General features: G+C 72.4%; 45 protein-coding genes, 1 tRNA gene and 2 pseudogenes (1 of these 48 cut by a window edge). 20 read left to right on the forward strand and 28 right to left on the reverse strand.

The genetic code is table 11. The features are described 5' to 3' along the window. The 11 genes from ACIQ87_RS31715 to ACIQ87_RS31765 form a co-directional block, all read right to left on the reverse strand. Window positions 1-500: the 5' portion of a hypothetical protein gene (locus ACIQ87_RS31715; protein ID WP_402413462.1), read on the reverse strand. The gene continues 1,033 nt to the left of window position 1, outside the view; only the first 500 of its 1,533 coding nucleotides appear in the window; its start codon is at window positions 498-500; its stop codon lies beyond the left edge, outside the window. Between the two features lie 73 nt (window positions 501-573). Then, window positions 574-2,088, reverse strand: a complete 1,515-nt coding sequence (pelF, locus tag ACIQ87_RS31720) for a GT4 family glycosyltransferase PelF (RefSeq protein WP_402413463.1) — start codon at window positions 2,086-2,088, stop codon at window positions 574-576. Window positions 2,089-2,202: 114 nt separating this feature from the next. Continuing rightward, the gene (locus tag ACIQ87_RS31725) at window positions 2,203-4,569 is read right to left on the reverse strand and encodes a hypothetical protein (RefSeq protein WP_402413466.1); all 2,367 of its coding nucleotides are present in this window, start codon (window positions 4,567-4,569) and stop codon (window positions 2,203-2,205) included. Between the two features lie 689 nt (window positions 4,570-5,258). After that, window positions 5,259-6,164 (reverse strand): RNA polymerase sigma factor SigF, encoded by a 906-nt coding sequence (locus ACIQ87_RS31730; protein WP_402413469.1) that lies wholly within the window; start codon window positions 6,162-6,164, stop codon window positions 5,259-5,261. Window positions 6,165-6,309: 145 nt separating this feature from the next. After that, complete coding sequence (locus ACIQ87_RS31735) at window positions 6,310-7,140, reverse strand: RNA polymerase sigma factor SigF (RefSeq protein ID WP_402413562.1); 831 nt, start codon at window positions 7,138-7,140, stop codon at window positions 6,310-6,312. A 339-nt stretch (window positions 7,141-7,479) separates the two neighbouring features. After that, window positions 7,480-7,773, reverse strand: a complete 294-nt coding sequence (locus ACIQ87_RS31740) for a Dabb family protein (protein WP_402413471.1) — start codon at window positions 7,771-7,773, stop codon at window positions 7,480-7,482. 79 nt (window positions 7,774-7,852) lie between these two features. Continuing rightward, window positions 7,853-8,017, reverse strand: coding sequence for a hypothetical protein (locus ACIQ87_RS31745; protein ID WP_199823286.1), 165 nt, complete (start codon window positions 8,015-8,017; stop codon window positions 7,853-7,855). Window positions 8,018-8,514: 497 nt separating this feature from the next. Further along, window positions 8,515-8,601, reverse strand: a tRNA-Ser gene (locus tag ACIQ87_RS31750). An 81-nt stretch (window positions 8,602-8,682) separates the two neighbouring features. Next, entirely contained in the window at window positions 8,683-9,258 is a 576-nt protein-coding gene (locus ACIQ87_RS31755) for a nucleoside deaminase (protein WP_402413474.1), read from the reverse strand. A gap of 50 nt (window positions 9,259-9,308) precedes the next feature. Then, window positions 9,309-9,866 (reverse strand): tRNA adenosine deaminase-associated protein, encoded by a 558-nt coding sequence (locus tag ACIQ87_RS31760; RefSeq protein WP_402413476.1) that lies wholly within the window; start codon window positions 9,864-9,866, stop codon window positions 9,309-9,311. A gap of 325 nt (window positions 9,867-10,191) precedes the next feature. Further along, entirely contained in the window at window positions 10,192-10,395 is a 204-nt protein-coding gene (locus tag ACIQ87_RS31765) for a hypothetical protein (protein ID WP_392868779.1), read from the reverse strand. A gap of 196 nt (window positions 10,396-10,591) precedes the next feature. On the opposite strand from ACIQ87_RS31765, the gene upp reads away from it, so the two are divergent. Continuing rightward, window positions 10,592-11,227: a uracil phosphoribosyltransferase gene (upp, locus tag ACIQ87_RS31770; RefSeq protein ID WP_402413479.1), complete on the forward strand. Its 636-nt coding sequence runs from the start codon at window positions 10,592-10,594 to the stop codon at window positions 11,225-11,227. A gap of 82 nt (window positions 11,228-11,309) precedes the next feature. Here the strand turns inward: upp and ACIQ87_RS31775 are convergent, their stop codons facing one another. Then, window positions 11,310-11,990: a LytR C-terminal domain-containing protein gene (locus ACIQ87_RS31775; RefSeq protein WP_402413566.1), complete on the reverse strand. Its 681-nt coding sequence runs from the start codon at window positions 11,988-11,990 to the stop codon at window positions 11,310-11,312. A 270-nt stretch (window positions 11,991-12,260) separates the two neighbouring features. Continuing rightward, a complete protein-coding gene (locus ACIQ87_RS31780; RefSeq protein ID WP_402413481.1) occupies window positions 12,261-12,557 on the reverse strand; it encodes a type II toxin-antitoxin system VapB family antitoxin in 297 nt (98 codons plus the stop codon). Window positions 12,558-12,749: 192 nt separating this feature from the next. Between ACIQ87_RS31780 and ACIQ87_RS31785 the strand changes: the two genes are divergently transcribed. Continuing rightward, on the forward strand, window positions 12,750-14,309 hold the full coding sequence (locus tag ACIQ87_RS31785; RefSeq protein ID WP_402413484.1) for a helicase HerA-like domain-containing protein: 1,560 nt from the start codon (window positions 12,750-12,752) through the stop codon (window positions 14,307-14,309). Between the two features lie 37 nt (window positions 14,310-14,346). Here the strand turns inward: ACIQ87_RS31785 and ACIQ87_RS31790 are convergent, their stop codons facing one another. Together ACIQ87_RS31790 and ACIQ87_RS31795 are read right to left on the reverse strand one after the other, a co-directional pair. Further along, window positions 14,347-15,513 carry a hypothetical protein gene (locus ACIQ87_RS31790; RefSeq protein ID WP_402413487.1) on the reverse strand — a complete coding sequence of 389 codons (1,167 nt, stop codon included), beginning with the start codon at window positions 15,511-15,513 and terminating at the stop codon, window positions 14,347-14,349. 116 nt (window positions 15,514-15,629) lie between these two features. Then, a complete protein-coding gene (locus ACIQ87_RS31795; RefSeq protein ID WP_402413490.1) occupies window positions 15,630-16,301 on the reverse strand; it encodes a rhomboid family intramembrane serine protease in 672 nt (223 codons plus the stop codon). 86 nt (window positions 16,302-16,387) lie between these two features. On the opposite strand from ACIQ87_RS31795, the gene ACIQ87_RS31800 reads away from it, so the two are divergent. After that, the gene (locus ACIQ87_RS31800; RefSeq protein WP_402413492.1) at window positions 16,388-16,906 is read left to right on the forward strand and encodes a YbhB/YbcL family Raf kinase inhibitor-like protein; all 519 of its coding nucleotides are present in this window, start codon (window positions 16,388-16,390) and stop codon (window positions 16,904-16,906) included. Window positions 16,907-16,915: 9 nt separating this feature from the next. Then, complete coding sequence (locus tag ACIQ87_RS31805; RefSeq protein ID WP_402413495.1) at window positions 16,916-17,800, forward strand: hypothetical protein; 885 nt, start codon at window positions 16,916-16,918, stop codon at window positions 17,798-17,800. Here the strand turns inward: ACIQ87_RS31805 and ACIQ87_RS31810 are convergent. Further along, window positions 17,797-18,798 carry a helix-turn-helix transcriptional regulator gene (locus ACIQ87_RS31810; RefSeq protein WP_402413496.1) on the reverse strand — a complete coding sequence of 334 codons (1,002 nt, stop codon included), beginning with the start codon at window positions 18,796-18,798 and terminating at the stop codon, window positions 17,797-17,799. The two genes, ACIQ87_RS31805 and ACIQ87_RS31810, sit on opposite strands and share 4 nt — an antisense overlap. A gap of 154 nt (window positions 18,799-18,952) precedes the next feature. Between ACIQ87_RS31810 and ACIQ87_RS31815 the strand changes: the two genes are divergently transcribed. Then, window positions 18,953-20,479 (forward strand): MFS transporter, encoded by a 1,527-nt coding sequence (locus ACIQ87_RS31815; protein ID WP_402413499.1) that lies wholly within the window; start codon window positions 18,953-18,955, stop codon window positions 20,477-20,479. Window positions 20,480-20,615: 136 nt separating this feature from the next. Here ACIQ87_RS31815 and ACIQ87_RS31820 read toward each other — a convergent pair whose 3' ends face one another. Then, window positions 20,616-21,266 (reverse strand): HhH-GPD-type base excision DNA repair protein, encoded by a 651-nt coding sequence (locus ACIQ87_RS31820; protein WP_402413502.1) that lies wholly within the window; start codon window positions 21,264-21,266, stop codon window positions 20,616-20,618. Window positions 21,267-21,530: 264 nt separating this feature from the next. Between ACIQ87_RS31820 and ACIQ87_RS31825 the strand changes: the two genes are divergently transcribed. The 4 genes from ACIQ87_RS31825 (at window position 21,531) to ACIQ87_RS31840 (ending at window position 25,988) form a co-directional block, all read left to right on the forward strand. Beyond that, window positions 21,531-21,878: a DoxX family protein gene (locus tag ACIQ87_RS31825; protein ID WP_392868396.1), complete on the forward strand. Its 348-nt coding sequence runs from the start codon at window positions 21,531-21,533 to the stop codon at window positions 21,876-21,878. Window positions 21,879-22,077: 199 nt separating this feature from the next. Continuing rightward, a complete protein-coding gene (locus tag ACIQ87_RS31830; RefSeq protein ID WP_402413505.1) occupies window positions 22,078-24,504 on the forward strand; it encodes a germacradienol/geosmin synthase in 2,427 nt (808 codons plus the stop codon). A gap of 124 nt (window positions 24,505-24,628) precedes the next feature. Beyond that, window positions 24,629-25,426, forward strand: a complete 798-nt coding sequence (locus ACIQ87_RS31835; protein ID WP_402413508.1) for a VOC family protein — start codon at window positions 24,629-24,631, stop codon at window positions 25,424-25,426. Between the two features lie 52 nt (window positions 25,427-25,478). After that, window positions 25,479-25,988 (forward strand): DinB family protein, encoded by a 510-nt coding sequence (locus ACIQ87_RS31840; RefSeq protein WP_402413510.1) that lies wholly within the window; start codon window positions 25,479-25,481, stop codon window positions 25,986-25,988. Between the two features lie 93 nt (window positions 25,989-26,081). On the opposite strand, the gene ACIQ87_RS31845 is transcribed toward ACIQ87_RS31840, so the two are convergent. Then, window positions 26,082-26,777 (reverse strand): ArsR/SmtB family transcription factor, encoded by a 696-nt coding sequence (locus tag ACIQ87_RS31845; protein ID WP_402413513.1) that lies wholly within the window; start codon window positions 26,775-26,777, stop codon window positions 26,082-26,084. Between the two features lie 199 nt (window positions 26,778-26,976). Here ACIQ87_RS31845 and ACIQ87_RS31850 point away from each other — a divergent pair, with 199 nt between their 5' ends. Both ACIQ87_RS31850 and ACIQ87_RS31855 read left to right on the forward strand, forming a co-directional pair. Continuing rightward, window positions 26,977-28,371 carry a hypothetical protein gene (locus ACIQ87_RS31850; protein ID WP_402413514.1) on the forward strand — a complete coding sequence of 465 codons (1,395 nt, stop codon included), beginning with the start codon at window positions 26,977-26,979 and terminating at the stop codon, window positions 28,369-28,371. Continuing rightward, entirely contained in the window at window positions 28,368-29,141 is a 774-nt protein-coding gene (locus tag ACIQ87_RS31855) for an isocitrate lyase/phosphoenolpyruvate mutase family protein (RefSeq protein ID WP_402413517.1), read from the forward strand. The genes ACIQ87_RS31850 and ACIQ87_RS31855 overlap by 4 nt, the downstream gene beginning before the upstream one ends. Window positions 29,142-29,233: 92 nt before the next feature. Here ACIQ87_RS31855 and ACIQ87_RS31860 read toward each other — a convergent pair whose 3' ends face one another. After that, window positions 29,234-29,998: a TetR/AcrR family transcriptional regulator gene (locus ACIQ87_RS31860; RefSeq protein ID WP_402413520.1), complete on the reverse strand. Its 765-nt coding sequence runs from the start codon at window positions 29,996-29,998 to the stop codon at window positions 29,234-29,236. Window positions 29,999-30,301: 303 nt separating this feature from the next. Here ACIQ87_RS31860 and ACIQ87_RS31865 point away from each other — a divergent pair, with 303 nt between their 5' ends. Then, the gene (locus ACIQ87_RS31865) at window positions 30,302-31,816 is read left to right on the forward strand and encodes an MFS transporter (RefSeq protein ID WP_402413523.1); all 1,515 of its coding nucleotides are present in this window, start codon (window positions 30,302-30,304) and stop codon (window positions 31,814-31,816) included. A 95-nt stretch (window positions 31,817-31,911) separates the two neighbouring features. Further along, a complete protein-coding gene (locus ACIQ87_RS31870; RefSeq protein ID WP_402413526.1) occupies window positions 31,912-32,667 on the forward strand; it encodes a helix-turn-helix domain-containing protein in 756 nt (251 codons plus the stop codon). Here ACIQ87_RS31870 and ACIQ87_RS31875 read toward each other — a convergent pair. The 4 genes from ACIQ87_RS31875 to ACIQ87_RS31890 form a co-directional block, all read right to left on the reverse strand. Beyond that, window positions 32,664-33,074, reverse strand: a complete 411-nt coding sequence (locus ACIQ87_RS31875; RefSeq protein WP_402413529.1) for a VOC family protein — start codon at window positions 33,072-33,074, stop codon at window positions 32,664-32,666. The two genes, ACIQ87_RS31870 and ACIQ87_RS31875, sit on opposite strands and share 4 nt — an antisense overlap. 174 nt (window positions 33,075-33,248) lie before the next feature. Continuing rightward, window positions 33,249-34,454, reverse strand: a complete 1,206-nt coding sequence (locus ACIQ87_RS31880) for a hypothetical protein (RefSeq protein WP_402413531.1) — start codon at window positions 34,452-34,454, stop codon at window positions 33,249-33,251. 295 nt (window positions 34,455-34,749) lie between these two features. Beyond that, window positions 34,750-35,169, reverse strand: coding sequence for an SRPBCC family protein (locus ACIQ87_RS31885; protein WP_402413534.1), 420 nt, complete (start codon window positions 35,167-35,169; stop codon window positions 34,750-34,752). 26 nt (window positions 35,170-35,195) lie between these two features. Beyond that, window positions 35,196-35,573, reverse strand: a complete 378-nt coding sequence (locus tag ACIQ87_RS31890; RefSeq protein ID WP_402413536.1) for a VOC family protein — start codon at window positions 35,571-35,573, stop codon at window positions 35,196-35,198. A gap of 143 nt (window positions 35,574-35,716) precedes the next feature. Here ACIQ87_RS31890 and ACIQ87_RS31895 point away from each other — a divergent pair, with 143 nt between their 5' ends. The 4 genes and pseudogenes from ACIQ87_RS31895 (at window position 35,717) to ACIQ87_RS31910 (ending at window position 39,091) form a co-directional block, all read left to right on the forward strand. Beyond that, the gene (locus ACIQ87_RS31895; RefSeq protein ID WP_402413539.1) at window positions 35,717-36,556 is read left to right on the forward strand and encodes a helix-turn-helix domain-containing protein; all 840 of its coding nucleotides are present in this window, start codon (window positions 35,717-35,719) and stop codon (window positions 36,554-36,556) included. A gap of 388 nt (window positions 36,557-36,944) precedes the next feature. Further along, window positions 36,945-38,158 (forward strand): annotated as a pseudogene (locus ACIQ87_RS31900) (PP2C family protein-serine/threonine phosphatase). Window positions 38,159-38,297: 139 nt separating this feature from the next. Then, window positions 38,298-38,789, forward strand: coding sequence for a DUF5994 family protein (locus tag ACIQ87_RS31905; RefSeq protein ID WP_402413542.1), 492 nt, complete (start codon window positions 38,298-38,300; stop codon window positions 38,787-38,789). Window positions 38,790-38,857: 68 nt separating this feature from the next. Then, the gene (locus ACIQ87_RS31910; protein ID WP_402413545.1) at window positions 38,858-39,091 is read left to right on the forward strand and encodes a hypothetical protein; all 234 of its coding nucleotides are present in this window, start codon (window positions 38,858-38,860) and stop codon (window positions 39,089-39,091) included. 115 nt (window positions 39,092-39,206) lie between these two features. Here the strand turns inward: ACIQ87_RS31910 and ACIQ87_RS31915 are convergent, their stop codons facing one another. Next, window positions 39,207-39,908 (reverse strand): DUF5994 family protein, encoded by a 702-nt coding sequence (locus tag ACIQ87_RS31915; protein WP_402413546.1) that lies wholly within the window; start codon window positions 39,906-39,908, stop codon window positions 39,207-39,209. Here ACIQ87_RS31915 and ACIQ87_RS31920 point away from each other — a divergent pair. Together ACIQ87_RS31920 and ACIQ87_RS31925 are read left to right on the forward strand one after the other, a co-directional pair. Then, window positions 39,907-40,065 carry a hypothetical protein gene (locus ACIQ87_RS31920; protein ID WP_402413549.1) on the forward strand — a complete coding sequence of 53 codons (159 nt, stop codon included), beginning with the start codon at window positions 39,907-39,909 and terminating at the stop codon, window positions 40,063-40,065. The genes ACIQ87_RS31915 and ACIQ87_RS31920 overlap by 2 nt on opposite strands. A gap of 173 nt (window positions 40,066-40,238) precedes the next feature. Further along, window positions 40,239-40,370: a hypothetical protein gene (locus ACIQ87_RS31925; RefSeq protein ID WP_402413552.1), complete on the forward strand. Its 132-nt coding sequence runs from the start codon at window positions 40,239-40,241 to the stop codon at window positions 40,368-40,370. Between the two features lie 86 nt (window positions 40,371-40,456). On the opposite strand, the gene ACIQ87_RS31930 is transcribed toward ACIQ87_RS31925, so the two are convergent. Next, a complete protein-coding gene (locus tag ACIQ87_RS31930) occupies window positions 40,457-40,813 on the reverse strand; it encodes an ATP-binding protein (protein ID WP_402413555.1) in 357 nt (118 codons plus the stop codon). Window positions 40,814-40,981: 168 nt separating this feature from the next. Then, window positions 40,982-41,353 (reverse strand): DUF5994 family protein, encoded by a 372-nt coding sequence (locus ACIQ87_RS31935; RefSeq protein ID WP_402413557.1) that lies wholly within the window; start codon window positions 41,351-41,353, stop codon window positions 40,982-40,984. A gap of 330 nt (window positions 41,354-41,683) precedes the next feature. Here ACIQ87_RS31935 and ACIQ87_RS31940 point away from each other — a divergent pair, with 330 nt between their 5' ends. Beyond that, entirely contained in the window at window positions 41,684-42,112 is a 429-nt protein-coding gene (locus ACIQ87_RS31940; protein ID WP_402413559.1) for a CBS domain-containing protein, read from the forward strand. Window positions 42,113-42,473: 361 nt separating this feature from the next. On the opposite strand, the gene ACIQ87_RS31945 is transcribed toward ACIQ87_RS31940, so the two are convergent. Continuing rightward, window positions 42,474-42,734: a hypothetical protein gene (locus ACIQ87_RS31945; protein ID WP_402413569.1), complete on the reverse strand. Its 261-nt coding sequence runs from the start codon at window positions 42,732-42,734 to the stop codon at window positions 42,474-42,476. Between the two features lie 54 nt (window positions 42,735-42,788). Next, window positions 42,789-42,986: pseudogene (locus tag ACIQ87_RS31950) on the reverse strand (DUF6009 family protein); the annotation flags it as partial. Window positions 42,987-43,053 lie beyond the last annotated feature (67 nt).

Raw genomic sequence — 43,053 nt, forward strand, 5'->3', positions numbered from 1 at the left:
ACGGACAGCGCGAGCATGCCCGAGGGCAGGCCGAAGCGCATCCGGGTGGTCGCGAACAGGCTGGCGCCGAGCAGGTAGCCGAGTCCCGGCAGCGCGAACACCAGGCCGCGCACCACGCAGCGCCAGGGGTCGGCCCGCCAGGGGTTGGCGAACTCGGAGCTCGGGCCGGGGTAGCGGCGCTCGACCTTCTCGAACAGCTCCTCGGCGACGGTGAAGGCGTCGGGGCGGCCGTACAGCAGGGCGGCCTGCTCGTCCGAGAGGCCGTCGGACTCCAGGAACGCCGCGATCTCGTACGGGTGGACGGCGTCGGCGCAGACGTCGCGCAGGCGCTCGGCGAGTTCGTCCAGCGGGTCCGCGGGCAGGTAGAGCGAGTCTTCCGGATCCGCCTCCGCCTCCGGCTCCGGCGGGGCGGGGCGGCGGCGCTTGAGCGGCAGCGTGCGCAGCTGCATGGTGTGCTCGGGGCCGCCCTCGCCGGGGATCAGACGCAAGGGACCACTCATGCCCCGACCTCGCTGTGCTCGGCGGCCGCTTCGCGGGACACGCGCTTCTCGGTGGTTCGCTCTCCGCGCTCGTTCACGCCCCGACCTCGCTCGGCTCGGGGCGGGCGGCGGCCAGCTGCTGGTCCCAGTCGGGGCTGGGGGCCTGGTCGGTGACGGCGACCATGCCGCCCGGCATCCAGCGGGCGGTGCCCAGGAGTTCGGTGTAGATGCCGCGGAAGCCGTCGATGTTCTGGCGGAGGGTGAACTGCTCGATCACCCGGAGCCGGGCGCCCTCGCCGAGCCGGGCCCGCCGTTCGGGGTCGCGCAGCAGCTCGATCGCGGCGGCCGCCATCGGCTCCGGCTCGCGCGGGGGGACGACCAGTCCGGTGTCGCCGACGGCCTCGCGCACGCCGCCGACGTCGGTCGAGACGGTCGCGCGGCCGCAGGACATCGCCTCGATCAGGGTGAACGGGAAGCCCTCGCTGATGCTGGAGAGCATGACCACGTTGCCCGCCGCGTACGCGTCGGTGATGTCGGCGACGCGGCCCTCGAAGGCCACCGAGTCGGCTATGCCGAGCTCGGCGGCCAGGGCTATGCAGCCGTCCCGGTACGCCTCGCCGCCCTTGGGAGTGCCGCCGAAGAGCCGCAGCCGCGCGTCGGGGATCTCGCGCTGGACGATGGCGAAGGCCCGGATCAGCGTCTCCAGGTCCTTGATCGGGTCGACCCGGCCGGCCCAGCTGAGGGTCGGCGTCTCGGGTTCGGGGCCGGCCGGCGGGAAGGCCGCCGGGTCCACCCCGTTGTAGACGGTGCGGATGTGCGAGGACGGCGTTCCGCCGCGCTCCTCCCAGCGCCGGTTGTACCGGTTGCCGGGGGTGACCAGCGCGGCCTGCCGGTAGCTCTCCTCGGCGAGCATCCGGTAGAAGCCGAGCAGCAGCGCCTTGACCGGCCAGCGGTACGGGCCGGTGCGGTAGCCGAGGTAGCGCTCGCGCAGGTAGATGCCGTGCTCGGTGAGCAGAAACGGTACGCCGTACTGCTGAGCGGCGATCAGCCCGGGCAGGGTGGCGAGCCCGCCGCTGGCCGCGTGCGCGACGCCGTCCTTGGGCGGCTCGACCGAGAGCGGCCGCAGGGCGTGCTCCAGCAGGTCGGTGGCGTTCAGGGCATCGTGCAGGGTGGGCCGGGAGACGGCGGTCGGCAGGTAGTCGCGGGTCCAGACGTGCTGGAGGGTGCGCAGGGCGCGCTCGCTGCGCAGCGCCGGGCTGAGCAGCCCGTGCCGGGCGAGGTCGGCGAAGCCGTACAGCTCGGTGCCGAAGTGGGTGGTGTAGACCGGATCGAGGATGGAGTGCAGGAAGCGCTCGTACGCGTTGAGGAAGCGCCGCATCTCCTTGCCGCGTGGCGGTCGGCCTTCCGAGGCCGGCCCCCACAGCGGTGCGGTGGTGACCGACCGCACGTTGGCGGGCAGTTCCCAGGCCAGCGGCTCGTGGCCGGTTCCGGTGACGGCGATGACGTCGAACTCGACGTCCGGCATGCCCTGAACGAGCTGGTCGCACCAGACGCTCACGCCGCCGTGCTGGTGCGGATACGTCCCCTCGGTGAGCAGGGTGACGCGCATTCCTGTCCCCCCTCCTGTTCTTGCGTCGGTTCCGGCCTGGATGACCGGAACGGGAGCCGTGGCGGGGTCGGGCCGGGCGACCGGCCCGACCCCGCTGACGGCGGGTGGTACCGGTTACCGGTTGCCGGAGCGTCCGGTGGTGCTGCTCGGCGTGGCCGTCCCCCCAGACGCCTTGCCGTTCTTCGTCGCAGCGGTGTCGCCGTGGTGGCCGTTGCCGCCCTGACCGATGGTGCCAGCGACGACGTCCTTGCCGGGCACCGGGGTTCCGCTACCCGGGACCAGGGACGCGGCGGGCTTGCGCGTGGTGTCGCTCGGGCCCACCGGGACCGGGGTGGCGACGCCCTGCGGCACGACCTTCTTGTCCGCCGGCACCGGGGCCGGGACGGACTTGGCCGCGACGCTCGGGGCGACGGCCGCCGGGGCGGCCGGCGCGGACGGCAGCTGCAGGGTGATGCTGCTCTGCAGCGCGCCCGGGGCCACCCAACCCGAGAGGGTACCGGCGTAGGACGAACCGAACCCGCCCGTCCCGATGGCCAGCTTCTGAGCAGTTCCGGTCGGCATGGTGGCCTGGACCTGAACGCCGGACGGCGCGTTCACGGTGACGGTGTTGCCGACCCGGTAGGCGGTGACCTGGCCCGCGGCGAGCGCGTTGTTCCAGGCCGCGCGGCGCTGGAACTCCTGGCCGATCTCACGCTGGCTCAGGTTCACGATCGGGGTGTTGTCCGCGTGCAGCGAGCGGTAGGTGCCGAGGATCTTCTCCAGCACCGGGTACAGGATGCGGTCCTCGGACAGGTTCGACTGGTGCACGAAGTGCGGACGCGGGTCGTTGTTCAGCACGTGGCCGAGGTCGATCCGGGCCTCCAGCGGCACGATGTACGCCTGGTAGCCGGTGTTGACGTCCAGCGGCTGCGACAGGCAGGTCGAGTTGGCGTTGTTCTCGCAGACGCCGCTGCCGCCGTTGGCCTTGCTGGTGTAGATCCAGTTGTACTCGTCGGCCTCCTCCTTCGCCGTGCCGGCGTTGTAGAAGACGTTCATCGGGTACCGCGGCACGGTCAGCGTGGAGGTGCCGACGGCGCGCTGGCCGCTCTCGCGGGAGGCGTCGCTGGCGGTGAACTTGATGCCGTGGGAGGCCAGCGCGGGCGCCAGGTACGGGTTGTCGCTGGTCTCCTGCGGGGCGGTCAGCAGCCCGGAGTGCTCACCGGTGACCAGGGTCTGCGGGTCGACCTGGAGGCTGCGCGCGGCGGCCCAGTCGAAGTTGTTCTGGATCTGGGTGGAGATGGTGTTCTGGTCGACCCAGACCGTCCCGCCCGCGGCGTTCTTGCTGCAGACCCACGGCACCACGGTGACGTTCTGGACGCAGCCCAGGTACGGGTGGGTGTAGGTGTGGTTGACCCACCGGTAGCTGCTCTGGTCGGCGATCATCCGGTCCGCCGTGGGGTCCACGGTGGTCTCGTGGTCGGCCTTCCAGTCCTCGCTGCCGCCACCGTTGAACACCATGTCCAGGGTGAAGTTGTTGGCGGCCTGCCACTGCTTGAGGTGGTTGGCGTCGTCGACGGTCATCCGGATCGGGTTGGCGGTGTCCGGGGTGCCGGGCGGGCAGGTGACGTCGCCGGGGGTGCACTTGAGCGCGGTGTCCCAGCGGTCGTCGGCCAGGAAGACGTCGTCCACGTGGGTGGCGAAGTAGTTGCGGTCGTAGCCGAGGTGGACGCCCTGGGTGAGCCAGTCGACCATGCCGCGGGCCAGCAGGCGGTACTGCTGCTGGTACTGGTTGTAGACGAACGTGACGACCAGTTCCTTGCGGCCGTCGTGGGTGTACTCGCCGACCAGTGAACCGCGGGTGGTCGTGCTGGGTATCGGCGCGTCGACCAGCGGGACGAACGAGGCGCCGGCCGGCAGACCGGCGAGCGGAGTGGCCAGGTACCCGTAGCTCTCGCTGACGTTCGGGTCGTTGTCCTCGAACGGGACGCCGCCCTTGAGGTACCCGAACGGTCCCGAAGTTCCGGCGGCGGTGGTGGCGCCCTGGAATCCGTCCAGAGTGCCCACGAATCCGGGATTCTGAGCGTAGTTCAGACCCACCGCCGGGTTGGCCCACGTGTACGCGTCGATCTGGCGGACGTTGAATGCGGCCTCGTAGCTCGCGATCGCCGTCATCTCGGCGGCACTGTTGGGGAAGGGGTTTTCGTTGGGCAGCACGATGCCCTGGAACTTCCCCCGGGGCAGGCCGTTCACCGTGTCGCTCAGGAAAGCGGAGTTGATGACGGGCCGGTTGGGGTCGTTGAGGCTGACGACCTTGTAGGGCGTCCCCTGGCTCTTCAGCTCGGCGGCGATGGCCGCGACGGACGGGCCGCCGTCGTCGACGACCAGGACGGTGAGGTCGATCCTGGGCGGCGTGGTCTCGCCGTGGGCCAGGGTGGTCTGCAAGCCGCTGGCCAGCAGGACTGCCGCCGCGCACGCGGCGACTCTTCGGGTCGCTCGACCCATGGTGATCCTCCCCTTGGGGCAGGCCCGGCGCTGCTCGCCGCTCGCCCGCCCGTGTAGCTGTTCGCGGGCAGCAGGCTGCCCGGGGCCCATCCTGGTCGAGGGACAGCGGTGCGAGGGACCAATTGGGCGAGAGTGCAGCGAACCTGTTACCAACGTTCATGGCGAGGCCATGAAGGCGCTGATTGTGACCGGAACCGTACCGGCGGCGCAAATAATGAATTGAGAATGATAAACCGGAAGCTGAGTGCTACACGTGGTTACCGACGGTGTGGCCCAGTGGGGTGGAGGGGACACCTGCACTGTTGCCCTTGCCCATCACACTCTTGCACATCTCGCTGCCCCGTTGGGCAGGTTCATGCAATATCGGGCACCGCTGTGCCATGTGACAGTCCGAATATGCAATGGAAGTGCTCGTGCGGTTGATCAGCATACCGAGCCGCGGGGATTCCGGAGCGTGCGGAATGCGTCACCGGAGCCGGGCGGAACGCCGCTGGTCGGACGCGGGCCCCGGTGCCGCGCGGCGCGCCGGACGCCCGGGATCCGGGCGGGTACCGAGCGGCTGACGGGCGGATTCCCCGTCGCGGGGCGGCGCGGCGCGGCGATGGCCTGAACCGTGTCACCGCGTCGGAACGGCCTGGCACACGGCGCGGGGCCGGGCCGAAGAACGGCCCGGCCCCGGTGCGGCGGGCTCAGCCCTCGTTGATCAGCCCCTCGCGCAGCTGGGTGAGCGTCCGGGTGAGCAGCCGGGAGACGTGCATCTGGGAGATCCCGATCTCCTCGCCGATCTGCGACTGGGTCAGGTTGCCGAAGAACCGCAGCATGATGATCCGGCGCTCGCGCGGCGGCAGCTTGGCCAGCAGCGGCTTGAGCGACTCCCGGTACTCGACGCCCTCCAGCGCGAGGTCCTCGTAGCCCAGCCGGTCGGCCAGCGGCCCGTCGCTGTCCTCCTCGCCGGTGCTGGAGTCGAGCGAGCTGGCGGTGTACGCGTTGCCGACCGCGAGGCCCTCGACCACGTCCTCCTCGCTGACCCCCAGGCAGGTGGCCAGCTCGGCGACGGTGGGGGAGCGGTCCAGCCGCTGGGAGAGCTCGTCGCCGGCCTTGGTGAGCGCCAGCCGCAGCTCCTGGAGTCGACGCGGAACGCGGACCGACCAACTGGTGTCCCGGAAGAAGCGCTTGATCTCACCGACCACGGTGGGCATCGCGAAGGTGGGGAACTCCACCCCGCGCTCCGGGTCGAACCGGTCGATCGCCTTGATCAGGCCGATCGTGCCGACCTGGACGATGTCCTCCATCGGCTCGTTGCGGCTGCGGAAGCGCGCCGAGGCGTACCGGACCAGCGGCAGGTTGAGCTCGATCAGGGTGTCGCGGACGTAGGCGTGCTCGGTGCTGCCCGGGTCCAGCGAGGCCAGCCGCAGGAACAGCGAGCGGGAGAGCGTCCGGGTGTCCAGCCCGGAGCCGGGCGGCGTCTCCGATCCCGCGTCGGGGCCGGGCGGCCGGACCGGTTCGACCCGCTGCCGCGGGACCAGGTCCTCGACGACGGCCGTGCCGTTGGCCTGGCCAGCGTGGATCTCCGCAGTGCCCAGCTCTCCGGACATGCACCCACCCCCTTGTGACTGTCAGTTGAACGGGGGCCGTCGCACGGTGGTTCCCGGGCGAGGGCCTTCCCCCTCCATACCGGAACACGGTCCACGGCAAACCCGAACGTCGCAAGATGTCACGCCGGGGTGACGCGCTGCAATCTCACTCTTCCCAGGAGTTGCCGGTCCGAAGCCTGGTCAGGATCCGTGAGAGCAGCCGGGACACGTGCATCTGGGACATCCCCAGCTCGGTGCTGATCTGGGACTGGGTCAGGTTGGCGAAGAAGCGCAGCATCACGATCCGCCGCTCCCGTTCGGGGAGCTGGACCAGCAGGTGGCGGACCATGTCCCGGTGTTCGACCTCGGCCAGCGCGGAGTCCTCGTACCCGAGCCGGTCGAGCAGGGCGAGCCCGCCCTCGTGCTCCTGCGCGGCCTCCAGGGACGCCGCGTTGTAGGCCCGCCCGGCGTCCAGACAGGCCCGGACGTCCTCCTCGGGGATCCGCAGGCTGGCGGCGATCTCGGGCACCTTGGGCACCCGCCCGTGCAGCACCGTCAGCTCCTCCATCGCGCCGCTGACCTGGACCCACAGCTCCTGGAGCCGGCGCGGGACGTGCATGGTGCGGACGTTGTCCCGGAAGTAGCGCTTGATCTCGCCCAGGATGGTCGGCAGCGCGTAGGTGGGGAACTGGACGCCGCGGCCGGGGTCGAAGCGGTCGATCGCGTTGATCAGGCCGATCGTGCCGACCTGGACGACGTCCTCCATCGGCTCGCTGCGGCTGCGGAACCGGGTGGCCGCGTAGCGGACCAGCGGGATGTTCACCTCGATCAGGGCGGCCCTGACCCGTTCCCGCTCGGGGGCGTCGGGGGGCAGTTCGGCGAGCCGCTCGAACAGCACCCGGGTCAGCGTCCGGACGTCCACGACGGGCCGGCCGCCGGGGCCGCGCAGCCGGTCCGGGCGGATCTCGCCGGCCGGGCTGGTGATCGCAGCCAGCACTTCGTCCACGGAGACCTCACCCCTCCCAAAGTCGTCAACGGCGGGCCCCGCGGATCGGGTGTCGCGGCCGGTTCTCCACCTAGCCAGGTCCGGCAAAACCGGTCATAGCATCACAAGGTGGGCACAGGTCGGGCAAGCACCCGACGGAGGTGTGTTGGTGGGGCTTGCGACGTCTTCGGGGTCGGCCGGCGAAGCGCCGCACGGATCGCTCCGGGGCGGAGCGGAGCGCCCCGCCCGCGGTGCGGACGGGGCGCGGCGGCCGTCCGGGGGAAGGGCCCGGGACGGGCGCGGGACCGGCTCGGGGCGGGCCGGTCGGAGGGTTCGGGGCCGGACGGGTGCTCAGACCTCGACGTCGGCGATGACCCAGGTGGCGAACTCGCGCCAGAGGCCGGCCGCCGCCTGGTGGTCCGGGTGGGTCAGGTAGGCCTGGAGGGCGTCGCGGTCCTCGACCAGGCTGTTGATCGCGTAGTCGTACGCGATGTCGCGCTCGGTGGTGTTCCAGCCGCACTCCCACTCGCGCAGCTCGGGGATCACCGCGCCGAGCGCCTCGAAGGCCTTGGCGCCGGCGAGCACGCGCTCTTCGTCCTTGCGGACGCCTTCGTTGAGCTTGAACAGGACCAGGTGGCGGATCACGATTGCCGCTCCTCGCGGACGGGGACAGAGGGTCCCGCTCACCGTAGCCGGTGCGTGGGGCCCGGTCGCAGGCCGTCCGTCACTTGATCAGACCGGTCATGAAGGTGCCGACCGCCTTGGCCGCGTTCGAGATCCCCTCGAACCCGAGCTGCACCAGCTCGGCGGACCGGGAGGGGGAGGTGATGATCGAGTAGAGCACGAAGACGAGCAGGAGGACCATGCCGATCTTCTTCGCCTGCGCCATCGGGTGACCTTCCTCCGAGCCGTGGGCCGCCGTCATCCGGTCCCCGAGCGGCCTGCAGGGGCAGCTTATCCACCCGGACGGGCTATCAAGTGTGCGACGCGTTCGGCCGGCGGGACGAAGGTCCCCGCGAGTGAGGCCTTTCTCCGGGTGCCCCGCCGCGGGCCGGGCGGCAGGATGGAAGACGTACCGAGGATCTGGCAGGAATCCCCGGTGCATGGATCCGGAGCTCCCCGCTGTGGGACCGGTGGCCGCGGCTTCCCCCCGACGCGGCGCCGGTTGTGGGACTCCGCCGGGGGAGCGGTCAGTCCCCCCGAGCCGCTCCCCCCTCCAGGCTCCGTACGGACCGGGCACCGGTGGTCATCGGCCCGGGGTACGGAGCCGTTCTTCGTTCCCGCCCCCGTGTCCGCGCCGATCCGCGCACGGCGCCGGTGGGCGGCGCACCGACCCGACAAACGCCGAGGGCCCGTCCGGATCGGACGGGCCCTCGGGCTTTCGAGCGGTAGCGGTGGGATTCGAACCCACGGTGGAGTTGCCCCCACACACGCTTTCGAGGCGTGCTCCTTTGGCCGCTCGGACACGCTACCGAGAGGAACTCTACCGGAGGGGTGGCGCAGTCACGAAATCCGTATCGCCGCGGCGTCCGGCGGGCCCTCGGCGGGCGGTGTTCAGCGGTGGGCGTCGAAGAAGGCGCGCAGCTGCTCGCCGCACTCCTCGGCGAGGACGCCCCAGACCACCTCGGGGCGGTGGTTGAGCCGGCGGTCGCGCATCACGTCGAAGAGCGAGCCGGCCGCGCCGGCCTTCTCGTCGAGGGCGCCGTAGACCACCCGGTCGATCCGGGACAGCACGATGGCCCCGGCGCACATCGTGCACGGCTCCAGCGTGACGACCAGCGTGCAGCCGCTCAGCCGCCACTCGCCCTCCCGTCGCCCACCGTCACCCTTGTTCGGCGCGCTGCGCGCGGCTTGCCTCAAGTGCTCCGCCGCCTGCCGGATCGCGACCACCTCGGCGTGCGCGGTCGGGTCGCCGACCGCCTCGCGCTCGTTGTGGCCGCGCCCGATCACCCGGCCGTCCGGGCCCAGGACGAGCGCCCCGACCGGTACGTCCCCGGTGGCCGGCGCCAGTGCGGCCTCGGCGATGGCGAGGCGCATCGACGCCGCCCAGCGGTCGCGGACCGGGTCGGGGCGGACGGGGGCGGGCAGCGGGGGGACGTGCGGAACGGTCAGCGAGGTGGCGGGCTGCATGGCATCCAGTGTCGGGTATCCGGTGGCGGACACCGGCACGGCCGACCCCGCTACCGGACGGCCTCCAGGACCTCGCCGCAGCCGAGCGCCTCGGCGATCTCCTCCAGGGCGTCGCCCGGCACCGCGCCCTCGCCGCTGAGCGCGAGCAGCTCCTCGGAGGCGAGACCGAACTCGGTGAGCAGGTGGGCGTCGCCGAGCGGGCCGACCGGGACACCGCCGCGGACGTCGGCCTCCTCCTCGTCCTGCTCCTCGGCCTCCTCTGCCTCGTCCAGCAGGTGGTCCAGGTCGCCGAACTCGCTCTCTCCGGCCTGGTCGACCAACTCGTCGGTGAGGACGGAGCCGTAGGAGCTGCGGGCGGCCGCGGCGCCGTCCGACACGAAGATCCGCGGGTCCTCCTCGCCGTCCACGCGGACGATGGCGAACCAGGCGTCCTCCTGTTCGATGAAGATCAGGACGCTGTCGTCGTCCTGGGCGGAGTCGCGGGCCAGGTCGGCCAGATCGGCCAGGGCCTCGACGTCGTCGAGCTCCGTCTCGCTCACATCCCACCCGTCCTCGGTGCGAGCAAGCACTGCAGCGAAGTACGCCACCAGGGACACTCCCAAGATCATCGGTCTCGGCTGTCGGCGCGCACGGGCAACGCGGAAAACTGGCCGCCCCCGCGCCAGAGGCGGTCCGCTTGTTCGGACCGTCCCATCGGAATCGTGACAGAAAGCCCGCCCTCGCGGGGGGTGTTCGGCAGCGCGTCTTTGCAGGTCGTGTCGGAAGAACCGGGTGGCGGAGGGCGTTTTCCGGCCGGGGCGGTCCGAAGCCGGTCGAAAGTTGCTCCGAACGCCGGAACGGGGGTTGCCGCCGCCGCTCGCGGGTCGTCGGGGGCCCGCGCCGGGGGCGCGGGAGGATCACGTCAGGACGGGCCGGGGGCGCCTCCGGGCCGTGTCAGATCCGGAAGGTTCGCATCCGCATCGCCTCGCGCATCCGCCGCTCCTTGGTCCGCCGGGGCTGGACCCGCTCCCGCAGCTCGCGCGCCTCGGTGAGCTCGCGCAGGAAGACGGCCCGCCGCTTGCGGCGCTCCGCCTCGGTCTCCGGGTGGTCGTACGGCGGGCCCTGGCTGCGGCCCGCCCCGTCGAAGGGCTCGTCCATCGAGCCGTCCCCGGCGTTCGGGTTGCTCGTCATAAGACGTGACATTCCCAGAACGGCACGGTTGATACCACAGAGGGCGCTTCCGGCCGGACAGCCGCGGCGGGTCACGGCGTGTCACCGGCGTGTCACCCGGATCGGCACGCGGGTGGGGCACGGCGGGTCGTACACCCGTCCAGGAGCGGGCTAACCTCGATACATGCGTCTCCACGTCGTCGACCACCCCCTGGTCGCCCACAAGCTCTCCACCCTGCGCGACGAGCGCACCGACTCGCCGACCTTCCGTCGCCTGACCGACGAGCTGGTGACCCTCCTCGCGTACGAGGCCACCCGGGACGTCCGCACCGACGAGGTGGAGATCACCACCCCCGTGGCGGTCACGCTGGGTACCCGGCTCAGCTACCCGCGTCCGCTGGTCGTCCCGATCCTGCGGGCCGGTCTCGGCATGCTGGACGGGATGACCCGCCTGCTGCCGACCGCCGAGGTCGGCTTCCTCGGCATGGTCCGCAACGAGGAGACCCTCGAGACCTCCACCTACGCCACCCGGATGCCGGACGACCTCTCCGGCCGCCAGGTCTACGTGCTCGACCCGATGCTGGCCACCGGTGGCACCCTGGTCGCCGCGATCAGGATGCTGATCGAGCGCGGCGCCACCGACGTCACCGCCGTGGTGCTGCTGGCCTCCCCCGAGGGCGTCGAGGTGATGCGACGGGAGCTGGCGGACCTGCCGGTCACCGTGGTCACCGCCGCCCTGGACGAGCGGCTCAACGAGAACGGCTACATCGTCCCCGGCCTGGGCGACGCGGGCGACCGGCTCTACGGCACGGCCGGCTGAGTCTGCCCACCCGAACCACCGAACACCGAGAGCCCCCGGCACTGCGTCTGCCGGGGGCTCTCCTGTTCGTCCGTACGTCCGCTCAGCAGCTGCCGGTGGCGGTCGGGGTGGGGGAGGGCTTGGTGGCCAGTGCGAGGGCGGCGGCCGCCTGGGTCTCGTCCAGCAGGGCGTTGTAGCTGTCGCCGATCACGAAGTCCACGCTGGTGTCGGTGCGGGCGTCGGCGGTGACGGCGGCCCCGGCGATCTGCGAGCTGACCAGGGTGCCCGCGCCGGCGCCGGTCGGGCCGGCGATCACCTGGGCGGTGCCGGGCACCTTCTTGTCCAGCTCGGCCGGGGCGTTGCCGACCTTGCCGATGACGAAGCCGCGCTTCTTGAACTCCTCGGCCGTCCGGCCGGCCAGACCGGCCTTGGTGGTGGCGTTGTAGATGTTCACGGTGACCGCGGTGGGCTGCGGGACGGCGTTCGGGTCGCCCTGCCCGGCGGCCGGCGCACCGGCGGCGGGGGCTCCCGGGGTGGCCCCCGGGGTCGGCGCGGCCAGGGCCTTGCCGGACGGGGCCGCGCAGGCCTGGGCCGAGGCGTTCTTGTTCCTGCCGGTGAAGATGTCGTACAGCTGCACGCCGCCGAGCGCGACCAGGGCCAGGGCGAGCAGGCCGGCGAGTGCGGCGACCACCTTGCGGCTCTTCTTCGGGGGTCGGCCCAACCGCGGGTAGGTGTTGCCGGTGACGCGGTACTGCTTCCCCTTGAGGCCTCGGGGAGTCAACATGCTCACGGTTTGTCTCCCCCTCGTACCGGGGCGGGGTCGGGATGACGGATCGGCCGGGTGGGGACCTCCCCCGGTGCGGGTGGAATCCCTGGTCGCGGCCGTAGTCAGCAGCGTAGTGCCGTACGGCTTCGAAGGTACTAAACGATCATCATCTGGCGTACCCCGGTACCCGAAAGGGGGTACCGGGGTACGGACGGACCGCCCTCCGCCGGGTGGCGGGGAGCGGTCCGGAAGGTCCGTGCGGGAGGGACGGCCCCGCGGTGGGGCCCGTCACTCCATTTCGAGGACACGGGCGTGCAGCACCTGGCGCTGCTGCAGCGCCGCGCGGACGGCCCGGTGCAGGCCGTCCTCCAGGTAGAGGTCGCCGTGCCACTTCACCACGTGGGCGAAGAGGTCCCCGTAGAACGTCGAGTCCTCGGCCAGAAGGGTTTCGAGGTCGAGTTGACCCTTGGTGGTCACCAGCTGGTCGAGTCGCACCGGGCGCGGGGCGACGTCAGCCCACTGGCGGGTGCTCGTCCGGCCGTGATCCGGGTACGGTCGCCCACTGCCGATGCGCTTGAAGATCACACGGAAAGCCTACCGTTTGGGCGGCGGATGGCGCAGCAGCCGCGGCGCCGCCACGCGCGCCGGTGTGAACTGCGCATGGACGAATGCGGCTGTTTGATGGGAAATGTCGCGAACATCGCCCGGTGCCGATCGGGTTCCGCGCCGATGCCGAAGCGTTCCGAAGCGTTCCGATCCGCTCAGGAGTGTGCACCGATGTCCTCCGACCTCACCCCTCCGGCCGTCCGGGAGATCGCCGACGGGTACGCCTTCACCGGGCCGGCGCTCGACCTCGGTGCGGTGCTGCTGGACGGCACCGCGTACCCGGACGCCCAGGTGCGCATCCCGCTGGGCGTGCTCAACCGGCACGGGCTGGTCGCCGGGGCCACCGGCACCGGCAAGACCAAGACCCTCCAGCTGATCGCCGAGCAGCTCTCCGAGCAGGGCGTGCCGGTGTTCCTGGCCGACATCAAGGGGGACGTCTCCGGCGTCGCCGCGCCCGGGGCGCCGGGCGAGCGGACCGCCGCCCGGGCCGCCGAGGTGGGGCAGCAGTGGGCGCCGCAGGGCTGCCCGGCCGAGTTCTACTCGCTCGGCGGGCAGGGCGCGGGCATCCCGATCCGGGCCACCGTCACCAGCTTCGGGCCGCTGCTGCTCGCCAAGGTGCTCGACCTGAACGAGACCCAGGAGTCCTCGCTCAGCCTGGTGTTCCACTACGCCGACCGCAAGGGCCTGGAGCTCTACGACCTCAAGGACCTCACCGCGGTGATCGCCTTCCTCGCCTCGCCCGAGGGCAGGGAGGAGCTGCGGACCATCGGCGGGCTCTCGGCGGCGACCGCCGGGGTGATCCTGCGCGCGCTCACCGTGCTGGAGAACGAGGGCGCCGGGGCGTTCTTCGGCGAGCCCGAGTTCGACACCGCCGAGCTGCTGCGGACCACTCCGGAGGGCAGGGGGGTGGTCTCGGTGCTGGAGCTGCCCGCGGTGCAGGACCGGCCGCGGCTGTTCTCCACCTTCCTGATGTGGCTGCTCGCCGACCTCTACCAGGAGCTGCCCGAGGTGGGCGACCCGGACAAGCCCAAGCTGGTGTTCTTCTTCGACGAGGCGCACCTGTTGTTCAAGGGCGCCTCCAAGGCCTTCCTGGAGGCGATCACCCAGACCGTGCGGCTGATCCGCTCCAAGGGCGTCGGCATCTTCTTCGTGACCCAGACGCCGCGGGACGTCCCGTCCGACGTGCTGGCCCAGTTGGGCAACCGGGTGCAGCACGCGCTGCGCGCCTTCACCCCGGACGACGCCAAGGCGCTCAAGGCCACCGTCTCGACCTTCCCGCGCTCCTCATACGACCTCGGCACGGTGCTGACCTCGCTGGGCACCGGCGAGGCCGTGGTCACCGTCCTCTCCGAGAGGGGCGCGCCGACACCGGTCGCGGCGACCAGGCTGCGGGCGCCGCGGTCGCTAATGGGGCCGATCGAGGCGGCGGCACTGCGGGCGGCGGTGGACGCCTCGCCGCTGACGGCGCGCTACCGGGACGCGATCGACCGGGAGTCGGCGTACGAGAAGCTGGCGGCGCGCGCGCCCAGGCCGGCGCCGGCGCCGGTCGAGCCTGCCCCGTCGGCACCCGCCGAGCCCGCGCGGCGGCGGGCGGAACCCCAGGGCGCGGGCGGGCTGTTGGGCTCGCTGCTCGACAACCCGACCGTGAAGTCCTTCGCGCGCTCGGCGGGCAGGCAGCTCGGGCAGGAGATCTCGCGCAGCCTGTTCGGGACGTCCAAGCGGCGGCGCTGAGCGGCGCTGAGCGGCGCTGAGCGGCGGCGCCGGGCGGTCAGCCGGCCAGTGCGGCGCCGATCCGGTCCAGGGAGGACAGCCGCATCAGGCCGTAGTGGTAGAACTCCACCTCGGGGACGCCGAGTTCGCGCAGGGTGGCGATCTTGGCGGCGAGGTTCTCCGGGCCGTCGCAGTCGGAGGACATCGGGCGCAGGATCACCGCCATGGACCGCGGGCGGACGCCGTGCAGGGCGAAGGCGGCGATCTTCTCCCGGACGGCCTCCGGGGTCCGCTCGTAGCCGAGGGTCTCGACCTGGTCGGTGACCTGCGCGAGGGCGGGCAGGTCGATGCCGGCGAGCCAGCCCCTGCCCGGGCCGCCGCCGTCCATGAAGCTCAGCCGCATGCCGTGCCGGCGGGCCTGCTCGGTGAGGTCGGCGGCCAGCGAGGTGACGGTGGCGGCGGAGGCGTCCACGTAGGCGGCGAAGGCGCCGTCGGCGAGGGCACTCAGGTCGGCCGGCTCGGCGGCCGCGGACTCGTCGGTCAGCCGGCGGCGCAGTTCGGCGCGGACCGCCTCGGCCACCTCATCGGCAGGGACCCCGGCGCCGGTGGCGGCGGCGCGGCAGTGCGGGCAGAAGCAGACCCCGAGCAGGGCCTCGGCGGTCGGGCCCAGCTCCTCGAAGTAGCGCTCGTGGTGGTAGCCGTGGCGCAGGCCGTGGAAGTGCAGGGACTCGGCGCGGATCGCGTCCACGCCGTACCGGGCGAGTTCGGCGACCAGGGTCAGCGCGTACTCCCTGACCTCCGGGTTCGCCGGGCAGAGCTCGGTGAGGTGGCGGTCGCCGAAGGCGTTGGCCGGGGCGCAGTCGGGGTGGGCGAAGCCGAGCCGGTCGTTGTGGCAGAAGACCGTCCAGGCGTGCAGCTTCAGGCCGCGGCGACGGGCCTCCCCGGCGGCCTCGGCGAAGGGGTCGCGCTCGCCGATCGCGGTGGACGGCACGGGCGCGAGGCGGCGGCCCAGCCAGCGGACCGGGTCGGGGCGGAAGTACGCCGCGCCCGGCTCCAGGTGGCGGAGCACCCGGCGGGGGTTGTGCGGGAAGACGTCGCGGGCCTCGTGGTACACCGAGGCGAGGGTGACGCCGCCGACCCCGGCGCGGTCGGTGAGGTTCCCGAAGAAGGTGTCGGCGCCCTCGTCGAGCAGGTCGGTGGCGAAGGCGAGGACGGACGACTCCACGGTGCGGCTCCGGAGCTGGGGGAGGGTGAGCCGTCCACGCTATCCGCAGGGGTCGGGATTGGTCTATACCTGATGGCCCGGGTGGGTGACGGGGCCGCGGCCGACCGTGGCGCCGGCTACAGGCCGAGCTCGTCCAGCTGCTTGAGCAGGGCGGTTCCCGGGCTGTCCGGGGTGCTCGCCTGCTTCGCGGCCGACTTCGGGGCCCGCTTCGAGGCCGGCTGGTCGCGGAGCAGGACGGCGGCGGCGAGTCCGCCGACCAGCCCGCCGAGGTGCCCCAGCCAGCTGACGCCGGGGGTGACCGGCAGCACCCCGATCAGGATGGTCGAGTAGACCGCCGCGACGACGATGCCGACCACCGCGTCCAGCACGTTGCGGTCCAGGACGCCGCGCAGCACCACGTAGCCCAGGTAGCCGTAGACCATGCCGCTCGCGCCGGCCGTCACGGTGTTCGGGCTCTCCAGCAGCCAGACCAGCAGGCCGCCGGACACCGCGATCACCAGGCTGGCCAGCAGGAACTTCCGCATGCCCCGGTAGGCGGACAGGAAGCCGAGTACGAACAGCGGCAAGGAGTTGGCCTCGATGTGGCTCCAACTGAAGTGCAGGAACGGCGAGGTGAACATCTCCGGCAGGTCGCCGACCTGCTCCGAGCGCAGGCCGAACTCCCGCGACAGCCCGTAGTCGCCCAGCCAGTTGGCCACCTGCACCGTCCAGATGACGGCCTGGACACCGAGCATCGTGAACAGCGCGCGGCGGGAGTCTGCGAACAACTGGGCGAATTTGGCGGCCATGTCACCGACTCTAGGGGCGCCGGGAGCGCGCGTGCACCCCATTACAGTGACCTGTGTCATTCCGACCGTGAGAGGTGGCACACCCCATGAGCAATCGCCCGCCGCTGCCGTACGAGTTCCTGCCGAAGGTGCCGTCGTTCCCGCTGAGCAGCGAGGACATCACCGAAGGCGGCACGCTGGGGCAGGAGTTCATCCACGCCGGCGGCAACCTCTCGCCGCAGCTGTCCTGGTCGGGCCTGCCGGAGGGCACCCGGAGCATCGCGGTCACCTGCTACGACCCGGACGCGCCGACCGGCTCCGGCTGGTGGCACTGGCTCGCCCTCGGCCTGCCCGCCGACACCACCGAGCTGCCGCGCGGCGCCGGGTCCTCGGACGCCGACCTGCCCGGCGGGGCCTCCTTCCACGGCCGCAACGACTTCCCGTCCAACCGGTACGACGGCGCCGCCCCGCCGCCCGGCGCCCCGCACCGCTACGTCTTCGCGGTGCACGCGCTGGACGTCGAGAAGCTGGACGTCGCCGCCGACACCCCGCCGGCCCAGGTGGGCTTCAACCTCACCTTCCACACCCTGGGCCGGGCGCTGCTGACCGCCGAGTACGGGGTCTGAGCCTTGGCCGTGTCCGATCGTCCGGTCGAGGTCTGGCGGCTGCCCGAGGAGGACGTCCGGGCCGGCCGCCGGGCCCTGACCTGGACGGTCGGGCCGGGCGGGGAACTGGCCGTCCTCGTGGTGCCGGAGCAGTACGTGGCACCGGCCGGATCGTGGCCGTACGCCCGGCTGCCGTTCGACGGCGAGGTGGTGGTGCGCGGCCCGCGGGGCGAGTGGCGGGTGCCGCTGGCCGGGGTCGGGGTCTCGCCCGACCTCCTGGCGCTGTTGCCGGGAGGGCGGGTGCTGCTGGCCGGGCGCCGGGCCGAGGAGTCGGCGGACGGCTGGGAGCGCAACGGCCTGGTGTTCGGGCCGGACGGCAGCCCGGCCCGGGAGCTGCAACTCGGCGACGACGTTCAGGCGTTGACCACCGACCGGGACGGCCGGATCTGGCTGGCCTTCGGGGACGAGGGCAACTTCGGCGACAACCCGCTGGCCCAGTGCGGCCTGCTCGGGCTGGACACCGCCGGGCGGATCGTCTGGCGTCCGGACTTCAAGGAGCTGGGCGACAGCCCGACGGAGGGCCTCGCCGCCGCCACCGAGGGGCGGCGGACCTGGCTGGCCTGGTACGGGGAGCGCAGCCACCTCACCGGGATCGACCCCGCCGAGGACAAGCCCGTCGTCATGCGGCTGCCGGCCCGGCAGCCGGTGGGCTTCGCGATCACCGGGGACCGCGCCGTGTTCCTCCAGCCCGGTGGCGAGCTGCTGCGCTGCGAACGGGAGAGCCGGAAGGGCTGGCGGGAGGTGCGCCGCGAGCGGGTGGGCGGCCTCGGGGAGCTCGACCGGGAGCGCGCGTACGGCCGGGACGGCGTGCTCTGGTTCCGCTCCGGAAACGGCTGGTACCGGGTCGGGGTCTAGGCCTGATGCCCCGCCGCGTGCCGGGCGCGGGGCTCGTCCTCCGGGCCCGCCGCGTGCCGGGCGCGGGCGGCGAGCCGGCGCAGGTGCTCGCGCAGCGCCGGCGGCTCGTGCACCTCGAAGGCGCAGTCCAGCGACAGCAGCCGCATCGCCGTCCACTCCAGCGAGTCCGAGCGGGAGCGGAGCCGGCAGCTGTGCGCGTCGATCGGCTCGACCTCCGCGTCGCCCGGCCGCAGGCTGTGGCGGACCCGCTCGGCGGGGGCGTGCACGGTGGCGACCACGGTGCCGCTCGGTGACGGGCGACGCAGCTTGCCCGCCACGTACGCGGCGGCGTCCTCGGCGGGGAGCGGGCGCGGGGTGAAGCGCACGCCGGTGGTGGCCGGGCCGCTCACCCGGTCGACCCGGAAGAGCCGCCAGTCCGAGCGGTCCAGGTCGTAGCCGACCAGGTACCAGCGGCGGCCGACCGAGACCAGCCGCTCGGGCTCGACCTGCCGGTTGGTCTCGGCGCCGTCGTACGCCCGGTAGCCGAAGCGCAGCCGTTCCCGGGCGGTGACGGCGCGGGCGAGCACGGTGAGGTCCTCCGGGTCGACGGTCGGGCCGTCCCCGGTGAGCAGCGGCACCGTCGCGGAGTTGAGCGTCCCGACCCGGTGCCGCAGCCGCCCCGGCAGCACCTGGAGCAGCTTGCCGAGTGCCCGGACCGAGGCCTCCTCGATGCCGACCACGGCGTGCCCGGCCGCCGCGCGGAGCCCGACCGCGATGGCCACCGCCTCCTCGTCGTCCAGCAGCAGCGGGGGCATCGCCGTGCCCGCGACCAGCCGGTAGCCGCCGTCCGCGCCCATGCTGGCCCGCACCGGGTAGCCGAGCTCGCGCAGCCGGTCGATGTCGCGCCGGATGGTGCGGGGGCTGACGGCGAGACGTTCGGCGAGCTCGCTGCCGGGCCACTCGCGCGGGGTCTGGAGCAGGGACAGGAGGCTCAGCAGCCGGGCCGGGGTGTCGGTCATGCCGTCCAGCATGCCGTCCGGCACGCCGTTCGGGAGGCGGGCGGGGGCGGGCGGTGGCGGCCGCGAACTGGGACAGGTTCTGACCTACATGCCCCGTACTGTCATGGGCGTGGAGAAGAGCGTCCCGGACGTGCGTAAGAAAGAGGACAACCGAATGAGCACCGCGGCAGCGGACCGGCGGAGGTGGATCGCGCTGACGATCGTGATGGTCGCCTCCTTCATGGACCTGGTGGACGTGACCATCGTCAACATCGCGATCCCGAGCATCCAGCAGGACACCGGCGCCTCCTTCAGCGCCATCCAGTGGGTCACCGGCGGCTACGCGCTGGCCTTCGCGATCGGCCTGATCACCGGCGGCCGGCTGGGCGACATCCATGGCCGCAAGCGGGTGTTCCTGATCGGGATCGGCGGCTTCACGCTGGCCTCGGCGCTGTGCGGACTGGCCTCCGGCCCGGAGATGCTGATCGCGACCCGACTGCTCCAGGGCGGGACGGCGGCGCTGATGGTGCCGCAGGTGCTGTCGATCATCCACGCGACCTTCCCGGCGGAGGAGCGCGGCAAGGTGTTCGGCCTGTTCGGCGCCGTGGTCGGCCTGGGCGCGGTCTCCGGTCCGCTGATCGGCGCGCTGCTCACCGAGTGGGACCTGTTCGGCCTGGCCTGGCGTCCGATCTTCCTGATCAACCTGCCGGTCGGCATCGCCGGGCTGCTGCTCGGCCGCCGCTTCATCGACGAGTCGAAGGCCGACCAGGCGCTGAAGCTGGACCTGGTGGGCGTGGCGCTGGCCAGCCTCGGCCTGCTGATGCTGATCTACCCGCTGACGCACGGCCGGGAGGCCGGCTGGCCGCTGTGGGGCTACCTGTCGATGGCCGGCAGCCTGCCCGTGTTCGCGCTGTTCGTGGTGTACGAGCGGGTCAAGACGCGGCGGGACGGCTCGCCGCTGGTGGAGCTGGCGCTGTTCCGGGTGAAGTCCTTCGCGGCCGGGATCTGCGTGCAGCTGGCCTTCGGCGTGGCGCTCGGCATCTACTTCCTGGTCTGGACCCTCTACATGCAGGTGGGGCTGGGCTGGAGCCCGCTCAAGGCCGGTGCGACCGGCATCCCGTTCTCGATCGCGGTCTCCACGGCGGCCGGGCTGTCGGTGCAGAAGCTGGTGCCGCGGTTCGGGCGGAAGGTGCTGCAGACCGGCGCGCTGGTGATGGCGGCGGGCGTGCTCGTCTACATCTGGGAGGCGGACCGGTACGGGACGGCGATCACGGCCTGGCAGATGGCGCTGCCGCTGGTGGTGATGGGCCTCGGGATGGGGCTGATCGTCGCGCCGATCACCGACGCGGTGCTGGCGGAGGTGCCGCGCGAGCACGCCGGTTCGGCGTCCGGGCTGATCAACACCGTGCAGCAGGTGGGCAACGCGCTCGGGCTCGGCCTGGTCTCGGTGGCCTTCTTCGGGGCGATGGACGACGTGGTCGCGCCGGAGGCGCTCGGGACGGCGTTCGGCGGGGCCTTCGTGCACGCGATGTGGTGGGTCGCCGGGGTGCTGCTCGCGGTGTTCCTGCTGATGTTCGCGCTGCCGCGGCGGCGCAAGGCGGCCGGGTCGGCCGGGGCGGTGGCCGGGTCGGCGGCCGGATCGGTCGGTGCCGACGGCTCGGCCGGTTCCACCGCGGAGGAGCAGGAGCCGGTCCTGCTCTGACGGAGTGCTCCCGTACGCGGGCCCCGGTCGCGCGGCGCGGCCGGGGCCCGCGTCGCGCTCTGGGAGGGCCCGGCCGGCGGGGTGGGCGGTCGGGTGGGCCGGTCTGATCGTTCTGGCCGATCGGGTCGGTCGGTGATCAGCGCGCACCGGTCGGGGCGGCGGCGGAGGCGACGGACGCGCGGGTGGTGGTGCGCGGCTTGGCGGCGGCCTTGGCCTCCTTCGCCGCGCGCTTCACCTCCTGCTTGAACTCCCGTACCAGGGTGAGGGATTCGGGCCCGGTGATGTCGGCCACCGAGCGGTGCGCGCCCTCCTCGCCGTACACCCCGGCCGCCTCGCGCCAGCCCTCGGGCCGTACCCCGTACTGCTTGCCGAGCAGGGCCAGGAAGATCTGCGACTTCTGCTTGCCGAAGCCGGGCAGGGCGTTGAGGCGGCTGAGCAGCTCCTTGCCGGTGCGGACGTTCTTCCAGAGCGCGGCGGCGTCGCCGTCGTACTGCGCGACGAGGAACTGGCAGAGCTGCTGCACCCGCTTGGCCATCGCGGCCGGGTAGCGGTGGACCGCGGGCTTCGCGGAGAGGAGCGCGACGAACTCCTCCGGGTTGTAGGTGGCGATCTCGTGGGCGTCCAGGTCGTCGTGGCCGAGGCGCTGGGCGATGGTCAGCGGGCCGGTGAACGCCCACTCCATCGGGACCTGCTGGTCCAGCAGCATGCCGACGAGCGCGGCGAGCGCGCTGCGTCCGAGCAGTTCGTCGGCCTCGGGCTGCTGTGCGAGCCGAACGGTGACGTTCATGGGCTTGCCCTCCTCGGAGTTGACGTCGGGTCGGCGCCCAGTCTGGTGGAAGCGGCGTTGCCGTACGCAGTCAACACGCCCGTGACCGGGGAAGTCTTGTCTCTTCAAGGCCTTGCCAGAGCTGCATAGTTCGTTGGCGGAGCGGTTGTCGAGGACAACGGCGGAGTGGCGCGGAATATTTTTTGCCCGCGTCCGTCACATCCGTCGGGTGTCGCGGGTCAGGGGAGTGTCGAACCGAACAGCCGTCGAACGAGGAGCACTCCAATGTCCGTCGCCCACACCGTCGTCACCGTCCTCGGCGCCCTCATGGTCGGCTTCTCGGCCTACTCCGTCTTCGCCGGCGCCGAGTACGTCGTGAAGCCCCTCGCCGACTACGGCGTCCCGCGCGCCTGGTGGCCCTGGCTCGGTGTCGCCAAGGCGGCCGGCGCCCTCGGCCTGCTGGCCGGCCTCGCCGTCCCGGCCGTCGGCTACGCGGCCGCGGTCGGCGTGGTCCTCTACTTCCTCGGCGCCGTGCTCACCGTCCTGCGTGCCCGCGCCTACGCCCACGTCCCCTTCCCCCTCCTCTACCTGGCGCCCGCCGCGGCCTCCCTCGCCCTCGGCCTCGCGTCCTGAACCGGGGCCGCCCCTGCGGGCCTTGCGTGTGGGGGCGGTTGTCGGGGTGTGCGGGGGCCGGAAGGGCGCTCGGCCGGGTGGGTGGATTCGGACGGGGGTAGCGAGTCATTTCATATGACTATTTTTGTTGTGCCGGTGCGGTGAGCTGACTGCGCGTCATTCTTGGTCCACTCGAAGCGTCCAGAAAGGCCCGCCCGCCGTGACCCAGCCGTTCGAACTGCCGTCCTTCTACGTGCCGCACCCGGCACGCCTCAACCCCCATCTGGACGAGGCACGGGCCCACTCCACCGCCTGGGCCCGGAAGATGGGGATGCTGGAGGGATCAGGAATCTGGGATCAGGCCGACCTGGATGCCCACGACTACGGCCTGCTCTGCGCGTACACCCACCCCGACGCGTCGGCCGAGGCGCTGTCGCTGGTCACCGACTGGTACGTGTGGGTCTTCTTCTTCGACGACTACTTCCTCGACATGTTCAAGCGCACCAACGACCGCGAGGCGGGCAAGGCCCACCTCGACCGGCTGCCGCTGTTCATGCCGGCCGACCCGGGCGCGGATCTGCCCGAGCCGGAGAACCCGGTCGAGGCGGGGCTGGCCGACCTGTGGCGGCGCACCGTGCCGACGATGGGCGAGGACTGGCGGATCCGGTTCGCCGCGAGCACCCGGAACCTGCTGGACGAGTCGCTGTGGGAGCTCGCCAACATCGGCGAGGGCCGGGTGGCGAACCCGGTCGAGTACATCGAGATGCGCCGCAAGGTCGGCGGCGCGCCCTGGTCCGCGCAGCTGGTCGAGTACGCGGCCGACGCCGAGGTGCCGCAGGAGGTGTCGGGTTCGCGGGCGCTGCGGGTGCTGATGGACGCCTTCTCCGACGGCGTGCACCTGCGCAACGACATCTTCTCGTACCAGCGGGAGGTGGAGGACGAGGGCGAGCTGAGCAACGGCGTCCTGGTGCTGGAGCGGTTCCTGGAGTGCTCCACCCAGGAGGCCGCCGAGGCGGTCAACGACCTGCTCACCTCTCGGCTCCAGCAGTTCGAGAACACCGTGTTCACCGAACTGCCGGTGCTGTTCGCGGAGACCGGGCTCGACCCGGCGGGCCGCGCCCGGGTGATGGCGTACGTCAAGGGCCTCCAGGACTGGCAGTCCGGCGGGCACGAGTGGCACCTGCGCTCCAGTCGGTACATGAACGGCGGTGGGGCGGCCGGTGGTTCGGGCGGTGAGGTGGCGCCCGGATCGGGCGGGTCCGGGGGTGGCAACTGGTGGGACCAGTACGCGATCGGGGGCATCGGCACCTCGGCGCTGGACATCCTGCGCAGCACGGCCACGCCGGGCCCAGCGGCCACTGCGGCCCCGGCGGCCGCGGTGGGGAAGCGCGCGACGGCGGTGGCCAGGGGCGCGGCGGGCCCGGAGGGGCGGCGGGCGCGGTCGTACGGCTATGTGCCGTACCAGGCTGTCGGGCCCTCCAGGCTGCCCGAGTTCAGGCTGCCGTACGAGCTCCGGCTGAGCCCCCACCTGGACGGCGCCCGGGAGCGTGTGGTCGAGTGGGCGGAGCGGATGGGACTGCTCTCGGCGGAGCCGGGCGCCCCCGCGTCCGGCATCTGGGACGCCGCGTCGATGCGCGACTACGACCTCCCGCTCTGCGCGGCCGGCATCCACCCGGACGCCACGGCCGACCAACTCGACATCGCCTCGGCCTGGTTGGCCTGGGGCACCTGGGCCGACGACTACTACCCCCGGGCCTTCGGACACACCCGTGACCTGGGCGGCGCCAAGGCCGCCAACGCGCGGCTGTCGCTGTTCATGCCGGTGGACGGCACCCCCGCACCGGAGCCCGCCAACGCGCTGGAGCGCGGCCTCGCCGACATCTGGGAGCGCACCGCCGGCCCGATGACCGTCGAGGCCAGGGGCCGGTTCCGGACGGCGGTCGAGGCGATGCTGGACAGCTGGATCTGGGAGCTGGCCAACCAGATCCAGAACCGGATCCCGGACCCGGTGGACTACCTGGAGATGCGCCGCTCCACCTTCGGCTCCGAGCTCACCACCAGTCTCTCCCGCCTCGGCCACGGGGAGTCGGTGCCGCCGGAGGTGTACGAGCACGGCTCGATGCGCGCGCTGGAGAGCTCCGCGATGGACTACGCGTGCATGATGAACGACCTCTTCTCGTACCAGAAGGAAGTCGAGTACGAGGGCGAGCTGCACAACACCGTCCTGGTGGTGCAGAACTTCTTCAATTGCGACTACGAATCGGCGGTCCGGATCGTCGACGACCTGATGCACTCCCGACTGGACCAGTTCCAGCACGTCGCGCAGAAGGAACTCCCGGTCATGTACGAGGACTTCGGGCTGGAGCAGACGGCCCGGGAGCTGCTCGACGGGTACGTGGCGGAGCTGCGGAACTGGCTCGCGGGAATCCTGAGTTGGCACGAGGGCTGCCGGCGGTACGGGACGGCCGACCTGGAGCGGCACTTCGGCGCGGGACGGGACCTGGCGGAGGCCTCGCGGGCCCGGCGGGCGGCCACGGCGGCCGCCGCCGAGACGCCGACGGTGCCCACGGCCTCGGTGGTGCCCGCGGTGCCGCTCGGCCCGACCGGCCTGGGGACGGCCTCGCTGCGCCTGTCGGCCGGCGGCTGACGTCCCCGGGGCGCACCCGCGCGGGCCATCCCGTGCGGGTGCGCCGCGTCGTGGCTAGGCTGGCGAACCGGGGGCGGCACGCGCCCCCCGGCGCGCGCACTTCGCCACACACGAGGGCAGAGAGATGGCTGCGCTACCTGAGGGCACACCCTGCTGGGCCGACGCGATGTTCACCGACCTGGAGGGTGCGAAGGCCTTCTACGGCCACGTGCTGGGCTGGACCTTCGGCGAGAGCTCGTCGGAGTTCGGCAACTACACCCAGGCGTACTCGGGCGGCAAGGCGGTCGCAGCGATCGTTCCGCCGATGCCCGGCGCGGAGGCCAAGTCCGCCTGGTGCCTGTACCTGGCCTCGCCGGACGCCGCAGCCACCGCGGCGCGGATCCGCGCCAACGGCGGGGAGGTGGCCATGGGGCCGCTGCAGGTCGGCGACTTCGGCACGATGGTGATCGCCAAGGACCCGGCGGGCGTGGTGTTCGGGGTCTGGCAGGCCGGGCGGCACGAGGGCTTCGAGAAGCAGGGCGAGCCCGGCGCCTACAGCTGGGCCGAGCTGGTGACCCGCGAGCCCGCGAAGGCGGACGCCTTCTTCCCGGCCGTGTTCCCGTACGGCGTGCGGAAGATGGAGGGCGGGGACTTCGACTACCGGCTGTTCCAGGTCGGCGACCGGCCGGTGCTGGGCCGGATGGGCGCGGAGGGCGACTTCCTGCCGCCCGAGGCGCCCTCGTACGTCAGCATCTACTTCGCGGTGGACGACACCGACGCCGCGATCGGACGGCTGACGGAGCGCGGGGGCAAGGTGTACTTCGGGCCGATGGACAGCCCGTTCGGCCGGTTCGCGGCGGTCGGCGACCAGCAGGGCGCCGCCTTCGGGCTGATCGACCTCGGACGGACGGTCGGCGACCAGCCGAAGACGGTGGAGGCCTGACGGGGCGGGCGGGTAGCGTGCTGAACGACGGTGCGACCGAGGGGAGTTGCTGATGGGTGAGCGCGAGGAACTCGTCGAGACGCTGGACAAGCACCGCGGTCTGCTGCGGCGCACCGTCCGAGACCTCACCGACGCGCAGGCGGCCGAACGCACCACGGTCAGCGAGCTGAGCCTCGGCGGACTGATCAAGCACGTGGCGGCGGTCGAGGCGCGATGGGCGCGGTTCGTCACCGGCGGCGCGGAGGCGATGCGGGGCAGGGAAGGGGAGCACGGCCCCGGCGACGCGGACGCCTGGGCGGCCCAGTTCCGGATGGCGGAGGGCGACACGCTCGCCGGACTGCTCGCCGAGTACGAGCGGGTGGCGCACGAGACGGACGAGCTGATCCGGACCCTGCCCGACCTCGGCCTCGCCCATGAGCTGCCGGTCACGCCCTGGTTCCCGCCGGGGACGGCCTGGTCGGCCCGGCGGGTGGTGCTGCACCTGATCGCCGAGACCTCGCAGCACGCCGGGCACGCGGACATCATCCGGGAGTCGCTGGACGGGGCGAAGACGATGGGCTGAGCGGGGCGGGGGCGGTCGGGGCGGGTGGACGCCCCCGCCGCCAGGCGGCTCGATGCTTCGGGACGGCTCGACGCTTCAGCGTGGCTCGATGCTTCAGGGCAGCTCGACGCCGAGGAGCTCACGCAGCGCCCGGCCGCCGTCCGGAGTGACCCGAAGCGCCCGGCCGGAGCCGATCCGCTCCACCCAGGCACGGTCCAGGGCGGCCCGGCAGAGCGCCGCGCCCAACGCCCCGCCCAGGTGCGGGCGACGCTCCGTCCAGTCCAGACAGCCACGCACCACCGGGCGCCCGCCCGGGCGGCCCGAGCGCGGCGGCAGCTCGATCTCCTGCGCGGCCAGCCAGTCCCGGCCGCGCTCGGTGACGGCCAGCCCGCCCTCCTCGGTGACCAGGCCGCGAGCGAGCAGCGCGTCCGACACGGCGACGCCGAGGCGGCCGGCCAGGTGGTCGTAGCAGGTGCGGGCGCGGGCCTCGGCGCTCAGCCGGGTGGCCTCGCCGAGGGTCCGGGGCGCGGTCGCGCGGCCGGGGCCGGACTCGGCGAAGACGGTGAGGTCCTCGATCAGCGTGGCCACCGCGGGCGTGGCCAGCCGGACGTACCGGTGCCGGCCCTGCCGCTCCTCGGCCAGCAGCCCGCCCGCGATCAGCCGGGACAGGTGCTCGCTGGCCGTGGACGGCGCGACGCGCGCGTGCCGGGCCAGCTCGCCGGCGGTCCAGGCGCGGCCGTCGAGCAGCGCGGTGCAGATGGCGGCGCGGGTGGGGTCGGCGAGCAGGGCGGCGAAGGCGGCTAGCGTCATGCCTCCATGGTCGGGGTCGGGGCACGGGGGTGTGGTCGAGGGTGGGGTCGCATGCGGAGGTGCCGGCGCGGCCGCGTGCTGGGGCCGGGGCGGTCGCCGGGGCGGGGCCGCGTGGGGGAGCGGAGCCGGGGACATGCCTCCAGGATCGCCCCGGCACGGTTCGGCCGGCGCCGAAACGACCCGGGGCCACGATGGCGGCATGAGCGAAACCACGGCGGTCGCCGGCCCCGCGACCGTGACCTTCTCCCGCTACGACGACGTGACGGCGGCGCTGGCCGACCCTGCGCTGGTCCCGCCGTCCGCCGAACCCGCGGCGCCCGGCGCCGCCCCCGGCACGGTGGCCTGGCTGCGCTCCACCGTCGCCCGGTTCAGCTCGGGCGCGCCGCACGACCGGCGCCGGGCGCTGGTGCTGGCCGACCTGGAGCGGCTGGACCCGGACCGGCTGCGGGTGGCCGCGGCCGCCGGCTTCGAGCCCGACGTCCGGCTGCGGGTGGTCCGGGTGCTCGCGGCGGAGCTCGGCCTGGCCGACCCGGAGGCGGTGGCGCGGGACGTCGCGACGGTCTCCCGGGCGTACTTCGCCGACGGCCCGCACTCCCCGGCGGAGGACGCGGCGGTCACCCGGCTGCTGCCCGCGATGGGGGACGGGGACGAGGAGGCCGCCGCGAACCGGATCGGCCTGCTCGTCCAGGCCTGCGACGCCACTGCCGCGCTGGTCGAGGGTGCCCGCGGGCACGGGGACAGTCTGGCCGGCGTACTGCGCGCGGACCCGCCGATCCGGACGATGCGCCGGCTCGCCGTCCGGGCGACCGAGCTCGGTGGGGTCGCGGTACCGGCCGGGACGCTCGTCCTGCTCGACATCCCGGCCGCCCAGTCCGGCGCGCCCGCGGGTGTCGCGCTCACCTTCGGTGCGCCGCCCAGGAGTTGCCCGGGCCGCTCGCAGGCCCTGGTCATCGCCGAGGGCATCCTGTACGGCGCCTCCGATCCGGCGGACACCGATGGCCCCGCTGCTGCGCCGCCGTCCGTACGGGACCTCGGAAAGGGCGAACTCGCCGCTCTGGTACCGACGATGGTCGACCACGTGCTCGCGCTGGCGGCGGACTGGACCGCCTGGGACGGTCGCCCGATCGTCAACGCCGACGGGCGGACCTACGTGCCGCACAAGGCGGTTCGCCGCATCGCCGACCATCTCCTGGACCACCTGGCCGAGTTGGAGGCCCGGCTGGCCGGCCGGCCGACCGAGCCCGACCACTGGCACGCCTCCGGCGTCACCACCCCCGCCGATCTCGCCCCGTTCACCACCGCCGACCTGGACGAGGCCCGCAGCCGGCTGACCCGGCTGGCCGCGATCTGGTCGCAGCGGATCGCCGCGCTGGCGGACGAACGGCTGGACGACTCGCCGGGGACGGGCTGGAGCTTCCGGGAGCTCGTCCGGCACGTCGCCGAGGCGGGGTACTACTACGCGGAATCGGTCGGGGGCACGTCCTGCGCGACCGCCGACCCAACGGACGCCACCGCCGAGCCGGCAGGCGCGACCGCCGAGCCGGCGGGCGTCGCCGGAGACCGTACGAACGACCCGATGGAGACGACCCGGTGACCCCCTTCGCCGCCCTGCACCACCGCCCCGGCCGCCCGCTGCTGCTCCCCAACGCCTGGGACCACGCCTCGGCCCTCGCCCTCGCCGCCCAGGGCCACCCCGCGATCGGCACCACCAGCCTGGGCGTGGCGGCCGTCGCCGGCCTGCCCGACGGCGCCGCCGCCACCCGCGCGGAGACCGTACGGCTGGCGCGCCGGCTCGGGTCCGCCGACTTCCTGCTCAGCGTCGACGTGGAGGCCGGTTTCAGTGATGACCCGGACGAAGTCGCCGAGCTGGCCGTGGAGTTGGCGACGGCCGGGGTGGTCGGCATCAACCTGGAGGACGGTCGGGCGGACGGCTCGCTGACCCCGTCCGCCCGTCATGCCGCGAAGGTCGCGGCGGTGAAGGCGGCCGCGCCGGAGCTGTTCGTCAACGCCCGCACCGACACCTACTGGTGCGGGCAGGACGCCCCCGAGACGGAGGCGATCCGGCGCCTGGACGCCTACCAGCAGGCGGGCGCGGACGGCGTGTTCGTCCCCGGGCTGTCCGATCCGGCGGCCATCGGCCGGCTGGTCGGCACGGTCGCCGTCCCGCTCAACATCCTCTGGACGCCGGCCGGCCCGGGCCTCGCCGAGCTGGCCGCGCTCGGGGTGGCCCGGGTCAGCCTCGGCTCGCTGCTGTACCGCGCGGCACTGGCGGCGGCGGTGGCCACGGCGGCGGCTGTCGCGGCGGGCGAGCCGGTCGGTCCGGTGCCGGGGTACGCGGAGGTGCAGTCGCTCAGCGGGAGTTGAGCACCCCCAGGGTGAAGCTGCCTGCCCCGGGGGGAGTCGAGCCCCCGAGGGGAGTCGAGTCCCCCCGGGGGCAGGGGCAGGGGCAGGGGGCCTCAGGCCTGGCGGCTGGCGGCCAGAGTCGCCTCGACCCCGTCCAGGATGACGTTGACGCCGCGGGCGAAGCCGCTGTCCCGGCCCGCGGCGACCTCGTCCGGAACCTCGGTGGTGTACAGCCGGTGCAGTCGCGGGAAGTCCCTGGTGGCCTCGATGACGGCGGGCAGCAGCTGGTTCATCCACTCCTGCTCGTCCTGGCCGCTGCGGGCCAGCGCGTTCACCCAGGAGGCCTCCACGGCGGCGGTCCCGATGGTGTAGCCCATGACCGCGCTCATCGCGTCGTTCGCCTGGCCGACCTCGAAGCCGGCCGTCTCCAGCACGGCCAGCAGGGCTTCGGAGAGCCGCATCCAGTTGGGGCCGAGGTAGACCATCCCGATGTCGCCGATCACCGAGACCATCCAGGGGTGGCGCAGGACGGCCGCGCGCATGCTCTCAGCGCACTCCATGACCGTCGCGCGCCAGACCTTCGGATCCTCGGAGCCCTCGGCCCGGGGCCGCGGGAGGGTGCCGAAGACCTGGTCGACGACCAGGGCGAGCAGCTCGTCCTTGTTGGCGACGTGGGTGTAGAGCGAGGTCGCGCCGGCGTTCAGTCGGGCGGCGAGCTTGCGCATGCTCAGCGCCTCGATGCCGTCGGAGTCCAGCAGCGCGAAGGCCTCGGCGACGATCTGCTCGCGGCTGAGGGCGGGCTGCTCCCGCCGCCGCTGGGGCCGGTTCCAGGGCAGGGGGATGCCCGGGGTCGTACCGTCCTCTGATTTGGCCGCCATGTGGGCCCTCCTCACCAGTCGTCCGGACCCGGTCCGGTCCGGCGCAGCCCGCACCGGCTGCTGCGAACAGTGTACGGCGATGCGAACAGCGTGCGGAGGCCGAACGATGTACGGAACTCCGAACATCGTGCGTAGATCGAACGGCGTGCGCCGTTGCGAACAGTGTGCGGTGTCCGTACAGTGTTCGGAGCGGCGCACACCGTACCCCAGGGGACGGAGGTCGGTGTGCCCGCGACGACTTCCGCGCGGCCGACGGCCCGCGCCCTATCCGGAGTTCATCCGCAGTCCAAAGGGGGAAACGCCGTGGAACGTCATCCACAGCGCTGGCTCATCCTGGTCGTGCTCTGCCTGAGCAGCCTGGTGCTGGTGATCGACAACATGGTGCTCACGGTGTCCATCCCGCCGATCGCGGAGGACCTCAAGGCCGGGGCGCAGGACATCCAGTGGATCATCGACTCGTACATCCTGGTCTTCGCCGGCCTGCTGCTCACCTCGGGCAGCCTCTCGGACCGCTTCGGACGCAGGAAGGTGATGATCGTCGGCCTCGTGCTGTTCGGTGCGGCCTCACTGGTCGCGGCGTACGCCGGAAGCCCCGGTGAGCTGATCGCCGGGCGCGTCCTGATGGGCGTCGGCGGTGCGCTGGTCATGCCGAGCACGCTCTCCATCCTGATCACCGTCTTCGACGACGAGGAGCGCCCGAAGGCGATCGCCGCCTGGACCGCGGTGGCCATGATCGGCCTGGTCGGCGGTCCGGTGCTGGGCGGCGCGCTGATCGCGCACTTCTGGTGGGGCGCGGTCTTCCTGCTCAACGTGCCGATCGCGGCGGTCGCCATCGTCGCCGCGGTGCTGCTGATGCCGGAGTCCAAGGGGCCGTGGCGCCGCCCCGACCTGCTGGGCATGGTGCTGTCGATGGTCGGCATGGCGGCCCTGGTCTGGTCGATCATCGTGGTGCCCCGGGACGGCTTCACCAGCCCGAGCACCCTCGGCGCACTCCTCCTCGCCGTGGCCGCGCTGGTCGGCTTCGCCGTCCGTCAGGTCCGCACCGACTCGCCGATGGTGCCGCTGAAGCTGTTCCGCAACCGGGTCTTCACCGGCGCCAGCTTCTCGCTCGTCCTGCTGACCTTCGCCACCGGCGGACTGATGCTGGTCCTCACCCAGTACCTCCAGTTCGTGCTGGAGTTCTCGCCCACCGACACCGGCCTCGCCTTCATCCCGCTGGCCATCGCCTCGCTGGTGTTCAACGCGCTGGGCGCGGTGCTCGGCAAGAAGGTCCCGGCGCGGGTGCTCACCTCGATCGGCATGCTGATCATCGCGGGCGGCTTCGGGCTGCTGGCCACCCTCTCGGTCGGCGACGGCTTCACCAAGGTCGCCCTGGCCATGCTGGTGCTCGGCATCGGCTCCGGCCTCGGCATGCCGGCCGCCGCCAACGCGCTGATGGGCGCCATCCCCAGCGAGCACGCCGGCGTCGGCTCCGCGCTCAACGACACCATCCAGCAGTCCGGCGCGGCGCTCGGCGTGGCCATCCTCGGCACCGTGCTCTCCAGCACCTACACCGGTGCGATGCCCGCCGGCGCCCCCGAGGCCGCCCGCCACGACATCACCGGCGCGCTCGCGGTGGCCGGCTCCACCGGGGACGGCGGGCTGGTCGCGGCCGCCCGGGAGGCGTTCAACACCGCCACCTCCACCACCTTCACGGTGGGCGGTTTCGCGGTCGTCGCGGCCGCGGCGCTCACCCTGGTGCTGATGCGCGACGGGCGGAAGGGCCCCGACGCGGGGGCCGAGGAGCCGGTGGAGCCCGCGTCCTCGCCGGTCGGCTGACCTCCCCTTCCGGGCCCGACGGCCCCGGCCGCCCCTACGCGGCTGGGGCCGTCGGCGTGCGCGCGCCCCCGGCCCGCGGCGCGTAGCCTCACGCCATGCACTCGTCCTCCGCGTACCAGGAGCGCGCGTCCCGGCTGCCCGGTGCGGTCGTGTGGACCAAGCGCGCCGTCGGGCGTACGGGCGCGACCCGGGCCGGGGCCGCCCCGCCCGCCCGTGCGGCGCACGTCCCACCCGCACCGCCCGTCCTGCCCGACGGCTGTATGGACCTGCTGTGGACGGAGGGCCGGCTGCTGGTCGCCGGACCGGACACCCGCGCCTTCCACCCCGACCCCGCGCTGTGCGGCCCGTGGGCGGGCGTACGCTTCCGCCCCGGTGCCGCCCCCGCGCTACTCGGCGTCCCCGCCAACGAACTCCTGGACCGCCGCGTCGAGTTGGCCGACCTGCGGCCATCCTCCGAAGTCCGGCGCCTCGCCGAACGCGTCGACGCCGCTGCCGACCCGGCCGCCGCCCTGGAGGCCCTGGCGCTGCGGCTGGCGGCCGAGGCCCGGCCCGAGGACCCCCTGGTCCGTGCCGTGGCCGCCTCGCTCGCCGCCGGCCGCTCCGTCGCCGCGACGGCCGAGACGGTCGGCCTCGGAGCACGCCAACTCCACCGCCGCTCACTGGCCGCCTTCGGCTACGGCCCCAAGACCCTCGCCCGGATCCTGCGCATGCAGCGCGCCCTGGCACTCGCCCGCGCCGGCGTCCCGCTGGCCGACACGGCGGCCCGCACCGGCTACGCGGACCAGGCCCACCTGGCCCGCGACGTACGGCAGTTGGCGGGCCTGCCGGTGACCGCACTGCTGCGCCGCTAGCTCCCCTGCAGGGGCGCGAGCAGATCCACCCCGTTGCCGTCCGGATCGTGCACCACGGCGTACCGCTGCCCCCAGAAGGCGTCCCACGGAGCCAACTCCCCGTGGTACCCGGCGCCGGTCAACTCCCCGTACAGCGCGTCCACCCCTGCGGGACTCCCGCAGCGGAACGCCAGCGCCGTCCGGGTCCCGCCGCTCGGCGGCCGCCAACCGGGGTGGAACGACCGGATGGTGGCCTCGGCGTCGAGCACCAGGAGCGGCCCGCCCGGCAACTCGCCCTCGACGTGCGGTTCCTTCTCCGCCCCCTCGGGAAACCCCACCCCCAACCGCCGGTAGAAGGCAACCGACGCGGCCACATCCGAAACGGCCAACCCGACGAAGGCGAACCGCGGTACACGTGTGCTGTCCATGCCCGCCACGCTAGACACCCGCCACCCACCCGGTCTTGAACGAATCGGACACCCACCGCCGACCGCCGCCCCGGGCCCCGGCGGTGTGCCGGGGCCCGGGGCGGGCGCACGTGAGGTCGGGCAGGCCGGTCTCCCCCGCTCCGGGCCCGACCGGCCACGTCACGGGCCCGGGGCTCAGCCGCCGCCGTAGGTGCTCTGGGTCACGGCGAAGACGTTGCGTCCGCCCGTGGTCTCCTGCAGTGACCACAGCAGGTCGGGGTTGGTGGTGTCCTCCCAGTAGGAGAGGCTCTCGCCGCCGCTCACCCAGGCGAAGGTGGCGGGGCCCGCGGTCGGGGTCCAGTAGTAGAGCTGCTTCTGTCCCGAGGAGTTGAACCACCAGCGGCCGTTGTGGGAGGCCACGCCGTTGAGCCTGTACCAGGGCAGCTGGAGGGCCTGGCTGGCGGTCGTCGTCGCGGCGAACGTCGTCGCCCCGGTCGCGAACGGGAAGCGGACGGCCCTCGGCGGGCGGTTGGGGTAGTCGGTGCAGCCCGACTGGCAGGTGTACTCCGCCATCACGATCGACTTGCTGACCCGGTCGAGGGAGACCGAGGACCACACCAGCTTGTCGGCGGCGGTGGTCTGCGCCGTGATCGTGCCGACCTGGGGCAGCACGTAGGCGTAGTTGTGGGCGTAGTAGGTGGTGCCGGACTGGCGGCCGATCTGGTCGGCGGTGCCACCGGTGTCGGTGTTGAGGATCTTGCGCATGTCGAAGACGCGCATCCCGCGCCCGGTGTCGGCGACGTAGAGGTGGTCGCCGTACCAGGAGACGCCGCCGGCGTGGATCGGGATGTCCTTGAAGTCCGGCGCCTCCGCGGTGCCGGTCGGCTCCACGAGGAGGATCTTGCGATAGGTGTTGGGGTAGGTGGCGTCCCAGTCGGCCAGGGTGATCCGGCTGCGCTGCTGGGCGCCGTCGCAGCCGTCCTTGGTGTACCAGCTCACCAGCACGAGCTGGTGGCCGTCGTAGTTGCCGCTGTTCGTCGTCCCCACGGCGTCCCGGCTCGTCGTGATGCCCTGCGGGACGCTCTGGCAGTCGGAGTTGTCGCCGTCGTCGAACCGGAAGCCGGTGGACAGGCCGGCGACGGAGAAGGACGAGGGGAGCGCCTGCCGGGTGTGGTTCGCGTTCTCCATCACCGTGTGTACGGCGGAGGTGCCCAACGTCGTGACGAGGGCCGAGTTGAGCGTGTCGAACCGGTGGTAGTCCGCGGTGAGGGTGTAGTCGGACGCGGCCAGGGCCGTCGGCGCGGTGGCGGCCGCCGCCGGAGGCGCACCGGCGAGCGCGCCGGTGACGAGCAGGCCGGCTGCCAGCACCGCTCGTGCCGCGATTCTGACGTGACGGATCATCAAGGCGTGCCTCTCCGTGTGAGTGGATCAACGGGGCCACTCACGCTAGGGGCGCTTTGAGCATGTCCGCAACACCCCGAGGGGGAGGGGGCGGCCCCGCGCTCCGGTCGCCGGAACGCGCGGCGGGCGACGACCGAGGCCCGGGCCGCGTGGTGCGGTCCGGGCCTTCGTGGAGGCGGAGGACACGAGATTCGAGCCGTGACCACGGGCTTCTCGGGCGCGTGGCCCGGAGGAGCCCGTCAGCTCGCCGCGGAGGCGAAGCCGCGGATCAGCGCCCGGACGTCGGACCCCGACGTCATCGGGAAGCGGGGGCGGCAGTGGCCTCCAGCGTCTTCCGGATCGTCCGGACTCCCCGGTCGACCATCGTGGCGATGGGTTCCGCCAGGCCGTGCGGCTGCACGTCGGTGATCCAGACGAAGCGGCTGCGGCCGCCGGCTTCGGCGAACACCTGCATGGAGGCGTGGTGGTGGAAGACGCTCAGGGAGCCGCCCACCACCGCGTAGGCGATGCGCCGGGCGTCGTCGTCCAGCGAGACGATGAGCTCGTGTACCACCGTGCCGTCCTCGAAGGTCACCAACCGGACGTCGCCTTCGACGTGGGTGTCGGTGACGAAGCCGGGGGCGAGCCTGCGGTGGACCTCACCCCAGTCGCGGATCGCCGCCCAGATCTCTTCGGGGGTGGCGTCGATCGGGACGTCTCGGTGAATGGTTGCCACGGGGATTCTCCGTTCGTCTCGGACCGTCAGTCGGTGGCGGTCGTGGCGGGGATCAGGCAGAAGGGGCCGCCCTGGGGGTCGGTGAGGACGACCCACTGGCCCTCGCCCGGCTGGAAGGCGGGCCGGGAGGCCCCGAGGGCGAGCAGTTCCTCGACCGCGCGGTCCAGGTCGGGGACGGTGAAGTCGAGGTGCAGGTGGGCGCTCTCCTCGGGCCACCCCGGCGTCCGGTAGCCCTCGACGCGGACGAAAGCCAGTCCCGGCCCCGCACTGCCCGCACTGAGGGAGGAGAAGTCCTGGTCGCTGTGGGTGAGTTCCCAGCCGGTGGCCTTCCGGTAGAAGTCGGCGAGCGCGACCGGGTCGGCGCAGTCGACGACCACGGTGGTGAGCTGTTCGAGAACGGGCATGAGCGGACTCCTGACATCGCGGGATCGTGAACGACCGGAAGCCCCGTGGGCTTCGGGGAAGAGCCTCGCCCGGCCGCCCCGCCCGGGTCTTGAACATCCTTGCGGGGGTGGGATTGTCGGACCCGCCCCGTACCGTGCGGACCGTGCTCTCCGTCCGACCCGTCGCCACCCGGCCAGACTTCGACATCAGCGCGGTCGCCTGCCGCAGCGACCACACCCGCTGGTCACCTCCCGAGGTCCGCGGCGACCACCGCGTGGTGCTGGTGCGGCGCGGCCGCTTCCGCCGTCAGGCCGCCGGGGCGGCCGCCGACCTCGACCCGAGCCTCGCCTACGTCGGCACCCCCGGGGAGGAGGAGAGCTTCGCCCATCCCACGGGCGGCGACCACTGCACGTCGATCAGCGTGACGCCGGCGCTCTGGCGCTCCCTGGCCGGGGACGGGAACGGGCCTTCGGCGGGGACGGTCTACGTCGATCCCCCGCTCGACCTCGCCCACCGGCGCATGCTCGCGGCCGCCCGCTCCGGGGACGTCGACTACGCCGTCACCGAGGAACTGCTGGCCCTGCTCGCGACCGCTGTCGCCCGCACGGTGCCCGGGCCGACGCCCGCGGCGGGGTCCTCGGCCCGCGACCGGGCGCTCGTCACCGCCGCCCGCGAGGCGATCGCCGACGAGCACCCCGCCTCCGTCAGCCTCATCTCCCTCGCAGACCTCCTCGGCGTCTCCCCCTACCGCCTGAGCCGCGCCTTCCCGCGAGAACTCGGCGTCTCGGTGACCCACTACCGCCACCGCGTGCGCATCGGCCGCGCCCTCGACCGCCTGGAGGCCGGCGAGTCCAGCCTCAGCGTCCTCGCCGCCGACCTCGGCTACGCCGACCAGGCCCACCTCACCCGCACCCTCCGCCGCCACCTCGGCCACACCCCGACCGCCCTGCGCCGCCTGCTGGCACCCGGCGAACGGGACGAGGATCGGCTGACGGTCGGATGACGGGCCGCCGCGGAGTCGAACAGAAACAGGACCACGGAACGACGAAGGCCCGGGCCGCGTGATGCGGTCGGGGCCTTCGTGAAGGCGGAGGATACGGATTCGAACTCGTGAGGGGTTGCCCCCAACACGCTTTCCAACTGTTCGTCCCGCTGTCCGGAGAGGTCCGTATCCGTCCTGACCTGCGGCGGAGCGACCCGTCGGCCGATCTCTGAACGGTGCTGGACGGGGGTGAATGCAACCAGAACTGCAACCAGGGTCGGCTGTGCTCTGCGGCGGCCTGGGGTCGTGACCGGGGGCGTAACGGGCTGCCGTCGGGCGTAATGGAAGGACCGGTCCGGTGAACCGCACCGGGGTGTCGGGGTTGATCGCGCCCGCACCGGTGGCACGGATCAGGGAGGAGGCGGCGGTGAGCAGGGACGGCGAGCGCCGACTGGGCCGGGCGGAGGGAGCCGGCGAACACCTGCTGGGCGCGTTGCTCGATCAGGCCCATGAGCTGCCGCCCCGGCTCATCGGTCCGTTGGTCGCCGAAGCAGTGACGAGGATCCGCGGTCGAGAGCGGGCCCTCCTGCTGCAGGACTACGGCCAGCTGGCGCTGGTGCCGCTGCCCGGCTGGGGGCTGGCTGCTGGGGAGCCGGTTCCGATCGACGGCTCGCCCGCGGGTGAGGCCTTTCTGCGTGGTGTCCCCGTCGAGGTGCCGCTGGCCGACGGGGTGCGGGTGTACCTGCCGTTACCGGACGGTGGCGACGAGGTCGGGGTGCTGGCCCTCACGCTGGATGGCGTCGATGACGACGACCGGCGGCTCCTTCGCCGGTTCGCCGGCATGGTCGCGGACCTGCTGGTCACCAAGACCGGCTACACCGACCGGATCTTCCAGGCTCGGCGCCTGGAACCGATGAGCGTCGCCGCGGAGATCCAGTGGTCGCTGCTGCCGCCGCTGTCGATGACCGTCCCGCAGGTCGCGGTGGCAGGCATCCTCGAACCCGCCTACCAGGTGGCCGGCGACAGCTTCGACTACGCGCTCAACGACGATCTCCTGCACGTGGCCACGATCGACGCCATGGGCCACGGACTGGATGCCGCCACCATGGCGACCGTCGCCATCGGCGCGTACCGGCACGCCCGGCGCGCGGACATCGGGCTGGCCGAGATCTACGCGTTCATGGACCGGGCCATCGCCGAGCAGTTCGGCCCCGACCACTTCGTCACCGCGCAGATGATGGCTTGGATACCGCGACCGGCCACCTGCAGTGGGTCAACGCCGGGCACCCTACGCCGTTGCTGATCCGCGACCACGTCGTCGTCGAGCGGCTGGAGAGCGCAACCACCCTGCTGGTGGGGTCCGGCGGTGAGGAGCCAGTGATCAGCGAGCGGACGCTGCGGAACGGCGACCGGGTCCTGTGCTTCACCGACGGCCTGGTCGAGGAGCGCGAGGCCGGCGGCGAGCAGTTCGGGGAGGAACAGCTCATCGACTCGGTCAACCGCGTCGAACGCTCGCAGGACGGGGTGCGGGCCGTGGTGCGCGCGCTCTCCCACGCCCTGAAGGAGAAGCGGGGCGGGCCCACGAGTGACGACGCCACCCTGTTCCTGATCGAGTGGCGCTGAGACGCCGACCGCAGCCGGACCGGTCCGGGTGAGGCACGGAGTACCGTGGGAATGCCGGGGTGGCCGGTGCCGCAGCCGACGGCGGCGCGTCGCCCGGCGTCAGCGGGCTGGCCCTGCGTCCGCGGATAGGTGGCGAGCCATGTCGGACGAGACCAGTGCTTTCCACCCGGGGCTGCTGCCCGACCGCTTCCGGCAGGCGGCGAAGCCGGGGACGGTCGTGTTGCGCCTGGAGACCACACAGTCGCGTGAGGGTGCGCTCGACGGCGCATGGTGGCCGCACTCGCGCAACATCGGCGCCGAACTTCCTGGCCTGGTACATGCGTTGACCGAGCACCTCGGCCCGATCGCGAGTGTCGGACTGGACACGGACGCCTGGGACGACGTCCCGGCGCGGCTGGTGGTCGACGGCCGGTCGGTGCATATCGACCAGTACCCGGTCAGCGACGACACAGTGATCATCACCCGTGGCGACCGGGACCACTTCAGCCTGCTCGTCGTCCCCCCACAGGCGAGCCAGGACGCGGCGCTGGCCGCGATGGCACGCGCGATCGAGGCCGGCGGAACCGACTCGGCGCAGCAGATCCTCCTTGCCACCGGCATCGGCTCCGAGCCACCGGCGGATGCGACCTGATAGGACCAGCACCGCGGGCGTGGCTCCTCGGGCAGACAGGAAGGCGGGACACGGAGATGTCCGTTTACGTGAAACTCTCGACCGAGGCCCGGGCACCGGCAGAGCCGTCGAAGGGGCCGTTGGACCTGCAGTACGAGGACGGCGCGGACGGTGTCGCCTTCGAGTATGACCTGCATCCGAGCGGCGCGCTGCGCGTTCTGCGGGTCTTCGAGGACACCCCACACCGGATCGAGGCGTGCTTCAGCGCCGGGGCGTGGCTCCAGGTGGCGGGTACCTACCTGCGAAGCGGCTCCGAGTACTGACGGAGTACTGACGGCGATCCGCTCCGGACGAACCACAGGAACGCACTCGGCGGCGGTGACCCGGTTGGTCAGCGGCGCGTGGACCGGCCTTCCTGCCGGAAGGCCAGTGCCGAATTCAGCCTCCTTCAACTTGTTCGGGGCAGCCACGGGCAGAGCTGCGGTGGGTGGGGTCCGTACCACCGCGAATGGGCAAGTACGACGGCCCGCCCCAGCGGGCGGAGGCCCAGGCCGAGGCCGAGCGGTCAGGTGCCGGCCAGGAGTCGGCCCGGAGCCGGGCGAGACCCGTTCGGCGCTCGGCCTCCCGAGCTCCGTCGGCGGGGGCGACGGCCAGCGGCATGAAGTCGGAACGGGCCTCCGGCTGTGCCTCACGGGCCCCCGCCCTGGCAGCGAGCAGCTCGCTCGCGCTTCTGGTGTTCGCGGGATCTGCGGCCTCGGTCATCAGCCGGGCCGCATCGACTGAATTCGTCTGCGGCGGGACGACCAGCAGGTTCAGCCGGCGCGGGATGTACGAGCAGACCATGATCATGTGCTTGTCCTGCTCGATGCTGAACCAGCCGGCGCGGACGGTGTGGCCCGCGCCGGGGATGCGCCGGGGGATGAGCGGCCACTGCGCGGGGTTCACGGTGATCCGGGTGACCCGGCCCCACCGCTCGTCGAGCTCGGCGATCAGGGAGGGGAGTTCGACAAGAAGGTCACGCGACCGGGGCCACCAGGCTCCGTCCAGTCGGCCGGCCCGCACGCCGTCGGGCGCCATGGACAGCCGCAAGGGGGATTCCGGAATGACGGGCGTCGTCGCACGGTCGAGGATCGCAGTCATGATCAAGAACCTGTCTCCGAGCCCGGCTCTGGCCTGGGTCCGGGATAGCCGTTCGCCGGAGACGACGCCAGTGTCCGGTGCCGGCATGCGAAATGCCTTCGGTGATGTCCAGGCTACTCTTGGTCCGGCCTGGACCTGGCATGGCCGCGACGGCTGATTCTATCGTTCGCGAGAGCCCTGGCCGGTTGAGACTTGGTGGCGTAACCGGGCGATCTGCGGAGCCATCGGCGCAGTTGGGGCTGTTCGCGCCGGGCGCTACCCACCCGGACGGTGTCGGTGGGCCCTTCCAACAGGTGGACCGGAAAAGTCCGAGACCATACCTCGACCTCGATGGCCCAGCGCTACCAGCATGTCACCGAGCCGATGCTCAACGACGTCGGCAGGAAGATCGGCAAGGCGCTGTGGGGCAGCGTGCCTGGAGTGACCGATGACGCTGACGATCACGGTGAAAGCGCGGCGTAGCTTCGTCAGCGGCCTTCGGCTCGGGAACAGTCCGACGTTCGCGTCGGACTGCTCGCCGGTCCGGAGGCCCTTCGGGGTGGCGCCGTTCAGTGCGTGCCCAGGAGGGCCCACACGATCTTGCCGTCGTCGTCGGGGGCGACGCCCCAGTCGGTGGTGAGCCGGTCGAGGACGAGGAGCCCGAGGCCGTCGGGCCGGCCGCGTTCGCCGGTGCGGTGGTGAGGCGGGGTGGGGCTGTGGTCGGCAACCGCGATGCACAGGTACTCCAGGCGGTGTTCGAGGACCAGTTCGCGGGGTCCATAGCCATGGAGACAGGCATTGGCAAGGAGTTCACTGACGACCAGGAGGGCGTCCCCGGCGAGGTGGTCGACGACGAGGCCGGGCCGCGGGGCGAGCAGGTGCCATCTGGCGAGCGCTTGACGGGCGAAGTCTCGGCCACGGCTCACGACCCTGTCCGAGTGTGGCCGGAATGCCAGTCGGAACTGCCGGCCGGTTGGGGATGAAGCGCACATGGTGGGCCCCGCACTCGCAGATCCGTCTCTGACCATGGCGGCTACCCATTGCGTCCAGGGCGACACGAATCAGACGGGGTCTGGTTGGCAGGACCAGGCTGATCACCCGAGCAGGAGTTCGGCAGCCGGGGTGTGGTTGCCGGTCGCGGCAGCCCCGGCCATTGCCGACGAGGCTGTTCGCGCATCGGTGCGAGGCGGCACCACCAGGAGCAGGAAGTGGTCCTGGAACCCCCGGGTGATGCTGATCGTCGCATCGCTGCCGGCGAACCAGCCGATCCTGATCATGAGCCCGTTGACCACGACGGACCGGGGAGCTTCGCGCCAGGACGCAGTGTCGAGGCCGACCCGGACGATCCGGCCCAGGTGGGCGCCGAGTGCGGTGATCAGGTCAGGGAGCTCAGCCAGCAGGTGAGTGGAACGGGGCCACCACGCCCCGTCGAACATCCCGTCCCGCGACATCGTCGGCTCCAGCATCAAGCGCGGTAGCAGCGGAGCGCCGGGCACGGACCACGGCCCGGGCGAGGAAGGGGTAGGGAGGGGGATCGGCATCATGTCGGGCCGCCCGTCCGGTCCGCAAGGGACCTGTCATGACCTAGGGCGACACCAGCGCGAATACCGGCATGCGGAATGTCCTCGGTTGTCTCCCACGGTACTCCGCGGCAGCCTCCCTCGGGCTGCGAAGCCCAGGAGTAGGATCGGAGGCATCCAGGGCATTCCGCATTCCGGTACCCGTTCCGGCTTCGTTCTGGGTGAAGGACGTTCCGGGCAGCCCCGGCGGCCCGGAGACGGGCAACGGTGAACACCGTGACCACTCATTCCCCGCACCCGGTACGGCCCGGCCACGGCCTCACGGTCGCCGACGCCATGGACCCCTGCGACTACCAGATAGCCGACGACAGCACTGTCGACCAGGCCGACAACATCCTCCGCAGCGCCCACATCGACTACCTGGTCGTCCGCGACCACAACGGCCGGTGTGAGGGACTGGTCACCCGCACCGGACTCCACCCCTTCCTGACCGGCTCCTGGTACACCGAGCGGACCGCGGTCAGTACCACTACCCATCAGCGCGGCCCGTTCGCTTGGCCGAGCATGGGCCTGTCGCTGGCTGCGATCGCGATGCGGGTCAAGCGACTGGCCGTCTGGCCCGTCGTCGACGACGACGGCTACCTCCTCGGCGTCCTCACCGCCAGCCGTGCGGCGGGAGTCCTGGACGCGGTCACCACCCCGTGAGTCCGTCGGTCAGAGCCGAAGGTGCTTCCCGAAGCATCCCAGCGGGCGTTCGTGGCGCCGTTCGGACGGACTGAGACCAAAACTGAGACCACGGCACGGAGAAGGCCCTGACCAGGAACCCGGTCGGGGCCTTCAACTGCCTTGCTAGGCAAAGGCGGAGGATGCGAGATTCGAACTCGTGAGGGGTTGCCCCCAACACGCTTTCCAATTCTCCCGAACCCCGTCCGCCGGGGTTCACACCCGTCCTGACCTGCGCCGGCGCGAGCCGCCGGATGGCGGGTGAACCTGGTCGGACAGGGGTGAATGAGACCAAAACTGAGACCAGGCGACCAGCTGCGGCAGACCATGACGGCCGAGGGGCCTAATTCGGAAAGTCACCGGCAAGCCATCCATCCACCGCAGAGAGTGCAAGGGCTTCCTGGAGCCAGGGGGTTATCAAGATGATCTTGGTGAGGAGCTCGCGCGCCTGGTCAGGCGGGAGCACCTCCGAGACTACATAGCTGCCGTCGCCGAGCTGGCTCCCGCTCGCGCAGTCGACGAAGACGTCGACGAGACCTCGCTTGGTTGGCGCCACCCCAATGAACGCAGTGCCGCTCGCCAGTGACTCGCCGACCTTGATCAAGTTCTGTTGAGGTCCGGACTTGGGGGTGGCGGCCGATCGCGTGCTGGCGGTTGGCAGCGGTCCTCCCCAAGCGCGCTCGGTGAGTTCGCCCCACACTCCGGCGGCGACGGTGCGGGGATCTACGCCTTCGGATGGGGCACAGTCCTTGTATGCGCCATCTGGCTGCTCTGAGCGGTCATGCTCCTTGATCCAGAAGACGCGACGGGCGAACCGAAAAGGCGCTTCCCTCTCTGTCAGCCTTGGGTGAGACATCCCGCCTTGTCGGGTTAGCCTGAGAGGGCCCGAGTAGGAGTTTCACCCCTGATGACCAGCACCAACC

The organism is Kitasatospora sp. NPDC096204 (assembly GCF_044763205.1).
Taxonomy (GTDB): Bacteria; Actinomycetota; Actinomycetes; order Streptomycetales; family Streptomycetaceae; genus Kitasatospora.

What these genes read in the sequence shown, in the direction of transcription:
- ACIQ87_RS31795 (WP_402413490.1), bottom strand. Translation starts at nt 16,301, where the DNA reads ATGGCCGCCAAATTCGCCCAGTTGTTCGCAGACTCCCGCCGCGCGCTG.
- ACIQ87_RS31850 (WP_402413514.1), top strand. Translation starts at nt 26,977, where the DNA reads ATGAGCGAAACCACGGCGGTCGCCGGCCCCGCGACCGTGACCTTCTCC.
- ACIQ87_RS31915 (WP_402413546.1), bottom strand. Translation starts at nt 39,908, where the DNA reads ATGACTGCGATCCTCGACCGTGCGACGACGCCCGTCATTCCGGAATCC.
- ACIQ87_RS31730 (WP_402413469.1), bottom strand. Translation starts at nt 6,164, where the DNA reads ATGTCCGGAGAGCTGGGCACTGCGGAGATCCACGCTGGCCAGGCCAAC.
- ACIQ87_RS31775 (WP_402413566.1), bottom strand. Translation starts at nt 11,990, where the DNA reads ATGTTGACTCCCCGAGGCCTCAAGGGGAAGCAGTACCGCGTCACCGGC.
- ACIQ87_RS31840 (WP_402413510.1), top strand. Translation starts at nt 25,479, where the DNA reads ATGGGTGAGCGCGAGGAACTCGTCGAGACGCTGGACAAGCACCGCGGT.
- ACIQ87_RS31820 (WP_402413502.1), bottom strand. Translation starts at nt 21,266, where the DNA reads ATGAACGTCACCGTTCGGCTCGCACAGCAGCCCGAGGCCGACGAACTG.
- ACIQ87_RS31815 (WP_402413499.1), top strand. Translation starts at nt 18,953, where the DNA reads ATGAGCACCGCGGCAGCGGACCGGCGGAGGTGGATCGCGCTGACGATC.
- ACIQ87_RS31755 (WP_402413474.1), bottom strand. Translation starts at nt 9,258, where the DNA reads ATGCAGCCCGCCACCTCGCTGACCGTTCCGCACGTCCCCCCGCTGCCC.
- ACIQ87_RS31800 (WP_402413492.1), top strand. Translation starts at nt 16,388, where the DNA reads ATGAGCAATCGCCCGCCGCTGCCGTACGAGTTCCTGCCGAAGGTGCCG.
- ACIQ87_RS31875 (WP_402413529.1), bottom strand. Translation starts at nt 33,074, where the DNA reads ATGGACAGCACACGTGTACCGCGGTTCGCCTTCGTCGGGTTGGCCGTT.
- ACIQ87_RS31835 (WP_402413508.1), top strand. Translation starts at nt 24,629, where the DNA reads ATGGCTGCGCTACCTGAGGGCACACCCTGCTGGGCCGACGCGATGTTC.
- ACIQ87_RS31825 (WP_392868396.1), top strand. Translation starts at nt 21,531, where the DNA reads ATGTCCGTCGCCCACACCGTCGTCACCGTCCTCGGCGCCCTCATGGTC.
- ACIQ87_RS31905 (WP_402413542.1), top strand. Translation starts at nt 38,298, where the DNA reads ATGTCGGACGAGACCAGTGCTTTCCACCCGGGGCTGCTGCCCGACCGC.
- ACIQ87_RS31925 (WP_402413552.1), top strand. Translation starts at nt 40,239, where the DNA reads ATGGCCCAGCGCTACCAGCATGTCACCGAGCCGATGCTCAACGACGTC.
- ACIQ87_RS31725 (WP_402413466.1), bottom strand. Translation starts at nt 4,569, where the DNA reads ATGGGTCGAGCGACCCGAAGAGTCGCCGCGTGCGCGGCGGCAGTCCTG.
- ACIQ87_RS31745 (WP_199823286.1), bottom strand. Translation starts at nt 8,017, where the DNA reads ATGGCGCAGGCGAAGAAGATCGGCATGGTCCTCCTGCTCGTCTTCGTG.
- ACIQ87_RS31935 (WP_402413557.1), bottom strand. Translation starts at nt 41,353, where the DNA reads ATGCTGGAGCCGACGATGTCGCGGGACGGGATGTTCGACGGGGCGTGG.
- ACIQ87_RS31765 (WP_392868779.1), bottom strand. Translation starts at nt 10,395, where the DNA reads ATGGACGAGCCCTTCGACGGGGCGGGCCGCAGCCAGGGCCCGCCGTAC.
- pelF (WP_402413463.1), bottom strand. Translation starts at nt 2,088, where the DNA reads ATGCGCGTCACCCTGCTCACCGAGGGGACGTATCCGCACCAGCACGGC.
- ACIQ87_RS31860 (WP_402413520.1), bottom strand. Translation starts at nt 29,998, where the DNA reads ATGGCGGCCAAATCAGAGGACGGTACGACCCCGGGCATCCCCCTGCCC.
- ACIQ87_RS31880 (WP_402413531.1), bottom strand. Translation starts at nt 34,454, where the DNA reads ATGATCCGTCACGTCAGAATCGCGGCACGAGCGGTGCTGGCAGCCGGC.
- upp (WP_402413479.1), top strand. Translation starts at nt 10,592, where the DNA reads ATGCGTCTCCACGTCGTCGACCACCCCCTGGTCGCCCACAAGCTCTCC.
- ACIQ87_RS31785 (WP_402413484.1), top strand. Translation starts at nt 12,750, where the DNA reads ATGTCCTCCGACCTCACCCCTCCGGCCGTCCGGGAGATCGCCGACGGG.
- ACIQ87_RS31890 (WP_402413536.1), bottom strand. Translation starts at nt 35,573, where the DNA reads ATGCCCGTTCTCGAACAGCTCACCACCGTGGTCGTCGACTGCGCCGAC.
- ACIQ87_RS31810 (WP_402413496.1), bottom strand. Translation starts at nt 18,798, where the DNA reads ATGACCGACACCCCGGCCCGGCTGCTGAGCCTCCTGTCCCTGCTCCAG.
- ACIQ87_RS31920 (WP_402413549.1), top strand. Translation starts at nt 39,907, where the DNA reads ATGATCAAGAACCTGTCTCCGAGCCCGGCTCTGGCCTGGGTCCGGGAT.
- ACIQ87_RS31760 (WP_402413476.1), bottom strand. Translation starts at nt 9,866, where the DNA reads ATGATCTTGGGAGTGTCCCTGGTGGCGTACTTCGCTGCAGTGCTTGCT.
- ACIQ87_RS31870 (WP_402413526.1), top strand. Translation starts at nt 31,912, where the DNA reads ATGCACTCGTCCTCCGCGTACCAGGAGCGCGCGTCCCGGCTGCCCGGT.
- ACIQ87_RS31845 (WP_402413513.1), bottom strand. Translation starts at nt 26,777, where the DNA reads ATGACGCTAGCCGCCTTCGCCGCCCTGCTCGCCGACCCCACCCGCGCC.